The following is a 56,485-nucleotide window of genomic DNA, read 5'->3' on the forward strand; positions in this document are numbered from 1 at the left end:
TTCGATTCGGCATGCGGTCAGCCGGCGTTTACGCCCCCGGACCGGCGTCGCCCTGAAGCCCCGCGGCGATGTGGTTGTTGAGCGAGACCAGCGACTCGATCTTCTGCGCCGTCGGCTCGATCATCGTGTCCAAGATCGTATGGAACACGTAGGCCGAGAGCTGCGCCATGCCGGTGCGGACCTCGGTGGGGAGCGGGCTGCTCGGCTCGGTCGCGGCGGAGGCCAGGATCGTCCAGACGCGCTGGTTGAACGTCAGTGCGTCGTTGAGAGCCGGTCCCGCCTCGATCTGGGAACCGAGGGACTGGAGACGGCCGGCCGCCTTCAGCAGAACGGCCGCCTCGGCTTCCCGAGGGGAGAGCGCCACGCGCGAGGCCTTCGCGTAGGCATTGGCCGCGTACTGCATCGTCGGTGTTCTCCCTGCGCCGCCCTCGGCCGATCGCAGGCGAATCAATGCATCGTCTTTGTTAAAAGCCGGTATGCGCGTGTTCTGCCGTATTGGCGCCCCGAAAGGGGGAGAGTGCTTCGGCGTGGCGGCCGTTATGGCCAGTCCGTGCCGCATCGGGTCCGGAACCCGCTTCAGATGACGAACTTCTTTCTCGGATTGATGGCCGGCTGCATCATTGCCGGTGTCGTCACCATCACCGCTGCGCGGCACCCGGCGGTCCAAGTGCGGCTCGGCCTCGTTCCGCCCGCACAGGCGGCGGTCGTTGTCACGCCCCGCCCCGAGACGCCCCGCTGCCCGGTGCCGAAGACCGCGAACCAAGTCGGCAATCCGGAGATGCTGTTCTCGCGGAGCCGCCTCTGGTCGGTCGCCCCCTGAGGCAGGCCTCGCGAAATCCGGTCGTTCGGTTCGCAAGGCGCCGTGTCCTGCGAGCGCCGCGCGGGCCTGATCTCACTCTCACCGGGCGGAAGCGGTGTCAGACGCTGCTGCTGAGCAGGAACATCACCATCGTCGTCGCAACGGTGCTGCCGAGGAAGCCGAACAGGGCTGCGGCGAACGAGGGACCGGTCCGCATTTCGGCGGCGGGCTGACGGAGGGCGTTGTCGGTGGCGATCATGGCAAGACCCTGAAGGAAGGAGAGGAGTTTTCCGGTGCGAAGCGATCGGTCTCGTTGCGATGAACCTGCGCTTCACGGTGACGCTTGGCGGTGCGGGACCACACGCCGGCCCGCGGACGGATCCGGCTTTCGCAGCATCGGGTTACAGGCGGCCTCGACCCGCGGGTGCGGGGGGGGCGGCCCCGGTCAGTCGCAGCGGTTGACCTGCTTGGCGGCGCGCAGGGATCGGAGTTCGCTGCGCAGATCGATCGAGACGATGTCGGCCCCGCACTCCTCGAAGGCGTCCTGCGCCTCGTGGTAGCGGTCGCCGATCTCGTCGAGGGTGTCGCAAACCCGGTCGTGATTGCCGAGCCGCGCTTCCTGACGGGCCTGATAGCGCAGGGCGCTGGCTTCCTGGATCTTGCGGCGGCCGTCGAGACAGCCGGGGGCCGCGAGCGCGGAGGAAACGAGAGAAACGCCGACGAGAGAGGCCGCAAGGCCGGCGAGAACGGTGTGTCGCATGAGGTGACGCATGGGGCAGACCGACATTGTTCGACAGAAGTCGTGAAAAGGTTGCGGAGCGTTCAACACGCAGTCGTCACAGTGTCTTCACTGATCCTGCCGCTGCGTTGTCGTTCGTCTCGGCTTCTGAACGGTGACGCTAAGCCGATGGTTCCGAAACTGGCCTGCAGGATCTGCCAAGATTCTCTGCCAAGATTCTTGGAAGCGTCCTGGACGATTCTTGGTGGAACATTCGGCGCACTGGGATTTGGCCGATACCCCTATCCCCCGGGGGACTCCTTGCGAGCGAGATCTGGCCCGGCGCGGTTTCGGCGCGCCGTGTCCGACACACGCCCCCGCCGAGAGACGAGAATCTGGTCGAGGGTGACCGGCGCTAAGCCCTGCGCATCGACGCCGACATCGTATTGTCGCGGGATCGGCTTGAGCCGGCCGTGGGAATGGCCGTGCAGGTTGATCGCGCCTCGGCCGAGACCGTTCCAGGTCCGGAAGGCGTAGTGGCACAGCACGAGCCGGCGGCCCTCGACCTCGGTTTCCGCGTAATGCGCCACCGAGGTCCAGCCGGGCGCCGACAGGGTGGCGGGACCGTCGTTGTTGCCGACGATGAGGTGCTTGTGGCCGTTGAGCGCACTGATCAGGTCCGCCACGCGCTCCGGCGGGGGGCCGAGGGCGAAGTCGCCCAGATGCCAGACGGTGTCGTCCGACCCGACGACGGCGTTCCAGGCCTCGGCCAGGGCCGCGTCATGGGCCGGCAGATCCGCAAAGGGACGCCGGTCGATCCGCAGGATCCGGGGGTCGCCGAAATGCGTGTCGCTCGTGAAGAAGATGGTCATCCGCCGCGCCGTCCGGTGTGAGCGGGACAACGCGGCGGACGGGAGAACGATGCCGGCCTCCGGCGGCCTGGGGACTAGCGCCCCGGGCTGAAGCGCAGCGGCACGGTAACGGCGAGGCTCGGCTGCGTCACCCCGGCGGGGGCGGGCGGCAGTCCGCCGCGCACCGCCGCGAGTGCGGCGCCATCGATGGCGCCGACCCCGCTGCTGCCGGTCACGGCCGCACCGCTCACCGCGCCGGAGCGGCTCACGGTGAACCGTACGGTCGCGACGCCGCCGCTGGTGCCGGCCGCGGCCTCGCGGTTCATTCGGCCACGGATCGTCGCGGCGATGGAGCCCTTCCAGGCGGCCATGGCGTTGGGATCGCTGGCCGCGGCGGCCGTGCCCGTCGCGCTCTGACGCGAGGTGGCGGCGGAGTTGCGCTGCGCATTGCCCGCCTGCGCGGCTTGAGCACGCCGGGCTGCATCGCGCTCGGCCTTCGCCTTGGCGGCCTTGATCCGCGCTTCCTTCTGCGCCTCCTCGCGCTTCTTCTCGAGGATCTCCTGGCGGCGTGCCTCGCGCTCGGCCTCGCGCTTCTTCTCCAGCGCAGCCTTGCGGCGCTCCTCGATCTTGGGATCGGGCTTGGGCGGCTCCGGCGCCTTCGCCACCACGGGCGGGGGCGGGGCCAGCGGTTCCGCCTCCTGCGCCTCGGAGGCGATGATCTGCTCCTCCGGCGGCGGGGGCAGCGTGTCGGGCGGAACTTCCGTGACGGCTTCCGGCGGCGGAGGGGGCGGCTGCACCTCCTCCGGCATCACCTCCGTCATCTCGGGGGGAGGCGGGGGCTTCACCTCGTCCGGGGTCTCGACCGGCTCAGCCGTCTCCGGCTCGCCCTCGGGCTTGGCCTCCTCGGGGATCTCTTCGACCCGCTGCGACTCGGCGGGTGCCTGAGTCTCGGCCTCCGCCATCTGCGGCGCGAGATCGATCGTGATCTCCTGGTCGCCCGGGGGCGCGGGCGGCGTCAGATGCAGATAGGTGATGCCGATCAGCCCCGCGGCGTGCAGGGCCAGGGCCAGGGCGAAGGCGGCCGCAAGGCGCCCCTGGCCGCCTCCCTCGGAAGGGCCCGAGGGTAACCCCTGCCCGGCATGAGCGGGCACAGGAGCCGGCATCGGGGCAGATATCGGGGCCTGCATCGGCGGCATGGGGGCGGCCTTCGGAGCTGGCTTGGGAGCGGCCATCGGCTTAACGGGGCGTCCCTGGGGCCGGCGCACCACCCGCCGATTGGGCAATCAGCGAGACCCTGGTGAAGCCCGCCTGACCGACGAGGCCCATCACTTCCATGATCCTGCCGTAGGGCACATCCCGGTCGCCGCGCACGAGCACGACCTGATCCGGGTTCTCCGCCTTGAGCTGCTTCAGGCGCGGCAGGATCGTCTCCTGCGTGAAGCCGTCCTTGGCGATGAACGGATGACCGTCCTTGTCGATGGAGACTTCGAGCGGCTTCTGCGACTGCGCCACCTTGGCGGCGGTCGTCTTCGGCAGTTGCACCGGCACGCCCGTCGTCATCAGCGGCGCGGCCACCATGAAGATGATCAGCAGCACCAGCATCACGTCGACCATCGGCGTGACGTTGATCTCGGACATCGGCGTGGCGTCGAGGCCGTCCTCGTCGTCGCTCGCCGAACGCGCGGTTCCCATGGCCATGGCTTCGCCCTTCCGGGTGTCGGCGGCCGCCCGCCGAGCTGAGGCGGGCGCCGCGAAGGTTTCAGGGGTCGGCGAAGAAGAGGATTACTCGGCTGCCGCGGCCCGGGCGTGGGGACCGCGGTCGCGGGCGAGGCGGTTGCCGAGCACCGAGATGCAGGAGACGAAGCTCGACTGGATACGGGCGACGTCACCGGAGAGCTTGTTGTAGGCCATCACCGCCGGGATCGCGACGACGAGGCCGATGGCGGTGGCGAACAGCGCTTCCGCGATGCCGGGCGCCACCACCGCGAGGCTGGTGTCCTGGCTCTTCGCGATCGACGAGAACGAGTTCATGATGCCCCAGACCGTGCCGAACAGGCCGACGAAGGGGGCGGTGGAGCCGGAGGTCGCCAGCAGCGGCAGCCCGCCCTGGAGACGCTTCACCTCCAGGCTGAGCGCGCCCTTCATCGCCCGTTCGATCCGCTCGCGGCGCTCGGCCCGGCTCTCGCTCGGATCCTGGTCGCGCCACGCGTCGAGCCCCGCCTTGACCACGTGGCCGGCGATGCCCTTCTGCCCGGTATCGATGGTGCCCTCGGAGCGCACCATCGCGTCGAAGGCCTTGGCCTGCCGCTTGGCGGCGGAGAGGCGCACGATCTTCTCGAACACGACGGTCCAGCAGGCGAGCGAGGCCACCACGAGGAGAATCATCACGGTTTTGACGATCGGGTCGGCCTGAAGGAACAGACCGATGAACGACATGTCGTGGGCTGCAGCGACCGCCTCGGCGGGCACGGACGTCGGATCCATGTGTGACTCCTCGTGGCTCCAATAGGCGTCCGTCGCACCCGGTCGAACCGGTGGGACGGCCGTGGCCGGCCTCAGCGATCGAAGGCGGCCGATGTCTTGCTGGCGGGCTCGATCCGCTCCAGGCAGGTCTCGCGGGTGGCGTCGCCACCCTCGCAGGCGAGCACGTCGTTGAGCAGAAGGCGGCCGATTTTCGGGCAGGCGAGGCCGGCGAAGTCGAAAAGCCGCACCACGGTCTTCTTCTCTTGGACGGGCCCCAACTCGACGGCGAGGCGCTTCTGGGCGACGCCCTCCGTGTCGAAGGCGAACAGATCGACCTTAAGCGACTTCAGCGCGGGCCCGCGGCTGTTGTCGACGAGCATGTAGGTGCGGCAGGCCTCGCCCGCGGGCTCGAGCCGGTTGAGTTCGATCTTCAGGGGAGGGGCGTCCGATTTGGCCGGCGGCGTCGCATCCTGTGCCATCGCGGCGGGGCTCGCGGCGATCAGCGCTGCGGCGAGGGCGGCACCCGCGAGGAGGCGTCCCCCGATCCCGCTGCGTCCCGGCCCTGCATCGCTCATTCCCCAGCCTTCCTGAATCACGACGATCTCATCTCCCCAATCTCGCGCCGCCCCGGAGATCCGCAGCGGGCCGCTTGACCCGAAGGCGGTAAGGACTGCCGCTGTCCCCGCCGACCTTCGCCTCGCCATGGTTTCGACGGTGCCGAGGGGCGCCGTCGTCCGGGGCGGGACCACCGTGACGCGATCTCCACCGCAGGGCGATGTGCGGATACAGCAAAGGTAACGTCCGGCGCTTCCCGTGGCACCTTGTACGTTTCCGGGCGTGCCTATCCGACAAGCAGGGTATCGATCAAGGTTTGCAAAGAATTTCAGAGCAATTCCAAACTATTGGAGAAGGCAGGCGCGCGGACTGAAATTTCTCATTTATCCCGACGTAATTGCCTATTTGTCCCGTTCCACGCGTCCCTGTGCCTCGCCGCCTGCATGGCCGACCACCCTTGATCGGCATCCGCCCGCTTTCCATATCTCGTCTCAAGAGCGCTGCCGTGAGGCGGGCTCGAGACCGCGAGGTGCCGCCAAGGGCTCGACGCCGTTCGATCCCCCAGGGCCTTGCCGGAGGTTTGAGCGACGATGACGCGGCCGTCCCCGTTCGGGTACCCATTCCTGCTCGGCTTCGACGAGATCGAGCAGGCACTCGATCGTGTCTCGAAGGCCGCCAGCGACGGATATCCGCCCTACAACATCGAACGTGTCACCCGCAGCGAACGTGAGCCCGAACGCTTGCGTATCACGCTCGCGGTGGCCGGCTTTACGCAGGATCAGCTTGACGTCTCCTTGGAGGAGAATCAATTGGTCGTGCGGGGGCGGCAGGTCGACGACAAGTCCCGTCATTACCTGCACCGCGGCATCGCGGCGCGGCAGTTTCAGCGGGCCTTCCTCCTTGCCGACGGCATGGAGGTCTTGGGCGCGGAGCTGTCGAACGGGCTGCTGGCGATCGATCTCGCACGGCCGGAACCGGAGCGCATCGTGCGCAAGATCGCGATTGCCGCCAAGGATCCCTGACAAGGATCCGTGATCCCGACCCGCGCAGCCCACGGACGATGCGGCCGAGCCGCGTCGATGCATCGCAGGCCGCGTCGCCCGTCTCTCGGGCCTCCACCCCATCCCGGATTTGTCGCTGCCGATGTGCGGGACCATATCCGGCTCAACGCTCTGCCTCGAAAGGAGGGCATTCCATGACCAACGTCACCACGACCGACCTGACCATCGACACGTCCGCTACCCCCGCCATCGATCCGGCGGAGTTCGCCGCACTCGGCGAGGGGCACATCGCCTATGTCCGCCCGATCCGTTCGGACGAGGTGCGCAGCCTGTTCCCGCAGGCCCCCGAGATGAGCCCCGGGCTCGACCTGTTTGCCCTGCTCTCGGCGAGCGGCGCACCGATCCTGCTCACGGATTCCCGCGAGGTCGCCGTGGCGAACGCCATGGCCCACCAGCTCTACCCGGTGAGCCTGCACTAGAGCGCTTTCCGACGAAGTGGACGCCGGTTCGGCGAAAGAAAGCGCGGCAAAGCAAGAGGATAGAGGCGTGATCCGACCCAACGCGGTCGGGCGCGGCTCTAGAGCCGTTTCCCCGCCGCTCGGCGGGGGCACATCTCAGGCCATCGCCGCGACCGTGCGCACGAGGAGGTCGATATCCTCGGGCCGCGACAGGCGGTGGTCGCCGTCCTTGATCAGCGTCAGCCTGGTCCCCTGCGCGGGCAGGCGCTCCAGAATCCGCAGGGCATGCGGATAGGGTACGTCCGGATCGGCCATGCCCTGAAGGATGTGCACCGGACAGCCCGGTTCCAGGCTTGCGTCCAGCAGCAGGTGGCGCCGCCCGTCCTCGATCAGCGCCATACGGATCGGATCGGGCTTCGGGGCATAGGGCGTCTCACGATACCACACGCCGTCGCGCTCCAGGGTCTGCCGGACCTCGGGCGGGAAGGCGTCCCACATCAGCGCCTCGGTGAAGTCGAGGGCGGGCGCGATCAGCACCATCCCGCCGAGATCCGCGCCGCGCCGCGCCCGCTCGCGGGCGACGAGGCAGGCGATCCAGCCGCCCATGGAGGAGCCGACGAGGATCGGCCGCTCGCTGGCGTCGCGGTCGATGACGGCGCAGGCGTCGGCGAGCCAGTCGGAGATGGTGCCGTCCTCGAAGCGCCCCTCCGACTCGCCATGCCCGGAATAGTCGAACCGCACCATGCGCCGGGCGTTCTCGGCCGCCCAGGCGTCGAGGGCGGCGGCCTTCGTCGCGCGCATGTCGGAGCGGAAGCCGCCGAGCCAGACCACGGGCGGCCCCTTGCCCTCCCGGACCCGTACCGCCAGCCGGCGCGGGGAGGAGCCTTCGATATCGAGCGTCACGAGGGGCAATTCGCCCGGCGAAGTCTCCGGATCGCTCACTGGCGCGGAAATCCTGTGATTCTGAAACAACTCGGCGACGCTTCGTTTACCGAACCGTAAAGCCGCGGGGGACAATCCTTACCTCATGACCCAATTCCAAGCGACCGTCCCGGCACGGGTGACGCGATGAACGGAGGCAGCCTGTCCGGCGGCCCGGTGCAGTTGTCCGAGACTTCGCCGCTGGCGGGCGTCACGGTGCTGCAGATCATCCCGGCCCTGGAGGCGGGGGGCGCCGAGCGCACCACCGTCGACGTCGCGGCAGCCCTCGCCGAGGCCGGCGCGCGGCCGCTGGTGGCCACGGAAGGCGGGCGGCTCGTCGGCGAGTTGCAGGCCAAGGGCGGGATCTGGGTGCCGTTCCCGGCCAACACCAAGAACCCGGTCGCCATGGCGCTCAACGTCGAGCGCCTCGCCCGGCTCTGCCGCCGCGAGAACGTGCAGATCCTGCACGCCCGCTCCCGCGCCCCGGCCTGGGTCGCGCTCGGTGCCGCGCGCCGGCTGAAGCTGCCCTTCGTGACGACCTATCACGGCAGCTATTCGGGCCGGACCAGCGTCAAGGTCCTGTACAATTCGGTGATGGCGCGGGGCGACGTCGTGATCGCCAACTCGCACTACACCGCCGATCTGATCCGCCGGACCCATCCCGACCAGGCCGGGGGGCGGATCAGCGTGATCCACCGCGGCACGGATCTGGCGGCCTTCACGCCCTCGGCGGTCGCGGCGGCACGGGTCGAGAGCCTGCGCCGGGCCTGGAACGTGGCACCGCACGAGCGGGTCGTGCTGCTCGCGGCCCGCCTCACGGCCTGGAAAGGCCAGCGCGTGCTGATCGAGGCCGCCGCCCGCCTGCGCGATCTCGGCCTCACCGATTTCGCCGTCGTGCTCGCGGGCGATCCGCAGGGACGCACGGCCTATGAGCGTGAGCTCGACGCGCTGATCGAGACGCGCGGCCTGTCGGGCATCGTGCGCCGGGTCGGCCATTGCACCGACATGCCGGCGGCCTTCCGCGCGGCTTCCGTCGTCGCGGTCCCCTCGGTGGAGCCGGAAGCGTTCGGCCGCTCGGCGGTCGAGGCGCAGGCGCTCGGCATCCCCGTCGTGGTCTCCGATCTCGGCGCCGTGCCCGAGACCGTGCTGGCCCCCCCCGATGTCGAGCCCGGCCAGCGCACCGGCTGGCGGGTGCCGCCCGGCGATGCCGCGGCTCTGGCCGAGGCGCTGAAGGACGCGCTCTCGCTCGGCGCCAGCGCCCGCGACGGCCTCGCGCGCCGGGCGCAGGCCCATGTCGAGGCGAATTTCTCGCTCGACCGCATGATCGACGGCACCCTGAACGTCTACGCCGACCTTCTGAACCGAGCGAAAACGTGACAGGGTGAACCGAAATCAGTCCCGCGAGTTGACTCGGCAAGAAGATTTGCCAAGTTAGTGCCGTCCGGCAGCGCCGGATCAATCGGTGGCCGGGGCTCGCCAGACGCGGTGGCTCTCAGGCTGCCGTTTTGTCGTTGATACAGGAGAACTGAGCCATTCGCAGACCAATGAGAGCCATGCCGGCCCCGCAGAAGGACGGGCCGCGCGCAAACCGGGACATACGCGGCGTCCGCGACGTCCAGCTCATCGATCAGGATGGGCAGAACCGGGGTGTCGTGCCCTTCTTCGACGCGCTGGCCATGGCTGAGGAGGTCGGCCTCGACCTCGTCGAAATCGCGCCGAATTCGGTCCCTCCCGTCTGCAAGTTCCTCGATTACGGGCGCTTCCGCTTCAACGAACAGAAGAAGCAGAACGAGGCCCGCAAGAGGCAGAAGACGGTCGAGGTGAAGGAGATCAAGCTCCGCCCCGGCATCGACAAGCACGATTACGAAGTGAAGATGAAGGCCGTGCAGCGGTTCTTCGAGGAAGGCGACAAGGTCAAGGTCACCCTCCGCTTCCGCGGCCGCGAGATCGCTCACCAGGATATCGGCCTCCGGCTCTTGGAGCGCGTGAAGCAGGAGACGCAGGAGATCGCCAAGGTCGAGAGCGAGCCGATGCTCGAAGGCCGCCAGATGATCATGATCCTGGCGCCGCGCTAACCGCCTCGGCCCCGGCCGCTCCGCAGCCCCGCGGAAAATGGCTCGTCAGCAAATGCGCTGCTTCCGCGCGGGGGCGGCGCATTTTTCGTTTTGCATCGGAAGGGGATGAGGGTTCCCGGCGGAGGAGGCTCCGGAATGCAGCCGGCGGCCCCGGAAGAACGGGGCCGCCGGCCACGCGCAAGGAGACCTGACAGGCCGCTGAGGAAGTCTGACGCGGTCGAACGATCATCGCCATCTCGGTCGAACTTCGCGCCGAGCGTGAGGCGTGCTGACGGGATGAAGCGTCGGTTGCCGCACTGCCCGGCATCGACAATCGGCTTCCAGAGAATGGTTCACTCCGCCCCGAGACTCGTGCAGCAGCCTGCTAGAGAACAAAATCGACCCTTGGCGGATCTGAACCCATGTGATTGTCGGCTTTGATTAAAGGTGCCACGAGACGTGTATCGCTGGCACGATACATAGGGCGTCAGTGACCGGAAGATGCGTGTGCTCCCGCCCCGAACAGCGGAGAGCGGCATGCCGCGCTACTTCTTCGACATCCACGACGGGCTATTGCTCTCCTGCGATGCAATAGGATTGGAATGCAATGGCCGCGAGGGCATTCGCTTCGAGGCAATGCGCGCACTGCCCTCGATCGCCCGTGACGAAATCCCCAAGGACGGCGATCGGCAAGCCTTCTCGGTCCTCGTCCGCGGCGAGGACGACATCACCGTCTACTCGGCTACGCTGACATTCGCAGGCTTATGGATCGGCGATGTTCCGATACCGGAGCCCGAAGAGCCACTGCCCTAAAAGCGCCTGCAACCTGCCCCGAGCCGACGTTGCCGGACGACCGACTGACGGCTGCTTTGGGGGAGCGCCGACAGTGCTCCCGGCGGCTGGGTTGAGTCGCAGACGGTAAAGTCCGCTTCCGGGCTGGCTGCCTGGATAGGCGGCGGCCCTTAGCATACATTTTGGGACACATTCTGCGATGCCCCCTTAGCCGATCCTGTCGGAGAGACCACAGGCCGCCTTCCGGCTGCAACGGGCGTCGGGAGCGATGTGCTCAGTTCGCGGCCCCAACCACTTCGCGAGCCTCGAGCAACGCTTCCTGCAGCGTCTTGTCCCGCGTCTGCTCCAAAGACGCCTTGTCGTCCTTGAGGAAGGCAGACCGGGCAGCCCCTTCGATCTCCGGCCGGCAGAGATCGAGCATCGCCTTCACAAGATCCTCACGGTTCACGAACTTGCCCTCCCGCGCCTTAGCCATTGTGCGGAGGCATTCTCGGACAGGGCTTGCTGCGGGTGCAGGGCCGGCATTTACGGGTGCGGTAGCGACTTGCGGCGGTGTTGCGACTACCGGCGTCACCGGCGCAGGGGCGGGCTCGCTTGCGACCTGCTGCCTCGGAGTGTTCAGCGCCGCCTTTGCCTGAACCGCGGTCGTTACAACGTTCTTTCTGATAGCTGTCTCGATCTCCGCTCTCAGCGAAACGGCATCTGCATCAGGATACTCGATTCGGATTTTGGCAGTGCCTGCCTTGGCCGCGTTCGCAACTTCATCACTGCAGATGGTCAAAGCGGCTGTGGCGAGGACCTCTGCGCCTTCCGACGACGTCACGAGCTTGACGATCTGGTTCGTCGTGCATTCGTACATCTTGTCTCGGTAGAGTGACGCAACGCGGTCTGCCTCCTCGATACGAACTCGCTTCGCAGCTTCTTGCCTTGCAACCTCCTGCTGCCTCGCCGCGATTTCGCGGGCTTCGGCAGCGGCGAGCCGCTCGAACTCGCCCTTCAGCCGATTGCCGAGCGCCCGCGGCAGGTCGCTGATGTAGGGGCCGGCGAAGAACGTTTGCCCGGTCCCGGCTCCATAGAGTTGGTCATGCGTGCCGATGAGGGTGCTGAGCTCAGCGCCGCACTGCCCCTTCGGCAATGCTCGCAGCGCGTCCGCCCACTGCCCCTGCTTGGCCAGACGGACTGCATCGGGCGCCATCAGCAAGGATTGGGAGATGCAGTTCGTAGCAGCTCGGACGTACGGCAGGTGGATCTTTCGCTTCTGAGCCTCGGTGAGGGTGCTCACGTCAGCTTGAGCGCAAACTTCGACCGTTGCGAATAGCGCGCAGACTGCAACGGCGAATCGAGCAAAGCCACGCATCGTGTCCTCACAGCCCTCGAATGCGCCGAGCCTAGCAGCGCTGCACAACCTCAAGGACTGACTGCCACGGCAGAAGTTGCCGGCGCAATTGTCCGGCGCCTGAAGCAACAGCGAAAACTTTCGACGGCGTCAACGATGCCACACGAAGGCTGCTTCGCCTGCGGAGCTCACTTCGCCGGGCGCGCCTCGGTGAACGCGCGCCCCAGCACCCGCCGGCCCCGCGCATCCCTGCCCAAGCTGCTCGCATCGCCCACGGCCTGATCAGGGAAACACGCGCTCCAGATCGGTAGCCCGGGCAGCCCATCGGCGATCCGCCGATCAAGCAAATCCGTCCAAACAACAAAAATCTCTCCAGCAGCGCAAACGCGCGACTTCTGCAGCAGCCTGCTCAAGCATCGTCCTGGATACCTGATCCATGACGATGCTTGAGGCTCTTGTTTTCGCATCATCTTTTCCCGAAAGTCGGCAACCACCTTTCGGGACGATACTCTACTTCAGCATCGCGATCTGCACGTCGCCGATGCGCCGCGTCACCGACACCGTCACGTCGTCGCCGTGGCGGTGCAGGCGGATATCGGCCCGCGCGTCGCCGAGTTTGAGGTTGAACAGCTCCACCGCTTCGAGGAAGCGCGGCAGGATCGGGTTGCGGAAGCGGATGCGGTTGCGGGCGTAATCGATTTCGAGTCCGAGACAGGCGGCCAGGAAGGCGAAGGGCGCTGCCGCTGCCCAGGCCTGCGGCGAGCAGGCCACGGGGTAGCTCACGGGCCCGCGCTGGCGCCGCCGCATGAAGCCGCAGAACAGCTCCGGAAGGCGCTTCTGGTCGTAGTACAGGCTCGTGTCGAACATCCCCTCGAACACCCGCGCCGCCTCCTCCTTGAGACCGTAGCGGGCGAGCCCGAGGGCGCAGATCGCGTTGTCGTGCGGCCAGATCGAGCCGTTGTGGTAGGACATCGGATTGTAGCGCGCCTCGCCCTTGGCGATGGTGCGGATGCCCCACCCGTTGAACCCGTCGTTGGACAGGAGCTGCGCCGCGACGCGCGCGGCCCGCTCCGGCAGGGCGATGTCGGTGAACAGGGCGTGGCCGGTGTTGGACGAGCGCACGGCGCATTGGCGCTTGGCGCCGTCGAGGGCGAGCGCGTAGGTGCCGATCTCCTCGCACCAGAACGCCTTGTCGAAGTTCTCGCGAAGGGTGTTGGCGGCGGCCGAGAGCCGGACCGAAAGGTCGTCCTCCCCGAGCAGGCTCGCGAGCCGCGCCGCGCCGCGCTTGGCCGCGTAGACGTAGCCCTGAACCTCGCACAGCGCGATCGGCCCCTTGGCCATGGCGCCGTCGGCGTGGAAGATCGAATCGTGGCTGTCCTTCCAGCCCTGGTTGGCCAGCCCCTGCTCGGTCTCGCGGGCATATTCGACGAAGCCGTCGCCGTCGCGGTCGCCGTATGTGTCGATCCATTCCAGCGCCAGCTTGAGCTGCGGCCAGATCGCGCGGATCGTGTCGAGGTCGCCCGTCACCTCATGGTACTGGGCCGCCAGCATCACGAAGAGCGGCGTGCCGTCGATGGTGCCGTAATAGTGCCGGAAGGGCACCTCGCCGAGCATCGCCATCTCGCCGCGGCGGGTCTCGTGGAGCACCTTGCCGGGCTGGGCATCGGCGGCCGGATCGACGGCCTTGGCTTGCGTCGCCGCGAGGAAGCGCAGCACGCCCTTGCCGAAATTCGGGTCGATCCAGAGCGCCATCATCGCGGTGATGATGCCGTCGCGCCCGAACACGGTGGAGTACCAGGGGATGCCGGCGAAGGGGTAGATGCCCTCCTGCGTGCGGGTCGCCAGCATGTAGAGGTCGGCGGTCGCCCGGCAGAGGCCTTCGTTGAACTGATCGTTCGAGGAGATGATCGTGGTGATGCCGGCGGTGATCTGGCGCTGGTCGCGGCGGTTGTCGCGATAGGCGCGGGCGAAGACACGCCCCTCGCCCAAGGAACGATCCGGCTGCTCGGCAAGGCTGCCCGCCGCCCGCGACAGGGCTGCGGCGGCGGATTCACCCGGCCGCTCGGGGCTCGGCGCGCTGGTATAGGCGCGGTGCGATTGGCAGACCACGCGGATGAACAGCGAGGTGTTGGCCCCGGGCTCCAGTTCGACCACGAACTCGGCCTTGCCCGGCTCCAGCGTCTGCGGCTTCGGCCCGAAATGCAGCGAGGTGGTGCGCACCATCTCGTCGAGGCCGGCGTAGCGGAACTGCACCTCGGTCTCGCTGCGGCGCTCGACGGTCCGCTTGCCGCGGTTGGCCCGTTCGGAACCGCGCACCTCGAACAGATCGCGGTAATCGGCGTCGAACGTCACGCCGATGCGCAGGCGGCGGCGGCGGGTGTCGTAGTTGCGCAGACCGATGCGGTCGTAGCAGGCGCCCTTGAACAGGAACTTGGTGCGCTCGATCGCGATCAACTCGCGGGGAATCGCGGTCTCGTCGCCCGCGTCGAGCCGGATATCGGGGGTGGTGAGATCGACGCTGAGCGCCCCGTTGTCGTCCTGGATCGCCGAGGACAGCATCATCGGCCGCTCGTCCTCGATCGTCAGCGCGAGGCGCGAGAGGTAGCGCGTGTCCTGGAAGTAGAGGCCCTCCGGCCCCGGAACCCAGCCGATGTCGCCGTAGCTGTCGAGCACGGCGAAGGCCTCGCCGTATTTGAGGGCGCGTAAGGGGCGGTCCACCAGGGAGGCCTGCGCCTCGATATGGTATTGCGGCAGGTTCTCGTCAGCGTCGAGGAAGCCGAACCGCGAGGCCGTCTGTCCCTCGGAGCCGTCGGCGTGGAGATGGGCTGCGTCGTCCTGTGCCGCCATGCGAAGCGCCTTTTTGCCGTTGATCCGATGCGAGCGAGGTGACCCTCGCAAATCGAAGGCCGCCGATCGCCTCGCAGCGACGGGCGGCCCTGTCGGACCCATTCAGTTAGGCGCTCTGCCGGCCCCGGCGAGGGCCGGGGCCGGTTTTCGTCGATCGGTTAGGCCGGCATCGCGGCGACGTGGATCGGGCCGTGGGCCGAACCGTTCAGCTCACCGTACTGGGGCGAGAAGGCGCCGGCGGCGGGCATCTTGATCACGTTTCCCTGGCCGGCCAGGAGCTGCTCGTAGGTCGAGACGTACTTGCGGACCATGACCTCGGCGGTGAAGCGGCCCTCGAAATGGGCGCGGACGCCGGCACGCGGCAGATCCTTGACCTTGCGGCACGCCTCGATCGCCTCGTCCATCGAGTTGACGATGAAGCCGCTGACACCGTCCTTGATCACCTCCGGTACCGAACCGTTGCCAAAGGCGATCACGGGGGTGCCGGCCGACATCGCCTCGATCATCACGAGGCCGAAGGGCTCCGGCCAGTCGATCGGGAAGGCGAGCGCGAGCGCGTTGCCGAGGAAGTCCTTCTTCTGCTCCTCGTTGATCTCGCCGATATACTCCACCAGCGGGTGGTGGATCATCGGCTCGATCTTCTCGTCCCAGTACTCCTGGTCGGCCTTGTCGACCTTGGCGGCGATCTTCAGCGGCGTGCCGGAACGGATCGCCATCTCGATCGCGCGGTCGGGGCGCTTCTCGGGCGAGATGCGGCCGAGGAAGGCGAGGTAGCCGCCCTTGGCCTCCGGATAGTAGGGGCAGTTCTGCTTCGGCAGGCCGTGATGGATCGTGGCCAGCCAGTTGGAGCTTTCCGGCATCGGATCGCGCTGGTTGTCCGAGATCGAGACCAGGGGCATGCCGGTGAAGGTGTTGTAGACCGGCATGAAGTCGGGCACGTCCAGGCGACCGTGCATGGTCGTCAGGCACTTGTGGTAGAGATCCTCGAACATCGGATACTGCAAGAGGTCGATGTGGAAGTGGATCACATCGAACTCGTGCGCCCGGCGATGCACGTGATGCAGCATGGCGAGGTGGCCCGCGGTGTGATCGCGGTAGCCGAGAAGGCGCAGGCCCTCCGGGTGGCAGGCGGCCAGCTTGGCCGAGGTCTGGGAATCACCGCTCGCGAACAAGGTCACGTCGTGACCCTGGCGAACGAGTTCTTCCGTGATCCACGATACGACACGCTCGGTGCCGCCATAGAACTTCGGCGGCACGGCTTCCGCGAGCGGGGCAACCTGGGCAATGCGCACGAAGACGTCTCCTGTGACAGGAAATAGGGATGTTGGCGAGACTAATGGCGGACGCGGCCTGAGCGGGACATGAACGAAACAGACAGCCAAGGTTTATGGTTCCGTCCCGCGAATGGGGCGAGCCGCGATCTTTGCAACCCCACGCAATACCGGTTTTCCACATATGTTGATCGGCCGCCTCGGCTCCGGCGCGTTCACGCCTTGACGGTGGCCGCGACGCAATGAGGGTGCCCCTCCACGCGGGCGATTCGGGCGCAGCCGCACGCGGCGTTCCATCAACGGCCCCATCGACACGGGCCGAGTCGATTGAAACCGGCGGATGTTTCTGCCATAAGCCGCCCGCGTCGAACCGCCCGGCCGATTAGGGCTGCCGTGGCGGTTCCCGTTGCTCCAGCAGCATCAAGCGCGAAGTCCCGGCCGCCGGCCGGATCGCTGTCGCGTTCAGGAGAGCGAAATGCCCAAGCTGAAGACGAAGTCGGGCGCCAAGAAGCGCTTCAAGATCACCGGCACCGGCAAGGTGATGTACGCCCAGGCCGGCAAGCGCCACGGGATGATCAAGCGGACCAACAAGCAGATCCGCAACCTGCGCGGCACGACGACCCTGTTCGAGGGCGATGCCGCCAACGTGAAGAAGTACTTCCTGCCGAACCAGCGGTAAGTCCTTCCACCCCTCGCGATCTGTTTTGTCTTAACGTTCCAGGAGATCTCCCATGGCCCGCGTCAAGCGTGGCGTGACCAGTCACGCAAAGCACAAGAAGGTTCTGAAGGCTGCCAAGGGCTATTACGGCCGCCGCAAGAATACGATCCGCATCGCCAAGCAGGCGGTGGAGAAGGGTCTGCAGTACGCCTACCGCGACCGCAAGAACAAGAAGCGCACCTTCCGCGCTCTCTGGATCCAGCGGCTCAACGCGGCGGTGCGCGAGCACGGCCTGACCTATTCCCGCTTCATCAATGCCCTGGCCCAGTCCGGCATCGAGGTGGACCGCAAGGCGCTGTCCGAACTCGCCATCCACGAGCCGGCCGCGTTCGCCGCCGTCGTCGAGAAGGCGAAGTCGGCCCTGCCGAAGGCCGCCTGATCGCTCCGCCGAACGGCGGAACGCTCGAAGCTCTGACAAGGCGCGGCGCGGCAAGCGCCGCGCCTTCTTCATTTCCGGCCGGGGCGTGTGGGCCCGACGGCCCCGGTCCGCCCCCTTCGCGTGCTTGCAGGAATGCCAACGACGCGCGAAGGCAGCCCCGGACGACTGGCCAAGGACAGCGGTAATGGATCTCGACGCTCTCGAACGCGATCTTCTCGGGCAGATCGAGCAGGCCGGGGACGAGGCCGGCCTCGAAGCCCTGCGCGTCGCGGCACTCGGCAAGAAGGGCAGCGTCTCGGACTTGCTGAAGACGCTGGGCGCGATGACGCCGGAGGAGCGCAAGGAGCGCGGCCCCCTCATCAACGGCCTGCGCGACCGGGTGCAGGGCGCGATATCCCGGAAGCGCGAGGCTCTGGCGAACGCCGCCCTCGAAGCGCGGCTCGCCGCCGAGCGGATCGACGTGACGCTGCCCCTTCGCGAGGCGCCGGAGATCCGCGGCCGCATCCACCCGATCAGCCAAGTGATCGAGGAGATCACCGCGATCTTCGCCGATCTCGGCTTCTCCGTGGCGGAGGGGCCCGACATCGAGACGGACGAGCTGAACTTCACCGCGCTCAACTTCCCCGAAGGCCACCCGGCGCGGGAGATGCACGACACGTTCTTCCTTCCCCCCGACCATCTCGGGCGGCGCAAGCTGCTGCGCACCCACACCTCGCCGGTTCAGGTCCGCACCATGCGCGCGGGGCAGCCGCCGATCCGCGTGATCATGCCCGGCCGCACCTACCGGCACGATTCCGACCAGACCCACACGCCGATGTTCCATCAGGTCGAGGGCCTCGTCATCGACCGCTCGGCCAACATCGCCAACCTGAAATGGGTGCTGGAATCGTTCTGCCGCGCCTTCTTCGAGGTCGAGAACGTGACGATGCGCTTCCGTCCCTCGTTCTTCCCCTTCACCGAGCCGTCGGCCGAGGTCGATATCCAGTGCTCGCGCAAGGGCGGGGAACTGCGCTTCGGCGAGGGCACCGACTGGCTGGAGGTTCTGGGCTGCGGCATGGTGCACCCCAACGTGCTGCGCAGCGGCGGACTCGACCCGGATCAGGTCCAGGGTTTCGCCTTCGGCATGGGCATCGACCGCCTCGCCATGCTCAAATACGGCATGCCGGACCTGCGCCCCTTCTTCGAGGCGGATGTGCGCTGGCTGGAGCATTACGGCTTCCGGCCGATCGACGTGCCGAGCCTGGTCGGCGGCTTGACCGCCTGAGCCCCGCCGCCCTGCCTTTCGATCCCGGCCCGGTCCGCGTCAGCGGCCGCGAGGATGTTCTGAAATGAAATTCACCCTCTCCTGGCTCAAGGACCACCTCGACACCGAGGCCTCGCTCGACGCGATCGCCGAGACGCTGACGCGGATCGGCCTCGAGGTCGAGGGCATCGAGGACAAGGCCGCCGCGCTTCGCCCCTACGTGATCGCGCGGGTGATCTCGGCCGAGCAGCACCCGAATGCCGACCGCCTGCGGGTGTGTCAGGTCGATGCCGGGGACGGCCAGCCGCTTCAGGTCGTGTGCGGGGCACCGAATGCGCGCGCCGGCATGCTCTCGGTCTTCGCGCCTCCGGGCACCTATGTTCCGGGCAAGGCCATCACCCTCTCGGTCGGCACGATCCGCGGGGTCGAGAGCCGCGGCATGCTCTGCTCCGGCGCGGAACTCGGCCTCGGCGACGACCATGACGGCATCCTCGATCTGCCCGCCGACGCACCTGTCGGCACACCCTACGCTCTCTGGGCGGGGCTCGACGATCCGGTCATCGAGATCAACCTGACGCCGAACCGCTCGGACTGCACCTCGATCCACGGCATCGCCCGCGATCTCGCCGCCACCGGCCTCGGCACCCTCAAGCGCGAGCCGATGCCGCCGGTGCGGGGCGAGGGGGCCTGCCCGACCCCCGTCACGCTGCAGTTCGACGAGCACGACAAAAATCTCTGCCCGCTCTTCGCGCTCCGCCTCGTGCGCGGCGTGAAGAACGGTCCGTCGCCCGAGTGGATGCAGAAGCGCCTGCGGGCGATCGGCCTGCGCCCGATCAATGCGCTGGTCGACATCACCAACTACATGACCTTCGACCGCGGCCGGCCGCTGCACGTCTTCGACGCGCGCAAGGTCGCGGGCGGCCTCACCGTGCGCCGGGCCGAGGAGGGCGAGAGCCTCGTCGCGCTCGACGGCAAGACCTACCGGCTCGATTCCGATGCGGTGGTGATCGCCGACGGCAACGGCGTCGAGTCGATCGCCGGCATCATGGGGGGCGAGGCCTCGGGCTGCGACGAGAACACCACCGACGTGCTGATCGAGTCGGCGCTCTGGGACCCGCGCAACATCGCCCGCACCGGCCGGCGCCTCGGCATCATCACCGATGCGCGCTACCGCTTCGAGCGCGGCGTCGATCCGGCCTTCGCCCTGCCGGGGCTCGACCTCGCCACCCGCCTCGTGATCGACCTGTGCGGCGGCAGCCCGAGCGAGGCGCGCATCGCCGGCGAGATCCCGGATCTCGACCGCGTCATCGATTTCCCCTGGACCGAGGTGCGGCGGCTGGCCGGCATCGAGCTGTCGCGGGCCGAGATGAAGGTGACGCTGGAATCGCTCGGCTTCCACATCTCCGGCTCGGGCGACCGGGTGAAGGTGCTGCCGCCGTCCTGGCGGCCGGACGTGGAGGGCAAGGCCGACCTCGTCGAGGAGATCGTGCGCATCGCCGGCCTCGACCGGATCGAGCCGAAGCCGCTGCCGCGGATCGAGACGGTGGCGACCGCGCCGATGCTGACCGTGCTGCAGCGGCGCGGCCGCCTCGCCAAGCGGGCGCTGGCGGGCCGTGGCATGCTGGAGGCGGTGACCTATTCCTTCGTCGCGCATGAGGATGCCCGGCTGTTCGGCGGCGGCGGAGCGGATCTGGCGCTCGCCAACCCCATCGCCGCCGACCTCTCCGACATGCGCCCGAGCCTCGTGCCCGGCCTGTTGCGGGCCGCGCAGCGCAACGCCGACCGCGGTTTCCCCGACACCGCCCTGTTCGAGGTCGGCCAGTGCTTCGCCAGCGACGAGCCGGAGGGCCAGAGCCTGCGCGCCACCGGCTTGCGCCGCGGCACGGCGCGTCACGCCGGCTCCGGGCGCCACTGGAGCGGCGCGGCGGAGACGGTCGATGCGTTCGAGGCCAAGGCCGACGCGCTGGCGCTGCTCGCGGCGCTCGGCGTGCCGACCGGCGGGCTCCAGGTCGTGGCCGGCGGGCCCGACTGGCTGCATCCCGGACGCTCCGGCACGCTGCAATTCGGCCCGAAGAACGTGGTCGGCCATTTCGGTGAGCTGCACCCGCGGCTCCTGAAGGCGATGGACCTCAAGGGCACGCTGGTGGCGTTCGAAATCACCCTCGATTCCCTGCCGCTGCCCCGCCACCGGCCGACCAAGGCCAAGCCCGCCCTGGTGCTGCCCGACCTTCAGGCGATCTCCCGCGACTTCGCCTTCGTCGTCCCCCGCGAGGTGCCCGCGGCCGACATCCTGAAGGCGGCGCAGGGCGCCGAGCGCAAGCTGATCACCGGGATCGAGGTGTTCGACCTCTACGAGGGCGCCGGCATTCCGGAGGGCTCGAAGTCGGTCGCGGTCGCGGTGCGGCTGCAACCCTCCGAGCGCACGCTGACCGATGCGGAGATCGAGGCGGTGAGCGCCAGGATCGTCGCCGAGGTGGGCAAGAAGACCGGCGCGACCCTGCGCTCTTGATCGAGTCCAACGGAGGGAGACGGCCATGGATGCGGAACTCGTCGCGGTTCTCACGCAGGAGAACCATCTCCCGGCCGAGGCGCTGAAGCGGGCTGCCCGGAACCCCGAGGCCGTCGCCGAGCCGGTGCTCGCCCTGTTGGAGCGGGCGGCGGAGGATGCCGAGGCGATCGCGGACGAGGAGACCAACCTCCTGTTCTGGGGGCTGCACGCCCTGGCCGCGGCGCGCGACACGCGGGTCTTCCCGCTGCTGATGCGGCTGCTGCATCAGGACGGGGAGGCGGTGGAGGGGCTTCTCGGCGACAGCATCACCGAAGGCCTGTCGCCGGTGATCGCCTCGACCTTCGACGGCGATACCGGCGCACTCGCCCGACTGCTCCTCGACAGCACCGCCGACGATTTCGTGCGCGGCTCCGCCTTCAGCGCCCTCGGCTTCCTGACGCGACAGGGCCGGATTCCACTCGGCGAGGCGGAGACCCTGCTGCTGCGCTTCGACGAGGCGCGCGCGGCGGTGGAGCAGGGACCGGCCTGGACCGCCTGGGAGGAGACGATCGCCTATCTCGGGCTGACCGCGCTCGCCCCGCGGGTGGAGGCGGCCCGGCGCGATGGCCGCATCACCGACGAATTCAGCGACCTGTCGTGGTTCCGCAAGGCGCTCAAGCAGGCGAGCTCCGAGCCGCCGGACCTCAGCGCCTTCGACGCCCGCCACTACACCTATCTCGACGATCCGGTGGCGGCGCTCGGCTGGACCGCGGAGAGCTACGGCCAGCCGGTCAAGAACCCGTTCAAGGATGTCGGCCGCAACGATCCCTGCCCCTGCGGCTCGGGCAAGAAGTACAAGAAGTGCTGCCTCAACGCGGCTGAGGCGGGTGCCCCGCCGGTGCGGCTGCCGGGCCTGTCCTGATCCCGTTCAGCGGGTTGTCCGGGTCCCAGGCATAGGCCAGCGTCTCGAAGCGCATCGAGCGGGCGTCCACCATCAGCAGGCGCCCGACCAGGGGCTCGCCGAAACCGGCGAGTGCCCGGATCACCTCCATCGCCATCAGCGAGCCCATCACGCCGGCGAGCGCCCCGAGCACGCCGGCTTCGGTGCAGGGCGCGACGCTGCCCGGCGGCGGCGGGCTCGGGAACAGGCAGCGATAGGTCGGGTTCGGCTCGCCCGTCGGCCCGGTCTCGTGCGCGCGGATCGTGGTGAGCGAACCGTCGAAGGCGCCGAGCGCCGCGGTCACCAGCGGTTTTTTGCCGGCAAAGCACGCATCCGAGACGGCGTAGCGGGTGGCGAAATTATCGGAGCCGTCGGCCACGAGATCGTAATCGGCGAGCAGGGCGGAGGCGTTCTCGGGCGTCAGGCGGCAGGCATGGGTCTCGACGCGCACATGCGGATTGAGCCGGGCCACGCTCTCCGCGGCGCTCTCGACCTTCGGGCGGCCGATATCAGGGGTGCCGTGGATGACCTGCCGCTGCAGGTTCGACAGCGAGACGGTATCGTCATCGACGATGCCGATCGTGCCGATCCCGGCGGCGGCGAGATACTGGATCAGCGGCGCGCCGAGCCCGCCCGCGCCGATGACGAGCACACGCCCCGCCTTCAGCCGGGCCTGACCCGGACCGCCGACCTCGCGCAGGACGAGGTGGCGGGCGTAGCGTTCGACTTCTTCGGAGCTGAGAGCCATGCCGGCCATGTAAGCCGCCTGGACGGGGAGCGGAAGCGGTCGGGGGCTTGCTGCGCGCAGGGCGGGTGCGTGCTAGGGCTGGCCCAACAACGAAGAGTCACTGTTTCCCACCCGAACTCCTCTTCCTGAGGTGCCGGAGCGGAGGCCTCGAGGGATCGTCCAGGGATCGCACGCGGGAACTGGAGGATCTATCAAGGCCCGCTGGCGCGGGCATCTCAGGATAAGGGTGAGGATGGGAGAAGCGAGCCACGGGACCGCCCTTGTCCGACCATTCCCCCCTTGCCCTCGCCCAGGCGCTGATCCGCTGCCCCTCCGTCACCCCGGAGGAGGGCGGTGCCCTGTCCTTCCTGGCGGATCGCCTCGCGGAGGCGGGATTCTCCGTCGAGCGCCCGGTTTTTTCCGAGTCCAGCACGCCGGACATCCAAAACCTCTACGCCCGCATCGGCACCGCAGGGCCGGTCCTCGTCTTTGCCGGCCATACCGACGTGGTGCCGCCGGGCGAAATCGGCTCCTGGACCCACGGGCCGTTCTCGGGCGACGTCGCCGACGGCTTCCTTTACGGGCGCGGCGCGGTGGACATGAAGGGCGGCATCGCCTGCATGCTCGCCGCAACGCTCGCCTTCCTCGATCGGCACGGGCCGGATTTCGGCGGCTCCATCGCCTTTCTCGTCACCGGCGACGAGGAGGGGCCTGCGGTCAACGGCACCGTGAAGCTGCTCGACTGGGCGAAGGCGAGGGGCGAGCGCTTCGACCATTGCCTGCTCGGCGAGCCGACCAACCCCGACACCCTCGGCGAGATGATCAAGATCGGCCGACGCGGCTCGCTGACCGGGCGTATCACCGTGCACGGGCGCCAGGGCCACGTCGCGTATCCGCACCGGGCCGAGAACCCGATTCCCGGCCTGCTGCGCCTCGCCTCCGCGCTGATCGCCGATCCCCTCGACGGCGGCACGGCGCATTTCGATGCCTCGAACCTCGAATTCACGACGATCGATGTCGGCAACCCGGCCACCAACGTGATCCCGGCCTCGGCCAAGGCCGTATTCAACGTGCGCTTCAACGACGATTGGACGGCGGACACGCTCGGCGCCGAGATCCATCGGCGGCTGGAGGCGGCAGCCGGCAACGCGGTGCGCTTCAGCCTCGACCTTCAGCCCTCGAACTCCCCCGCTTTCCTGACGCAGCCCGACGCCTTCGTCGATCGGGTGGCGGATGCGATCGAGGCCGAGACCGGCCGGCGCCCGGCGCTCTCCACCACGGGGGGCACCTCGGACGCCCGCTTCATCAAGGATGCCTGCCCGGTGATCGAGTTCGGCCTCGTGGGGCGGACCATGCACGAGACCGACGAGCGGGTGGCGGTGGCGGATCTCGACCGGCTCACCGCAATCTACGGTCGGGTGTTGGAGCGTTACTTTTCGTCGTAATCGACACCCACAAACGTCAGCCCGCAGGCCGGCGCCAGCGGCCCGCAGCGGTGCTTGGCCCCCGTCGCCAGGATTTCCGCCACGTCGTCGGCGGAGAGGCGTTTGCAGCCGGCGAGCATCAGCGTGCCGGCCATGGCGCGCACCTGATGATGCAGGAACGAGCGCGCCGAGGTCGCGATCACGATCTCCTCGAACAGGCCCATCCGCTCGCGCGTCACGTCGAGCTGCTCCAGCGTACGCATCGGCGATTTTGCCTGGCACTCGGCGGCGCGGAACGCCGAGAAATCGTGGTGGCCGAGGAGCCGTTGCGCGGCCCTATGCATCAGCCCGGCATCGAGCGGCCAGGGCACCTGCCAGACATGGGCGCGGGTGAGCGCGGCGGGGCTGCGCCGGTTGAGGATGCGGTAGCGGTAGTGCCGCCGGATCGCCGAGTGCCGCGCGTCGAATTCATCTGTCACCACCTCGGCAGAGAGGATGGAGACCGGCTGCGGCCGCAGATGCGCGTTCAGCGCGTCGCGCACGGTGTCGGTGCGCCAATCCTTCGCAAGGTCGAGATGGGCGACCTGATGGATCGCGTGCACGCCCGCATCGGTGCGGCCGGCGCAGGTGAGCCGCACCGTCTCGCCGGAGAAGCGCGTCACGGCGGTCTCGATGGCGGCCTGCACGGTCGGGTCGTCGGCCTGACGCTGCCAGCCGCGGAACGGCGCGCCGTCGTACTCGATGACGAGCTTGTAGCGGGGCATCAGGTTTGCGCGCTCACCCGAGCCGTGCCCCCGCCGCCAGCCGCGCGCCGCGCAAGAACGCCTCCCCGCTGGCGGTGCCGCCCTTGCCGGCCCGGCGCAGTTCGAGGAGCCGCACCGCGCCCGTGCCGCAGGCCACCGTGCCGGCGGCATCGAGCAGCGTGCCCGGCGCGCCGGAGCCTTCCGAGGTGACGGCCCGCAGCACCTTCACCCGCTCCGCCCCCTTGTCTGCCCCCTTGCCGAGATCGGCCTCGACATAGGCGCCGGGGAAAGGCGACAGCCCGTTGATGTGGCGCGCGACTTCGGCGGCCGGGCGCGACCAATCGATCCGCGCCTCTTCGTTGGTGATCTTGTGGGCGTAGACGACACCCTCCTCCGCCTGCGGCGTGAAGGTCAGGCCGTCCCGCTCCAGAGCGGCGATCGCCCGCCCCATCAGGTCGGCGCCGAGCGGCATCAGCGCATCGTGCAACTCGCCCGCATTCATGCCGTCCGGGATCGGCACGCGCGCTTCCATCGCCACCGGCCCGGTATCGAGCCCGGCCTCCATCCGCATCACACCGACGCCGCTCTCGGCATCGCCCGCCATCACCGCCCGCTGGATCGGCGCGGCCCCGCGCCAGCGCGGCAGCAGCGAGCCGTGCAGGTTGAGGCAGCCGAAGCGCGGAAGGTCGAGAATCCTTTGCGGGAGCAGCATGCCGTAGGCGACGACCACCGCCACATCCGCCTCATGCCCGGCGAAGGTCTCGGCGGCCTCCTCGCTCTTCAGCGTCGTCGGCGTCAGAACGGGAAGGCCCAAAGCCTCGGCGCGGGCATGGACCGGAGAGAGCTTGAGCGCCATGCCGCGGCCGGCTCTGGCCGGGGCGCGGGTGTAGACGGCGGCGATCGTGTGCCCGTCGGCGTGGAGACGATCCAGGGTGGGAACGGCGAAATCCGGCGTTCCCATGAAGACGATGCGCATCGGACCTTCGTCAGGCGGCGTCGCGCTTGGCGGCCTTGGTGAACTTCTTCATCACCCGGTCACGCTTCAGCTTCGACAGGTGATCGATGAACAAGACGCCGTTGAGGTGGTCGATCTCGTGCTGGAGGCAGGTCGCGAGCAGGCCGTCGGCCTCCTGCTCCACGGTCTGCCCGTCGAGGTTCATGTAGCGCACCCGGACGCGGTCCGGCCGCTCGACCTCGCCGTAGAATTCGGGGATCGACAGGCAGCCCTCGTCGTAGACCCGCTTCTCCTCGGACACCCAGACGATCTCCGGGTTGAGGTAGACGGTCGGGTTCTTGGCGTTCTCGTCCTTCGAGGTATCGATGGTGACGACCCGCTTGGCCACCCCGATCTGGATCGCGGCGAGACCGACGCCGGGGGCGTCGTACATCGTCTCGATCATGTCGCGGGCAAGCGTCCGGATCTCGTCGGTGACGGCCGCCACCGGCTCGGAGGTGAGGCGCAACTGCGCGTCGGGCAGGATCACGAGGGGGCGGACGGTCATGGTTTCCGGGCTGGGATGGGCGAGAGCGCGAGCAAGGGCCTGAAAAGGCGTTTCACCATCCGCAGATAGGCGGCAGCGCCGGGGTGGTCAAATACCCCTCCGGTGCATCTCCGTCACATCGCCGCGGACGCCGGCACCGAACCGGCCCGTGCGGCCGAGGCCGGAGCACGCTCTCGCCGCAGGACGTGCCACATCAACGCGAGCAGGATCGGCAGAAACGGACCGGGCAGCGACAGCGCCACAGGGGGCTCCGCCCCGGCCGCGACGAAGCGCTCGTTGATCGTCCCCGCGACGAAGCCGTAGCCGCCGCTCACCCAGCCGAGACCGAGCAGGGCAGCCTGCTCGAGGCGGCTCGCACGATCGAGAAGATCCGGAAGCAGCAGGGCCAGACCAACGCCATAGAGCGACAGATCGTAATCGTAGGCGTAGGGGCTCACGAGCAGGCCCGCCACGACGGCGAGGCCGATCACCTGACGCCGCGGTACGCCGCGCCGGAGCGCGAGCAGGACGAAGCCGAGCGCTGTGACGGCCGTCACCGCCTGCACCGCGAGGGCGACCGCGGCCGGCAGATCGAGGCTGCGCAGCGAGGCGTAGACCGAGATCATCCGGAACAGGGGATAGAGGCCCGCGGCCAGGTTGGCCGACGCCTCGTCGGCGCCCCGCAGGAAGGCCGGCCAGATCGCGGGGCCGAGCACGAGGGTGGCAAGCGCCGCCGCGAGACCCGCGGTGACCGCGGCCACCGCCAGGCACGCCCATCGCCGCATGGCCAGGGCGCAGACCGCGACGCCGACGGCGAGATGCGGCTTGATCACCATCAGGCCGAGCGGCAGGCCGGCCATCGCCCTCCCATGCACCAGCCCGAGGCAGGTCAGACCGATCAGCGCGCCCGTGAGGAACCCGTTCTGGCCGCAGCTCACGGTGATGACGAGAACCGGAAACAGCGCGATCAGAAGGGCGGGGAAGAACGGACCGGCGATCCGGCGCAGCACCAACAGGAACGCGGCGAGCGTCGTGCCGGTGAAAAGCAGGTAGGCGAGGCTGACCGGCAGGGTCGCGAGCGCCGCCACCACGAGGTTGAACGGCGGCGGATAGGCCCAGGGCAGGAAGTCCTGCTGCCCCGTGAGCTCCTGCTGGACCCGCAACAGGGCGGGAAGGTGATAGGCATCCGCGATGTCGCCCCGCCACACCATCCGGCCCGCGATGTGGAGGATGTCGAAATCCGAGAGATCCACGGGGCCGAGAAGGCCGGTGAAACGCGCCGTCCGGCCCAGGATCACCACCACGAGAGCCGCGAGAAGGGTGCGCACCACCAGGGGTGTCGCAAGCCGCTCGTAGAGCGTCGCCGGGCGGGGACGGCTCTGCTCCGCTGGCAATGATGCCGTTCGCATGACGGATCACCCGACTTGGTGTCTCTCATGAAACTCCCGCTGCACCGTCATCGCCCGAGAGAACGGTCAGAGATCGGGAGTTCTGTGAGGCACTCATGGACAAGACCGTCGCGCGACGCGACGGCCGATGCCGGGCTTTTATCCCGCCGTGACTTAAGGGGCAGTTAGAGCCTCGTCCCGAAAGGCGGTTGCCGGCTTTCGGAAAAAATGATGCCAAAACAAGAGATTAAAGCCTCGTTTTCACCTGCGCAGACCGCCGGGTCAGAACGCCGTGCGGCTGCGGATCGCCGCCGTCAGGGTGCCCTCGTCGAGATAATCGAGCTCGCCGCCGACCGGCACGCCGTGGGCGAGGCGGGTGACCGTCAGCCCGAGATGCTTGATCGACTCGGTGACGTAGTGAGCCGTGGTCTGGCCGTCGACGGTGGCGTTGAGCGCCAGGATGATCTCCTTCACTCCCGGCTCGCCCGCCCGCTCCACGAGACGGGCGATGGTGAGGTGCTCGGGCCGCACCCCATCGAGCGCCGAGAGCACGCCGCCGAGCACGTGATAGCGCGCCTTGACCGCGCCGGACCGCTCCAGCGCCCAGAGGTCGGAGACGTCCTCCACCACGACGAGGGTGGTGGGGTCGCGGGTCTCGTCCCGGCAGATCGTGCAGGGGTCGCTGGTATCGACGTTGCCGCAGGAGTGGCACACCACGATACGCTCGACCGCGACACGCATCGCATCGGCCAGCGGCGCGAGCAGGGTCTCGCGCTTCTTGATGAGCTGGAGCGCGGCCCGGCGGGCGGAGCGGGGCCCGAGCCCCGGCATGCGCCCGAGAAGCTGGATCAGGCGCTCGATCTCGGGGCCGGCGACGGCTTGGGGCATGCGGGTGCGAAACGGCTTTGACGGAGGAGGAGCGGCGGGCGCCTTCCCTCACATAAGCCTTCAGCCGGGATTTTGCCGCCGGGATTTTGCCCGTTCAGGATTCCGACAGCTTGGCCGTTGCATCGGGAGCCGGCGTGCAAATTTTATTTGAGCCCATACCAAGGATTAGTTGACGGCCAAGCCGGAGACCGGTCCATTGAACGGACGGGGCGGAGAACCTGCGTGCGGCGGCCCTGAGCGACCGTGCGGACGCCCCACCGACAACGCGAAACAGCCGGATCGACCGGCGTGACGGCGCGATCAGGGGCCGTGAGGGAGGAACACTCCGTGAAGACCATTGGTGAATTCAACGCGGCCCACGGTCCGGAGGCAATCGGCCTGACCGATCTCGCCGCCGTCCACTGGAACCTGGAGGCGCCCCGCCTCTACGAGGAGGCCCTGCGCCGGAACGAGGCGCAACTCGCCCGTGGCGGCGCGCTGGTGGCGACCACCGGCAGCCACACCGGCCGCTCGCCCAAGGACAAGGTCGTGGTGCGCGATGCGCGCACCGAGAACGAGATCTGGTGGGACAACAACGGCTCGATCACGCCCGCCCAGTTCGCGACGCTGCTCGACGACTTTCGCGCGCATGCCCGCGGCAAGGAACTGTTCGCTCAGGATCTGTTCGGCGGCGCCGATCCGGCCCACCGGGTGCGGGCGCGGGTCTATACCGAGCTCGCGTGGCACTCGCTGTTCATCCGCAACCTGCTGATCCGCCCCGAGCGTGCTGATCTCGCCGCCTATGTGCCGGAACTGACGATCATCGACCTGCCGAGCTTCCAGGCCGATCCGGCCCGGCACGGCTGCCGCTCCAAGACCGTCATCGCCATCGATTTCAGCCAGAAGATCGTGCTGATCGGCGGCTCGGCCTATGCCGGCGAGATGAAGAAGTCGGTCTTCACCTATCTCAACTACGTGCTGCCGGGCACGGGCGTGATGCCGATGCACTGCTCGGCCAATGCCGCGCTCGACGAGACCGGCGATTCGGCCCTGTTCTTCGGCCTGTCGGGGACGGGCAAGACGACCCTGTCGAACGACTCGTCGCGAAAACTGATCGGCGACGACGAGCATGGCTGGAGCCGCGACGGCATCTTCAACTTCGAGGGCGGCTGCTACGCCAAGACCATCCGGCTCTCGCGCAACGCCGAGCCGGAGATCTACGCCACCACCGAGCGCTTCGGCACGGTGATGGAGAACGTCGTCATCGATCCGCTCACCCGCGTGCCGGATTTCGACGATGCGACGCTGACCGAGAACACCCGCTGCGCCTATCCGCTCGACTTCATCGCCAATGCCAGCGCCACCGGCCGGGCCGGGCATCCGAAGAACATCGTGATGCTGACCTGCGACGCCTTCGGCGTGATGCCGCCGATCGCCAAGCTCACGGGCGCGGAGGCGATGTACCACTTCCTCTCGGGCTACACCGCCAAGGTAGCGGGCACCGAGCGCGGCCTGACCGCACCGGAGGCGACCTTCTCGACCTGCTTCGGCGCGCCGTTCATGCCGCGTCACCCGAGCGTCTACGGCAATCTGCTGCGCGAATTGATGGCCGAGCACGGCGTCGATTGCTGGCTCGTCAACACCGGCTGGACCGGGGGCGGAGTCGGCACCGGGCGGCGCATGCCGATCCGCGTCACCCGCCGGCTGCTCTCGGCGGCGCTCGACGGCTCGCTGGCGCAGGTCGAGTTCCGGCGCGACCCGTATTTCGGCTTCGCGGTGCCCGTCGCGGTGCCCGGCGTCGAGACGCAGGTGCTCTCGCCGGTCGAGACCTGGACCAACAAGGCGGCGTTTGCCGACACCGCCACGCGCCTCGTCACGATGTTCCGCGAGAACTTCAAGCGCTTCGAGGGCCACGTCGATGCCGATGTGCGCGCCGCCGAGCCGGTGGCCGCGGCGATCGCGGCCTGAGCGATCACAGCCCCTCCCCGCGCGAGCGGGGAGGGGACAAAAGAATCAGTCGACCTGATCGGCGTAGACGGCCTCGGCGCCCATGCCCTCTTCGAGCATCAGCCGGGCGCGGGCGCGCAGCTTCTCCGTCTCGCTCTTGAGCTGGCCGCAGGCCGCCAGGATGTCGCGGCCGCGCGGGGTGCGCACCGGCGAGGCATAGCCGGCGGTGAAGACGATCTCGGAGAAGCGTTCGATCCGCTCCCAATCCGAGCACTCGTATTTCGAACCGGGCCAGGGGTTGAACGGGATCAGGTTGATCTTGGCCGGGATGCCCTTGAGCAGCCGCACCAGGGCGCGGGCGTCGGCGTCCGAATCGTTGACCCCCTTGAGCATCACGTACTCGAAGGTGATGCGCCGGGCGTTGCTCAGCCCCGGATAGTTCCGGCAGGCGTCGAGCAACTGCGCGATCGGGTATTTGCGGTTCAGCGGCACCAGCTCGTCGCGCAGGCCGTCGCGCACCGCGTGCAGCGAGATCGCGAGCATGGCGTTGGCTTCCAGCCCCAGCCGCTCGATCTGCGGCACCACGCCGGAGGTCGAGACCGTGATGCGCCGCCGCGAGAGCGCGAGGCCTTCCTGGTCCGACATCACCGCGATGGCATCGATCACCGCGTCGAGATTGTAGAGAGGCTCGCCCATGCCCATGAACACGATGTTGGTGACCAGCCGGCCGGGCTCGCCGCCATCCTTGCCCGGCATCTGGCCGGTGAAGTCGCCGAGCGCGTCGCGGGCGACGACGACCTGCGCGACGATCTCCGCGGTGGAGAGGTTGCGCACGAGGCGCTGCGTGCCGGTGTGGCAGAACGAGCAGGTCAGGGTGCAGCCCACCTGGGACGAGACGCAGAGCGTGCCGCGGTCGTCGCCGGGAATGTAGACGCACTCGATCTCGGCGCCGCGGTTGTGGTCGTGCGCGCCGGTGGGCGCCATGCGCAGGAGCCATTTGCGGGTGCCGTCGCGCGAGACCTGCTCGGTGACGACCTCCGGACGCTCCAGAGTGAAGTGGTCGGCAAGCTGCGCCTTCAGGCCCTTGCCGACATTGGTCATCTCGGAAAATTCGCGTGCGCCGCGCACGTAGAGCCAGTGCCAGACCTGGCTCACCCGCATCCGCGTCTCGCGCTCGGGCACGCCGATGCCGAGCATCGCCTGCTTCAGGCCTTCGCGGGTCAGGCCGACGAGGGAGGCCTTGCGGCCGGGCAGGGTCGAGAGGGCCGTGACCTCGGGGGCCTTCTCGATTGCGGGGAGGGCGCGCGATGCGCCCGGGGCGGAGTCGAACGACGCCGTCGCCATGGCTCAAGACCTTAGAAAGCTGGAACGGCTCTCATATAGGCGCATTCGGGCCGGAACGCGACTGCACCCGCTCTCACCCTCCCTTGCAGCGTGGTCCTTGCACCCCGCCGGGCTCGCTCAGCCCCGCAACTCCTCCTCCAGGAAGGCCCGCACTTCGCCCGCGTCGATTCCCGGCGCAATGAAGCTCTGGCCGATGCCGTGGGCGAGGATGAAGGTGAGCTGCCCGTCGCGGACCTTCTTGTCCTGGGCCATGGCGTCGAGGAGGGCATCCGGGTCACCGGCCCCGCCCGGCACCTGTTGCAGGCGGGTCGGCAGTCCGGCGAGCGCGAGGTGGTTGGCCACGCGCCCCGCATCCTGGCCGGGGCAGAGGCCGAGCCGGGCCGAGAAGCGGAAGGCGAGCGCCAGACCGATCGCGACGCCCTCGCCGTGGACGAGGCGGGCCGCGTCGTAGCCGGTCAGCCGTTCCAGGGCGTGGCCGAAGGTGTGGCCGAGATTGAGCAGCGCCCGCTCGCCGTCCTCTCGCTCGTCGCGGGTGACGACGCCGGCCTTGGCGCGGCAGCAGGCGGCCACCGCCTCGTCGCGCTCCGGCCCGCCGGAGAAGATGCCGGCCCAGTTCGCCTCGCACCACTCGAAGAAGCCCGCATCCCCGATCAGGCCGTACTTGGCGACCTCGGCGTAACCCGCCCGCATCTCGCGCTCGGAGAGCGTGTCGAGGGCGGCGGTGTCGGCCAGCACGAGGCGGGGCTGGTGGAAGGCGCCGATCAGATTCTTGCCGAGCGGCGAGTTGATCCCGGTCTTTCCGCCGACCGAGGAATCAACCTGGGCAAGCAAGGTCGTCGGAACCTGGAGGAAGCGGACACCGCGCCGCAGGGAGGCCGCCGCGAAACCCGCGAGATCGCCGACCACCCCGCCGCCGAGCGCCACGACGAGGTCGCCGCGCTCGATCTTCTGGGCCAGGAGCCCGTCGCAGACGCGGGCGAATTCCGCGTAGCTCTTCGAAGCCTCGCCCGGCGGCACGGCGATGATTCCGCAGCGCAAGCCGGCGGCCTCGAGGCTTGCCCGCACGCGCTCGCCGTAGAGGCCGGCAACCGTCTCGTCGGTGACGATGCCGGCGGTCCGGGCGCCGAGATCCCGCGCCTCCGCGCCCACCGCGTCGATGAGGCCCCGGCCGATTCGAATGTCGTATTCGCGCCCACCCGACAGGGGAACGTTCACACGCGAGGGTTGCTGAGGCATAGAGAATATCAAATGTTGCGATTGTGTCGTATGAGACGGGTTGATGTGCATATCGAGAGCTTCCATCACGTCCTCCACCACGCGGTCGTGGGACACTTCGCGGGACAGCACCGTGACATCGGCTTGGGCATAGACGGGATGGCGCACCTCCATCAGTGCGCGCATGGTCGCCTCCGGATCCTCGGTCTGGAGCAGGGGGCGCGTGTTGCGTTTGCGCACGCGACGCATCAGCACGTCGAGGTCGGCCTTGAGCCAGACCGAGATGGCCCCCTCGGCGATCCGCGCCCGCGTCGCTTCGCGCATGAAGGCGCCGCCGCCGGTGGCCAGCACCATCGGCCCCTCGCGCAGCAGACGCGCGATGACCCGCTCCTCGCCCTCGCGAAAGCTCGCCTCGCCGTAGATCGTGAAAATGTCGGCGATGGTGAGCTTGGCCGCCGCCTCGATCTCGTGGTCGGCGTCCTTGAACATCAGCCCGAGGCGGCCGGCGAGGCGGCGCCCGACGGTGCTCTTGCCCGCCCCCATCAGACCGACGAGCACGATCGACCGGGCTCCAAGGCCGCGGCGCAGGCGTGCTTCGATCGGTTCGCCTGGCGGCGGCGCCGGCGGCAGGGGGACGGTCATCGGGCGGTCATAGACGGTTTTGCGGACGCGGCGAAGCGTCCGGTACCGCCCTCGACGCCGAGTCGAAAGCCCTACGATCGCGCCTTGACTGCAATCCAGGCGGGATCTGCAGAAAAACCGTGGCCTGGAGGGGTTGCAAAGTGCCGCGCGGAGGGGAAGGCTTGTACGCGAGCGCGTGGGACGGCACCGCTCTCGATCAGGCTCGCTTGGTCGAGTGCCCCCACGCTTATTGTCTCTGTGCCGGGAAAATGATGTTGCCGTATGGATCTTTCACCCTTCCCGTCACCCTCGGCGAGAGCGAGGCGAACGATCCAGTCTCCGATCCCCGTGTCGGCCCCCCTCGACCGTCGCGCCTCACCGGCCCGGCCGCCCGAGCCAGGTCCACACCGGTCTCGACCGACGCACGGTTGCTCGCCATCGCCACGGAGCACCTGACCCGGCTCGGCCCGAAACGGGTGACCGTGGTGGCTGTCGCGGCGGAAGCTGGCATGACCCATGCCAACGTCTATCGCTACTTCCCCTCGAAGGATGCCCTGCTCGATGCGGTCGCCGGGCGCTGGCTGCGCGATCTGGAGACGGAGCTCGCCGGCATCGCCGACGCACCCGATCCTGCCGACGACAAGATCGAGCGCTTCGTCAGCGCACTGGCCAGCGCACAGAGCGAGATGCTGACCCGAGAGCCGAACCTGTTCGCCGTGCATCTCGACGCCACCGTCGCCTCCCGTCCGATTGCCCGCCGCCACCGGGTGCGGCTGCGCGCGCTCGTCGAGCGCGTGGTGGAAGAGGGCATCGGCACCGGCGTCTTCGCCGCTCGCGACCGCGAACGGGCCATCGCCGTCATCTTCGACGCGAGCTACCGCTTCACCCATCCGGTCGCGATCCAGCACGACGCGGATGTGCCCCGCGACCTGCTCGATGCCCGGCTCGGCGCGGTCATCCAATCGATCCAACGGGCGCTGCGGACGGGGACTTTCTGAATACGGAATATGATTTCAGTGCTGCATCGCGGCGCGGCCGGGATGCTGCTCAATGACAGACCGCAAAACATGTCACCGACACCTTGCCGGCTGCACTTCGGCACGAGGGCATGACATAAGTCTATGAAATCAAAGAAATTTTATTGAGATCCTCCGGGTTCGGCACGTCTTTGAGCCTCGCTACAGCCCCGCTCCTCCGGACCTTCGTCGGGTTGAAGCTGTGTGGCTTTTCCGCCAAACACCGCCCCCATCAGAATTGATCGGCGAAGGTTCAGCCGCAGCGCACCATTTACAACATCGCTGCACCCATTTCCGAACCGTCGCGAATTCCGACCGGAGGCTAGACCATCCATGGCACGCAGCAAGATCGCGCTCATCGGCGCCGGACAGATCGGCGGCACGCTGGCCCATCTCGTCGGGCTCAAGGAACTCGGTGACGTGGTACTGTTCGACATCGTCGACGGCGTGCCGCAGGGCAAGGCGCTCGACATCGCCGAATCCGCTCCCGTCGACGGCTTCGATGCCAAGTATTCGGGTGCCAGCGACTATTCCGCGATCGCCGGGGCCGACGTTGTGATCGTGACGGCGGGCGTGCCGCGCAAGCCCGGCATGAGCCGGGACGACCTCATCGGCATCAACCTGAAGGTGATGGAGGCGGTCGGCACCGGCATCAAGGAGCACGCGCCCAACGCCTTCGTGATCTGCATCACCAACCCGCTCGACGCGATGGTGTGGGCGCTGCAGAAGTTCTCGGGGCTGCCCGCTAACAAGGTCGTCGGCATGGCCGGCGTGCTCGACTCCGCCCGCTTCCGCCACTTCCTGGCCGAAGAGTTCGGCGTGTCGGTCGAGGACGTGACCGCCTTCGTGCTCGGCGGCCACGGCGACGACATGGTGCCGCTGACCCGCTACTCGACGGTGGCCGGCGTGCCCCTGACCGATCTGGTCAAGCTCGGCTGGACCACCCAGGAGAAGCTCGACGCCATGGTCGAGCGCACCCGCAAGGGTGGTGGCGAGATCGTCAACCTCCTGAAGACCGGCTCGGCCTTCTACGCGCCGGCCGCCTCCGCCATCGCCATGGCCGAGAGCTACCTCAAGGACAAGAAGCGGGTGCTGCCCTGCGCCGCCTACCTCTCGGGCGAGTATGGCGTGGACGGCCTCTATGTCGGCGTGCCGGTGGTGATCGGCGAGAACGGCGTCGAGCGCGTCCTCGAAGTGACCTTCAACGACGACGAGAAGGCGATGTTCGAGAAGTCGGTCGGAGCCGTGAAGGGCCTGATCGCCGCCTGCCAGGGCATCAACGACAAGCTCGTGTGAAAACGAGTGAAGAGCGGGCAGTGAACGGCGAGCGGGCCGCCCCGGCGCCCTTCGCTCCACTGCCACTCTACGCTATTGGCTAGGCCCTATCCGCTCGACGAGGTCTCGATGAACATCCACGAATACCAGGCAAAGGCTGTCCTGAAGGAATTCGGCCTGCCCGTCTCCCGCGGCGTGCCGATCTTCAAGCCGGAGGAGGCGGCCGCTGCGGCCGACGAACTCGGCGGCCCGGTCTGGGTGGTGAAATCGCAGATCCACGCCGGCGGGCGCGGCAAGGGCACTTTCAAGGGCGCGCCCGCGGGTGCCAAGGGCGGCGTGCGCGTCACCAAGTCGAAGGACGAGGTGGTCCAGTTCGCCCGCGAGATGCTCGGGCAGACGCTCGTGACGGTGCAGACCGGCGAGGTCGGCAAGCAGGTCAACCGCCTCTACATCGAGGAAGGCGCCTCGATCGCCGCCGAGTTCTACCTGTCGATGCTGGTCGATCGCGAGACCGGCCGCGTCGCCTTCGTCGTGTCGACGGAAGGCGGCATGGATATCGAGCAGGTCGCCCACGACAGCCCTGAGAAGATCGTCACCTTCGCGGTCGATCCGGCCACCGGCATCATGCCCCATCACGGCCGTGCCGTCGCCAAGGCGCTCGGCCTCTCCGGTCCCCAGGCCAAGGAAGCGGGCGCGCTCACCGAGAAGCTCTACGCGGCCTTCACGGCCAAGGACATGAGCATGCTGGAGATCAACCCGCTGGTGCTCACCGGCGACGGCGGGCTCAAGTGCCTCGACGCCAAGATCTCCTTCGATTCGAACGCCCTCTACCGCCACCCCGAGATCGTCGCTTTGCGCGACGAGACCGAGGAGGACGCCAAGGAGATCGAGGCCTCGAAATACGACCTCGCCTATATCGCGCTCGACGGCACCATCGGCTGCATGGTCAACGGCGCCGGGCTCGCCATGGCGACGCTCGACATCATCAAGCTCTACGGCGAGGAGCCGGCGAACTTCCTCGATGTCGGCGGCGGCGCCTCCGAGGAGAAGGTCACGGCGGCCTTCAAGATCATCACCGCCGACCCGCAGGTGAAGGGCATCCTCGTCAACATCTTCGGCGGGATCATGAAGTGCGACGTCATCGCCCGCGGCGTGATCGCGGCGGTCAAGGCGGTCGGCCTCGAAGTGCCGCTCGTCGTGCGCCTGGAAGGCACCAACGTCGAGGAGGGCAAGGAGATCATTCGGAACTCCGGCCTCAACGTGATCCCCGCGGACGATCTGGATGATGCCGCGCAGAAGATCGTCGCGGCGGTGAAGAAGGGTTGAGCTGACAGATGTCCATTCTCATCGACCAGAACACCAAGGTCATCTGCCAGGGCTTCACCGGCAAGAACGGCACCTTCCACTCAGAGCAGGCCATTGCCTACGGCACCAAGATGGTCGGGGGCACCTCGCCGGGTAAGGGCGGCTCGACCCATCTCGGCCTGCCGGTGTTCGACACCGTGGCCGAGGCGCGCGAGGCCACGGGGGCCGACGCCTCCGTCGTCTACGTGCCGCCGCCGGGCGCGGCCGACGCGATCTGCGAGGCGATCCAGGCGGAGATGCCGCTGATCGTCTGCATCACCGAGGGCATCCCGGTGCTCGACATGGTGCGGGTCAAGCGCGCGCTGGAAGGCTCGAAGTCGCGCCTGATCGGGCCGAACTGCCCCGGCGTCGTCACCGCGGGCCAGTCGAAGATCGGCATCATGCCGGCCAACATCTTCAAGCCGGGCTCGGTCGGCATCGTCTCGCGCTCCGGCACCCTGACCTACGAGGCGGTGTTCCAGACCACGGTCGAGGGCCTGGGCCAGACCACCGCCGTCGGCATCGGCGGCGATCCGGTCAAGGGCACCGAGTTCATCGCCATGCTGGAGCTGTTCCTCGCCGACGAGAAGACCCAGTCGATCGTGATGATCGGCGAGATCGGCGGCTCGGCCGAGGAAGAGGCGGCGCAGTTCCTGGCCGACGAGGCCAAGCGCGGGCGCAAGAAGCCGATGGTCGGCTTCATCGCCGGCCGCACGGCGCCTCCCGGCCGCCGCATGGGCCATGCCGGCGCCATCATCTCCGGCGGCAAGGGCGGCGCCGAGGACAAGATCGCGGCGATGGAAGCCGCGGGCATCCGCGTCTCGCCCTCGCCGGCCCGTCTCGGCCGCACCTTGGTCGAGGTGCTGAAGGGGTGAGAGGTCTTCGGTCCTGTCACTCATGCGGCTGGAACCAGGGTGTGCGACGCCGTATTGCAGCGCACACATGGATTCCCATCCCATATGGGATGGTGCGGGGTGCTCTCACCCCGGTGAGTCTCGGAGGCGCGTGACGGGACCTTTTTGCGAAGGTCCCGAGGTTCGGGCGCGCCGGTTTGAATGAACGACGCGGCGGTCTGCTGGCATGAGCGGGCCGCCCGAGCGGTGGAACAGGCAGCCATGGCACGCCAGGACGCGAACGAAGCCCTTCTCCAAACCTCCTTTCTCTACGGCGCCAACGCCGCCTGGATCGAGGAACTGCAGGCGGCCTATGCCCGCGACCCGAACTCGGTCGATCCCGAGTGGCAGCGGTTCTTTAAGGATCTGGGCGAGGACGACGCCCTGGTGAAGAAGAACGCCGAGGGCGCCTCCTGGGCCAAGCCGAACTGGCCGGTGGTGGCCAACGGCGAGATCGTCTCGGCGCTCGACGGCAATTGGGGCGCCCTGGAAAAGACGCTCGGCGACAAGATTCAGGCCAAGGCCCAGCCCGGCAAGCCTGGCGACTCGACCAAGGGCGCGGCCATCGTCGCGGCCACGGGCGTCTCGGTGGAGCAGGCCACCAAGGATTCCGTACGCGCGATCATGCTGATCCGCGCCTATCGCATGCGCGGCCACCTCCACGCCAAGCTCGACCCGATCGGGCTCGCCCCGCGCGGCGATCACGAGGAACTGCATCCGCAGCATTACGGCTTCCAGGAGAGCGACTGGGACCGCAAGATCTTCCTCGACAACGTGCTCGGCATGGAATTCTCGACGATCCGCGAGATCGTCGCGATCCTGGAGCGCACCTACTGCCAGACGCTTGGCGTCGAGTTCATGCACATCTCCGACCCTGAGGAGAAGGCGTGGATCCAGGAGCGCATCGAGGGCAAGGACAAGGAAATCTCGTTCACGCCGGAAGGGCGCCGGGCGATCCTGAACAAGCTGATCGAGGCCGAGGGCTTCGAGAAGTTCCTCGATCTCAAATACACCGGCACCAAGCGCTTCGGCCTCGACGGCGGCGAGTCGATGGTCCCGGCCATGGAGCAGATCATCAAGCGCGGCGGCGCGCTCGGCGTCGAGGAAATCGTACTCGGCATGGCCCATCGCGGCCGGCTGAACGTGCTCACCAACGTGATGGCCAAGCCCTTCCGGGCGGTGTTCCACGAGTTCAAGGGCGGATCGGCCTCCCCCGCCGAGGTCGAGGGCTCGGGCGACGTGAAGTACCATCTCGGCGCCTCGTCCGACCGCGCCTTCGACGACAACACCGTCCACCTCTCGCTCACCGCCAACCCGTCCCACCTCGAGATCGTCGATCCGGTGGTGCTGGGGAAGGTGCGCGCCAAGCAGGACCAGAAGGCCAAGCCGAACGTCGAGCGCCGCCGCGTGCTGCCGCTCCTCATCCATGGCGACGCGGCCTTTGCCGGCCAGGGCGTGGTCGCGGAATGCCTCGGCCTGTCCGGCCTGAAGGGTCACCGCACCGGCGGCTCGATCCACTTCATCATCAACAACCAGATCGGCTTCACCACCGATCCGCGCTTCTCGCGCTCCTCGCCCTATCCGTCCGACGTGGCGAAGATGGTGGAGGCGCCGATCTTCCACTGCAACGGCGACGACCCGGAGGCGGTGACCTTCGCCGCGAAGGTCGCGGTCGAGTACCGGCAGAAATTCGGCAAGCCGGTCGTGATCGACATGCTGTGCTACCGCCGCTTCGGCCACAACGAGGGCGACGAGCCGGCCTTCACCCAGCCGAAGATGTACCAGCGGATCCGCAAGCATCCGACCGCGCTGGAGACCTACGGCAAGAAGCTCGTCGCACAGGGTGATCTGACCCAGGAGCAGCTCGACGCGCGCAAGGCCGAGTTCCGCGCGATGCTGGAAAGCGAGCTCGAGGTCGCGGGCGGCTACAAGCCCAACAAGGCCGATTGGCTCGATGGCCGCTGGTCCGGCTTCAAGGCCGTGCGCGAGGACGTGGACGATCCCCGCCGCGGCCGCACCGGGGTTCCGCTCGAGACGCTGCGCGACATCGCCACCCGGATCACCACGCCCCCGCCGGGCTTCCACCTGCACCGCACGATCCAGCGCTTCTTCGACAACCGCGCCAAGGCCGTCGAGACCGGCGTCGGTATCGATTGGGCCACCGCCGAGGCGCTCGCCTTCGGCTCGCTGCTGATCGAGGGCCACCGGGTCCGGCTCTCGGGCCAGGACGTCGAGCGCGGCACCTTCTCCCAGCGCCACGCCGTGGTGATCGATCAGGAGAACGAGCAGCGCTACACGCCGCTCAACTCCCTGCGCGAGGGACAGGCGAGCCTGGAGGTCATCAACTCGATGCTCTCCGAGGAGGCGGTGCTCGGCTTCGAGTACGGCTACTCGCTGGCCGAGCCGAACTCCCTGGTGCTGTGGGAGGCGCAGTTCGGCGACTTCGCCAACGGCGCGCAGGTCGTCATCGACCAGTTCATCTCATCGGGCGAGCGCAAGTGGCTGCGCATGTCCGGCCTCGTGATGCTCCTTCCCCACGGCTACGAGGGCCAGGGACCGGAGCACTCGTCCGCCCGTCTGGAGCGCTATCTCCAGATGTGCGCCGAGGACAACATGCAGGTTGCCAACTGCTCGACGCCCTCGAACTACTTCCACATCCTGCGCCGTCAGTTGAAGCGCGACTTCCGCAAGCCGCTGATCCTGATGACGCCGAAATCGCTGCTGCGCCACAAGCGGGCGGTCTCGAAGATCGAGGACATCGCGGAGGGCTCGACCTTCCACCGCATCCTGTGGGACGACGCCGAGCACGACGAGAACGGCGTGAAGCTCGTGCGCGACGACAAGATCCGCCGCGTCGTGCTGTGCTCGGGCAAGGTCTATTACGACCTCTACGACGAGCGGGAGAAGCGCGGCGTCAACGACGTCTACCTGATGCGCGTCGAGCAGCTCTACCCCTTCCCGCTCAAGGCTCTGGCCAACGAGATGACCCGCTTCCGCAACGCGGAGGTGGTGTGGTGCCAGGAAGAGCCCAAGAACATGGGTTCGTGGTCCTTCGTCGAGCCCTATCTCGATTGGGTGCTGGGCCAGGCCGGCTCCGCCTCGAAGCGGCCCCGCTACGTCGGCCGCCCGGCCTCGGCCTCGACCGCGGTCGGCCTGATGTCGAAGCACCTCGCCCAGCTCCAGGCCTTCCTCAACGAGGCGCTGGCGGTCTGACGCCGCCGGCCCTTTTCGACCGACCCACCAACCGGGGCCGCGCTTGCCCGATGCGCGCCCCGAAACCGCGGTGAAGACACACTATGGCGACCGACATCCTCGTCCCCACGCTCGGCGAATCCGTCAGTGAGGCCACGATCGGCCGCTGGTTCAAGAAGCCCGGCGACACGGTGGCCGCCGACGAGCCCCTCGTCGAACTGGAGACCGACAAGGTCACTCTCGAAGTGAACGCCCCGGCCGCGGGCGAACTCGGCGAGATCCTCGTCAAGGACGGCGAGACGGTGGAGCCCGGCGCGGTGCTCGGCTCGATCGTCGAGGGCGGCAAGGGTTCGGGCAAGTCGGACTCCAAGTCGGATGCGAAGCCCGCTCCGAAGAGCGCCGAGCCGGCCGAGACCAAGACGCAGTCCCGCGCGGAGAAGGGCGAGGGCAAGCCGGCCCAGGGCGACGCGCCCGCCAAGGAATCCTCGGCCTCCTACGGCAGCCACGGCGACGCCCCGCCCACGGACGGGCGCCTGGCCGACGACAGCGGCCCGGCGGTGGCCAAGCTCGCCCGCGAATCCGGCATCGACCCGGCGAGCCTCAACGGCAGCGGCAAGGACGGCCGCGTGACCAAGGGCGACATGCTCGCCGCGATCGACAAGAACGGCCAGAAGGCTCCGGCTCAGGACGCCAGGAGCGAGACGAAGGCCCCCCCGCCGCGCGCGCCCTCCGCGCCGGACGACGCCGCGCGCGAGGAGCGCGTGCGGATGACCAAGCTGCGCCAGACCATCGCCCGGCGCCTCAAGAGCGCCCAGGAAACGGCGGCGATGCTGACCACGTTCAACGACGTGGACATGGGCGCGGTGATGGCGATGCGCTCGCAGTACAAGGACATCTTCGAGAAGAAGCACGGGACGAAGCTCGGCTTCATGGGCTTCTTCACCAAGGCGGTGATCGGCGCCCTCAAGGACGTGCCGGCGGTCAACGCCGAGATCGACGGGCAGGACCTCGTCTACAAGAACTACTACCACATCGGCATCGCGGTCGGCACCGATAAGGGCCTCGTCGTGCCGGTGGTGCGCGACGCCGACGACCTCTCGATCGCCGGCATCGAGAAGAAGATCTCGGGCTTCGGCAAGAAGGCCCGCGAGGGCAAGCTCTCCATCGACGAGATGCAGGGCGGCACCTTCACCATCACCAATGGCGGCATCTACGGCTCGCTGATGTCGACCCCGATCCTCAACGCGCCGCAATCGGGCATCCTCGGCATGCACCGCATCGAGGAGCGGCCGGTGGTGCGTGGGGGCAAGATCGAGGCGCGGCCGATGATGTATCTGGCGCTCTCCTACGATCACCGCATCGTCGACGGGAAGGAGGCCGTGACTTTCCTCGTTCGCGTCAAGGAAGCCCTGGAGGATCCGGCACGCCTCGTGCTCGACCTCTGATCCGACGCGGCCGCATCGCTCGCCCCTGCTCTCGAACCGGTCCAGGTCCGGGAGCGGGGGGCCGGGCGCGGCCGACCGTGTGACCATGCCTCGATTGTCCGACCCGAGCCGGCGCACCGTCCTCGGCCTCGCCGCGGCGGCGGTCGGGGTGGGACTCGCGGCCTCGCTCGCCCGGCTGTTCCCGTGGCAGCAGGCGGGCCGCGACGGAGACCAACCGGTGGCCGACAAGCCCTACGATCCTCGCGAGAACGAGCCCAACCTGTCGGTGACCGGGCTGATGGAGAGCGAATTGCAGGCGCGCGGCATCACGCGCATGGCGCTCGGGCTCTTGCCGCTGCCGGGCGGGGCGGTGATCGCGACCGATCCGCTGGTGCAGCCCGAGCGCCAACCCTTCACCCGCAAGGTTGCGCCGGGCGACTATCCCGTCACGCTCTATCATGCGCAGCACCGCGTCGCCCTGGCGGAGCTTCGCTTCGCGGACGGCACGCCGGATCGCTGGGAACTCGCCCTCCTGCCGGGCCAGGACGTCGCCACCCTGAAGGCGGGCGAGATTTTCGGCTACCCTGTCGATGCCGGCCTGGGCTGTTTCATGGACCCGGCAGCGCGCGCCGCGATGGCGCGCCGCGATGCGCGGGAGCAGGAACGCCCCCGCTACAGCAACTACTTCGACGACGTGCTCGCGGACGAATTGAAGGACGAGAACCTGCACTGCGTCATGCACCGGCCGCTGCCGGATGATCCGGCGCGGATCGCGGTCTTCTCCAGCGGTTGGGGCGACGGCGTCTACGCCTCGTACTGGGCCCTCGACGCGGCCGGGCAGCCACTCCGGCTCGTCACGGATTTCGGCGTGATCGAGAATGGCGAGGGACGCGATCCGCGGAAGGTCGCCGTCGCCGCGGCCCTGGCCGCGCTGACGCCGGAGCAGCGCCGCGACAGCGAGCGGGGCTACGAGGCGCTGAAGGCCGACGATCTCGCCACCTTCTCGGCGTTGCTCGACGCGGGCCGGATCGCGCCCGAAACGCCGATCGAAGCCGTCGAAGGCACCTTCACCTTCGAGGCGATTCGCCTCAACAAGCCGGAGGCGCTCGAACGCCTCATCCGGCACGGCGCAACGCTCCTGATGCCGCCGTACCTGCAGATCGGCGACGAGCGGAAGACCTATCCGGCTTACGCCCGCGACCTCAACGCACCCCGGTCGCCGCAACTCCTCGCCGTCATCGCGGCCTGGGAGCGCACCGGCTCAACCGACACGCCATCACGAGGACAGACCCAACCATGAGCTACGATCTCATCGTCATCGGTACCGGCCCCGGCGGCTATGTCTGCGCCATCCGCGCGGCCCAGCTCGGGCTGAAGACCGCGGTGGTCGAGAAGCGGGCGACCCACGGCGGCACCTGCCTCAATGTCGGCTGCATCCCCTCGAAGGCGCTGTTGCACGCATCGGAAGCCTTCGAGGAGGCCAACAAGCACTTTTCGGAGTTGGGCATCGACGTGGGCACGCCGAAGCTTGATCTCAAAAAAATGCAGAGCTTCAAGCAGGGCGGCGTCGACGGCAACACCAAGGGCGTCGAGTTCCTGCTCAAAAAGAACAAGGTCGACACCTATCACGGCCGCGGCCGCATCGCCGGGGCCGGCCGCGTCGAGGTGATCTCGGACGACGGCGGCAACCAGTTGCTGGAGACGAAGAACATCGTCATCGCCACCGGTTCCGACGTGACCCGGCTGCCGGGCGTCGAGATCGACGAGAAGACGGTGGTCTCCTCCACCGGTGCGCTCGAACTCGCCGAGGTGCCCAAGCGCCTCGTGGTGATCGGCGCGGGCGTGATCGGGCTCGAACTCGGCTCGGTCTGGCGCCGCCTCGGCGCCGAGGTCACCGTGATCGAGTATCTCGACCGCGTGCTGCCGGGCATGGATGGTGAGGTCGGCAAGCAGTTCCAGCGCATCCTGGCCAAGCAGGGCATGGTCTTCAAGCTCTCGACCAAGGTGACCGGTGTCGAACTGGGCAAGAAGGGCCGCGCCACCGTCACGGTCGAGCCGGCGCAGGGCGGCGAGCCGGAGACGATCGAGGCCGACGTGGTGCTCGTGGCCATCGGCCGCGTGCCCTACACGGAAGGGCTCGGGCTCGAGACGGTGGGCGTGGCGACCGACGACAAGGGCCGCATCGAGACCGACAACCACTACGCCACCAACGTCACCGGCATCTATGCCATCGGCGACGTGATCGCCGGGCCGATGCTCGCCCACAAGGCGGAGGACGAGGGCGTCGCGGTCGCCGAGATCCTGGCCGGCCAGTCGGGCCACGTGAATTACGGCGTGATCCCGAACGTGGTCTACACCTTCCCCGAGGTCGCCTCGGTCGGCAAGACCGAGGAGGAGCTGAAGAAGGACGGGATCGCCTACAACGTCGGCAAGTTCCCCTTCACCGCCAACGGCCGGGCCAAGGCCAACGGCACCACCGACGGCTTCGTGAAGATCCTCGCGGACGCGAAGACCGACCGGGTGCTCGGCGTGCACATCGTCGGGGCGGATGCCGGCAACCTCATCGCCGAGGTCGCGGTGGCGATGGAGTTCGCGGCCTCCGCCGAGGACATCGCCCGCACCTGCCACGCCCACCCGACGCTGACCGAGGCGATCAAGGAAGCCGCGCTCGCCGTCGACAAGCGCGCGATCCACGTCTGATCCCATCGCCGCCGGACCTGGGGCCGGTGGCCATGCCCGACCGGCCTTGAGCCCGCGGCAACTCAACGTGAGAGACGGCTCCACGTCTTCGTGCCGTTCACGAACCGTTCAAGCCGTCGTTTCATCGGGAACGACCTCCTGCTGCATCGAATTAACCCGCGCAATCCGACCCAGTGGGTCGTCCCCGCTGGAAAACTTCGATGCCCGCGTCACCCGAGAAGCCCAGGGCGCCTGGGCCGAATACGCCCGTCACCGGAAGCGGCGCCTCGGGCGTCGTCGATCAGCATCACGACATCTTCTTCGCGGCCGTCGAGACGACGCGCATGCCGATGATCGTCACAGATCCGCATCAGCCCGACAACCCGATCATCTTCGCCAACCGCGCCTTCGTCCGGATGACCGGCTATTCGGCCGACGAACTGATCGGATCGAACTGCCGCTTCCTCCAGGGCCCCGATACGGACCGCGACACCGTCTCGGAGGTGCGCGACGCCATCAGAGAGCATCGGGAGTTCGCCGCCGAGATCCTGAACTACCGCAAGGACGGCTCCTCGTTCTGGAACGCGCTGTTCGTCAGCCCGGTGTTCAACCGCTCGGGCGACCTCGTCTATTTCTTCGGCTCGCAGCTCGATGTGTCGCGCCGCCGCGACGCGGAGGAATCGCTGCACCAAGCCCAGAAGATGGAGAGCCTGGGGCAGCTCACCGGCGGCATCGCCCACGACTTCAACAACCTGCTCCAGGTCGTGTCGGGCCACAACGAGGTGATGCTGGCGCTGCTCGATCATCCCACCCTCGACGTGTCGCGGATGCGCCGGGCCGGTGAGGCGGTGCGGGCGGCGACCGACCGGGCCGCCAAGCTCACTCACCAGCTCCTCGCCTTCTCGCGCAAGCAGCGGCTGGAGGGGCGGCTCCTGAATCTCAACGGCCTCGTCGAGAGCATGGGTGAGATGGCCGGGCGGACGATCGGCGACGACGTCGTCCTGAAATCCGTCCTCGCGCCGGATCTCTGGGCCACCCGCATCGACCCGACCCAGGCCGAGGTCGCCCTGCTCAACGTGCTGATCAACGCCCGCGACGCGATGCCGGAGGGCGGCACGGTGACAGTGCGAACCGAGAACCTGCTGATCGAGGACGAGGATACCGCGCTCTACAAGACCGTGCCGCCGGGTGCCTACGTGGTGATCTCCGTCACCGATACCGGGACCGGCATGCCGTCCGAGATCCTGACCCGCGTCATGGAGCCGTTCTTCACCACGAAGGGCGAGGGCAAGGGCACGGGGCTCGGCCTCGCGATGGTCTACGGCTTTGCCAAGCAATCCGGCGGCTCGGTGAAGATCTATTCCGAGGTCGGGCACGGCACGACGGTGCGGCTCCTGTTCCCCGCCTCCGACCAGAAGGCCGAGGAGGCGCAGAAGCCGTCGATCCGCGCCGCCGACCGGCACGGCACCGAGACGGTGCTCGTCGTGGACGACCGGCCCGACGTGGCCGAGACCGCCGGCATCATCTTGGAGGATTTCGGCTACAAGGTCACCGTCGTCGATGGTCCCAAGGCGGCGCTCGAGATCCTCGACGGCGAGGGGCGCATCGACCTGCTGTTCACGGACCTGATCATGCCCGGGGGCATCAATGGCGTGATGCTGGCCCGCGCCGCGCGGGAACGGCAGCCCAAGATCAAGGTGCTGCTCACCACCGGCTACGCCGAAGCCTCGATGGAGCGCACGGACGCGGGCGGCACCGAGTTCGAGATCATCAACAAGCCCTACAAGCGCATGGAGCTGGCCCGCCGGGTGCGGCGCGTGATCGATGGGCCGACGGGGGTGGGGTAGGGGCGCGCGCCTCGACCACTCGGTTTGCCCGCTGCGCGGGAGGCGGGTAGAGGCGACGGATGGCTGAGACCGCGACCCGCGCCGGAGCGCGCCCCTTTCGAAGCCGCCCATCCTGTCGGGTCGCGTGGGGGATGCTGACGGGTCTCACGACGCTCGTGGCGCTTCCGTTGCCGGCTCTCGGCGCAGGCCAGGGCCCGGCCACGTTTCCGCTGGCCTGCGCCTATTTCCGACGGGATCTCGACTCGTACGAGCATTGCGCCCGGCAGGACGACGGGATGGTCCGGGTCGCCCCGGCGCATGTCACGCGGATGCATTTCGAGCGCGGCCTCGCCGAGTTGCGCGTATCGGGGATCGGCTGTCTCTGGGTGCGCCGCGACGGGCTGGCGCTGCCGGTGTTCATGCTCGACAACGGGCCGGACCCGTTCGAGCAAGGCCTCGTGCGCAGTTGGCGCGACGGCAAGGTCGCCTTCTACGACCGCCGCCTGCGGCTCGTCCTCGCCACACCCTATGACTGGGCCTTCCCGTTCAACGCACACGGCGAGGCGCTGGTCTGCGAGGGCTGCCGCTCGGACGGAAGGCAACCCGCTTCGATGGTCGGCGGGCGCTGGGGCCTGATCGACCGGACGGGACGCCTCGTCATGCCGCTGGCCGAAACGGACGCCGCCGACCGACGCTATTTCGACCGGCGCTGATCCGTGCCCTCCGCGGCCTCGACCTCGTAGCCGAACTCGGCGGCCGCGTGCTCCAGCCAGCGCCAGAAGCTGCCGGCGAAGCTGCGGGCGACCGTGAGGTCGTAGGTCGGGCCGGCATCGCGCTGCCAGAGCTGCACGCCGAGATGGGCGATGCTCGTCACCGCCGCCCGGCCCGGCCCGAAGGCGCGGGGATGCAGATCAATCGCAACGCCCTTGGCGAGCATGGTGCGGGCCTGCGGCCCGGAGATCCGCACCAGGGCGCGGCTGTCGCTCTGGTCGGTGACGGAGGCGACACCGCGCAGGGCTTCGGGCCAATCCCTCAGATCGCGCGGTGACGGCGCCACCGCGAGCCACTGGCCGGGTGCGGACCAGATCAAACCCGTCTCACCCTCGAAGATTGCGGTGCCGGCCTCCGGCAGGGACGGACCGAACCGATCCGCGAGAGCGGTTTGTAAGTCGGCGTCCTTTCCCTCGGCCGCGATGAGCGTGGCGAGGCCGAGCCCTTCGCGCAGGCTCAGGCGGATGCCCGCCGGCCCCGCGGCCGCACCGTGGCGCCCGATCCGCGCAGCCCCGACCCAGGCGCCCCGCGGCTGCCACAGGCTCGTCATCGCCTCAGACACGCAGCTTCTCCTCCTTGGGGTCCACGAAGACGGCCGAGCAGATCTCGACCTCGATCTCGGCGCCGCGCACCGGATCGTAGGCGCGCACCCGCTCGCCGTGGCGCTCGGGTCCCCGCCGGATCAGGCCGATGCCGATCCAGGATTTCAGGCTCGGCGAGTAGGCGACCGAGGTCATCACGCCCTCGTCGGCCTCCAGGCTCGGCTCCGCGTCGAGGCCGAGGAAATGCGCCCCCGCCCGCAGCCGCGCGCTCGGATCGACGGGCCGGAAGCCGGCCAGGACCGGCCGGTCCGGATCGGTGAGCGCCGGGCGCTCCTTCATCAGTCGGCCGATATAGTCCTTCTTCTTGGCGAGCATCCCGCCGAGCCCGAGGTCGCGGGCGGTGGTCTGGCCGTTGATCTCGGCGCCGGCCGCATGGCCCTTCTCGATGCGCATCACCGAGAGCGCCTCGGAGCCGTAGGCGGTGATGCCGTAGGGCAGGCCCGCCTGCATCACCGCCCGCCACGCGGCGTCACCGTAGGATGCCGGCACCGCGAGTTCGTAGGCGAGTTCGCCCGAGAACGAGATGCGGAACAGCCGCGCCGGGATGCCGCCGCCGACGGTGATGTCGGCGCAGGCGAGAAACGGGAAGGCCTCGTTCGAGAGATCGAAGCCGGGATCGACGATCCGGCGCAGGGTGTCGCGGGCGCGCGGGCCGGCGACCGCGTATTGCGCCCATTGCTCGCTGACCGAGGCGAGCTGCACGTCCAGTTCCGGCCATAACCATTGCCGGCAAAATTCGAGATGCTGCATCACCCGCGCGGCGTTCGCCGTCGAGGCGGTCATGACGTAGTGGGTCTCGCCCATCCGCGCGATCGTGCCGTCGTCCAGGATGAAGCCGTCCTCGCGCAGCAGCACGGCGTAGCGGGCCTTGCCGACGGGAAGCGTCGCGAAGGGGTTGGCGCAGACCCGCTCGATGAAGGCCAGCGCGTCGCGGCCCTGAATGTCGATCTTGCCGAGCGTGGTGACGTCGCAGATCCCGACGCGCGCGCGCACGGTCTCGACCTCGCGCACCACCGTGTCGAGCCAATCGGTCTCGCCGGCGCGCGGGAAATAGGCCGGGCGCAGCCACAAACCGGTCTCGACGAAGACGCACCCGTTCTCCTCGGCCCAGGCATGGGAGGGGACATGGCGGGTGGCGCGAAAATCCTTGCCGCGGTGATGGCCGGCAAACGCCCCGATGGCCACCGGGGTGAAGGGCGGGCGGAAGACTGTGGTGCCGACGCTCGGAATGTCCTTGCCGGTCAGCTCGGCCATGATCGAGAGGCCGGCGAGGTTCGAGGTCTTGCCCTGATCGGTCGCCATGCCGAGCGTGGTGTAGCGCTTCAACAGCTCGACCGCGCGGAAACCCTCGCGGTGGGCGAGTTCGACGTCGGAGGCCGCCACGTCGTTCTGGAAATCGACGAAGGCTTTTCCGCGGGGCTTGGGAGCGCGCCAGAGCGGGGTGTGGTCCACGCTCTCCGGGTCGGTCGGCGGAGCGGCCTCGGGCGTCGCGGTGAAGCCGCAATCGCTCGCGGCCTCGGCGCCGGCCCGGGCGCCGGTCTCCAGGCATTCGGCCAGGGTGAAGCGCCCGGCGGCGGCGCCGGCCGCCTGCATGCCGGAGGGGAGGGCGCCCGGCACGAAGGCGTGGATCGCCTCGTTCCAGACCGGCCGGCGCGACAGGTGCGAATCGAGATGGACGACCGGGTTCCAGCCATTGGCCATGGCGAGGCCGTCGCACGCAATCGTCTCGATGCTGTTGTCGCCGTCCACGACCTGGATCGCGCTCAAGCCCAGATGGCCCTTGGTGCCGGCGACGTACCCGCCGGCCACCACCCGCGCCCCGGCGGCTTCCGCCATCCGGCGCAAGGCGGGGGGAATGGAGGGGCGGGTGTCGATCACCGCCGCGAGCCCGCCGCCCGCTGCCAGCACGTCGGCGGCGGTGCGCCAGCCGTCGTCGCTCGACGTGAACACGGCCAAGCGATGCCCCGGCAGCACGCCGTAACGGTTGAGATAGGTCCGCACCGCGCCGGCCAGCATCACGCCGGGGCGATCGTTGCCGCCGAAGACGTGCGGGCGCTCGATCGCGCCGGCCGCGAGCACCGCCCGCCGTGCCACGATCCGCCACAGCCGCTGGCGCGGGGCGTGGGGCGCCGGCACCGCGAGATGATCGGAGACGCGCTCGACCGCGCCGTAGGCGCCGTGATCGTAGACGCCGAACAGCGTGGTGCGCGTCAGGATGCGCACCTCGGGCAGGCTCTCCAGCTCGGCCACCGCGCGGGCGGCCCATTCGGCCCCGCTCGCGCCGCCGATCTCGCGCCGCTCCGCCAAGAGGCGCCCGCCGCTGGCGAAATCCTCGTCGACGAGGATCACCCGCGCGCCGGAGCGGCCGGCGGCGAGCGCCGACGACAGGCCGGCCGGGCCGCCGCCGATCACGAGCACGTCGCAATGGGCGTGGGCATGCTCGTAGGTATCGGGATCGGGCGCGTCGGCGGCCCGCCCGAGGCCGGCCGCGCGCCGGATCATCGGCTCGTACAGCCGCTCCCACAGGGAAGCCGGCCACATGAAGGTCTTGTAGTAGAAGCCCGCCGCGAAGACCGGTGAGAGCAGCGCGTTGACCGAGAGCGCATCGACGGCCAGCGAGGGCCAGCGGTTCTGGCTCGTCGCCTCCAATCCCTCGTAGAGCTCGGCCATGGTGGCGCGGGTGTTGGGCTCGCGCCGTGCCCCGGAGCGCAGCTCCACCAGCGCGTTCGGCTCCTCCGATCCGGCCGAGAGGATGCCGCGCGGCCGGTGATACTTGAAGGAGCGGCCAACGAGGCGGACGCCGTTGGCGAGCAGGGCCGAGGCCAGCGTGTCGCCGTGGCAGCCGGTGAGGCGCCGTCCGTCGAAGGTGAAGTCGCGGGGCCGGTTCCGGTCGATCAGGCCGCCGGCGGCGGTGCGGAACGGCTGGTCGGCGGAGTTTGCGGAAGCCGGGGCCTCCGCGCGCTGAAGGGCGAGCGTGGTCATGCGGCCTCTCCCGAGCGGCGTGCCCGCGCGACGTCGCGCGCCGGCTCGACCGCCTCGATGGCATGGGTACGGGTGTCGCGGGTCACGACCAGCCAGGAGCGGCATCCGGCGGCGTGGTACCAGAGTTCGCGGATCGTCCCGGCGGGGTTCTCGCGCAGATAGACGTAGTCGTGCATGGCTTGCCCCGAGGCGTCGAGCCCATCGGGACGCTGAGGCGCGGCGTCGCCGAGGTAGCTGAACTCCCCGTTGTCGCGCTCGCCGCAATGGGGGCATCGGATGCGCATGGCGTGTCGTCCTGCTTCGTTCCGTTCGGACCGATCCCACCCTCGCCCTCATCCTGAGGTGCCGCCAAGCGGCTTTGAGGGAGGGTTCCAGGGATCGCGGTGTATTCTGGAGGCCTCCTTCGAGGCCTCCGCTGCGCTCCGGCACCTCAGGATGAGGGCAGTGGAGGGGAGGGTGTGGTCAGCGCCTCAATGCAGGTTGGGCTGGGCGCCCATGCCCTTCTCGTCGATGAGATGGCCGGTGGCGAAGCGGTCGAGGCGGTAGGCGCTCGCATCCGCGTGGGGTTCGTCGCGGGCGATCAGGTGGGCGAAGCAGAAGCCCGCGGCCGGCGTCGCCTTGAAGCCGCCGTAGCACCAGCCGGCGTTGAGATAGAGGCCGCCGATGTCGGTGCGGTCGATGATGGGCGAGCCGTCCATCGACATGTCCATGATGCCGCCCCAGTGGCGCAGCAGCCGCAGGCGGCCGAGCCCCGGCCAGAGGGCCATGCCGCCCTCCATCACGTCCTCGATGGTGTGGAGGTTGCCGCGGCTCGCATAGGAATTGTAGCCGTCGATGTCGCCGCCGAAGACGAGGCCGCCCTTGTCCGACTGGCTGACGTAGAAATGGCCGGCGCCGAAGGTCATGACGCCGTCGATCAGGGGCTTCACACCCTCGCTGACGAAGGCCTGCAGCACGTGGCTCTCGATCGGCAGGCGCATATCGACCATGCCGGCCAGCAGCGAGGAGGAGCCGGCCACCGACAGCGCGACCTTCCCCGCGCGGATGAAGCCGCGGCTGGTCTCGACGCCGGTGACCCGGCCGTTCTCGCGGCGGATGCCGGTGACGGCGCAGTTCTGGACGATGTCGACGCCGCGGTCGCTGGCGGCGCGGGCGTAGCCCCAGGCCACCGCGTCATGGCGTACCGTGCCGCCGCGGCGCTGGAGCAGGCCGCCCTTCACGGGAAAGCGCGCGTTGTCGAAATCGATGAACGGGACCAGCCGCTGCACGCCGTCGCGGTCGAGCAGTTCCGCATCGATGCCGGCGAGCCGCATGGCGTTGCCGCGGCGGGCATAGGCGTCGCGCTGCGCGTCCGAGTGGTACAGGTTCAGCACGCCGCGCTGGCTGACCATGGCGTTGTAGTTGATGTCCTGCTCCAGCCCCTCCCAGAGCTTCATCGAACGCTCGTAGAACGGGATGTTGCCGGGCAGGCCGTAATTCGAGCGCACGATGGTGGTGTTGCGCCCGACATTGCCGGAGCCGATGTGGCTCTTCTCCAGCACGGCGACGTTGGTGAGGCCGTGCTCCTTGGCGAGGTAGTAGGCGGTGGCGAGCCCGTGCCCGCCGCCGCCGACGATCACCACGTCGTAGGCGTCCTGCGGGGCGGCGTCGCGCCATTGCGGCGTCCAGTCCCGCTGGCCGCGCAGGGCCTGCCCCAGGACACTGAACAGGGAGTAGCGCATGGGGTAAGCCGCCCTTGCCCGAGATGTCTGTGTCGTTCCAGAGGTAGCCGCGATCGCCCACGGCAGGCTTGCATTTCGCGACACGTTTCCGGCAAATCGCGCGGAAATGCGCGGCCCGTCCTTCCCCTGATCCGAGCGCCGGCCGTGTCGCCGAACCCGCGCGTCATCCGCGTCGACCATCCCGGAGGGACCGATCGGATATGTCGGACGACTCCCCCGAACCGGTCCACCACGCCCGGCCCCGGCGAAAGCCCGCGCGGGCCGAAGATCCCGCTCCGCGAACGGTCGGCTTCGTGCTGGTGCCGGACTTTCCGTTGATGGCCTACACCGCGGCGGTCGAACCCCTGCGCGCCGCCAACACCCTGTCGGGCTGCGAGCTCTATCGCTGGTGGCACGCCGCGCCGGGCGGCGGCGTGGTGCAGGCTTCGAACGGGCTCGGCATCCTCACCGACGTCGCCGTCGGCGGGCGTGCCGGCGCCGACCGCGTCTTCGTCTGCGCCGGCGGAAACCCGGCCGAGTTCGACGATCCCTCCCTGTTCGCGTGGCTGCGCGGGCTCGCCCGCCACGGGGCGACGCTCGGCGGCATCTCCGGCGGGCCGTATCTTCTCGCCCGCGCGGGCCTGCTCGCCGGGCGCCGTTGCACGCTGCACTGGGAGCACGTCCCGGCCTTCGAGGAGCGCTACCCCGAAATCGAGGTGGTCCGCTCGCTCTTCGAGATCCAGGGTGACCGCATCACCTGTTCGGGCGGCATCGCCGCGCTCGACCTGATGCTCGACTTGATCGGCCGTGACCACGGCGCCGGCCTCGCCGCGGGGGTCAGCGACTGGTTCCTGCACAACCAGATCCGCGAGGGCCTGAGCCCGCAGCGGATGGACCTGCGCCAGCGCTTCGGCGTGCGCGACCCGCGGCTGCTGCGGGTGCTCGCGGCGATGGAGGCGAACCTCGAAGCCCCGCTCCCCCGCGAAAACCTGGCGGAACTGGCCCGCGTGTCCGTACGGCAGTTGGAGCGGCTGTTTCGCGACAGCCTCGGGCGTGGTCTCCACCGCCATTACCTGGGTTTGCGCCTCGACCGGGCGCACCAACTCGGCCGCGAGAGCGCGCTGAGCCGCGCCGAGATCGCTGCCGCCACCGGCTTTACCAATGCCGACGAACTCGGGCGCGCCGAAAGACGGCGGCAACGGCAGGGCGCGGAGCGTTGAGGCCGTCGCCGCGGGCATCATCGAAGCGGTGATGGGGTGGGTGTCATGTGGCCACCCCCCTCGGCGATCATGCGATCTGTTTCATGGGAGGAAATTTTCGTGCTTGTTAGTTGACGCATCCGTCGGAGCGTGCGATCCCTCTCGACAGTGATCGAACGGACGGGGCGACGCCGATGTGCGGTATTGTCGGACTATTCCTCAAGAATCCCAAGCTTGAACCGCAGCTCGGCGCAATGCTCTCCAAGATGCTGGAGACGATGACGGATCGCGGCCCCGACAGCGCGGGCTTCGCGGTCTACGGCTCGGACGGCGCCTCGAATGCCGGCAGCGTGAAGCTGACACTGCGCGGCCCCGGCCCGGAGGCGCTGCGCGGCGCGGTCGCGAAGATGGAAGCGGCGCTGGCCCTCTCGGCGCAGGCGACCGAGCGCGACACCCACACCGTCCTCGCTGTGCCGGCCGAGCGCGAGCAAGAGATTCGCGCTTGGCTCAAGGACAACACCCCCGGCATCGACGTGGTGAGCGCGGGCCGGCGCATGGAGATCTACAAGGAAGTCGGGCTGCCGGCTTCCGTGGCCGAGCGCTTCGCCCTGGAGGGCATGTCCGGCACCCATGGCATCGGCCATACCCGCATGGCCACCGAGAGCGCGGTGACGACCAACGGTGCCCACCCGTTCTCGACGGGCACCGACGAATGCCTCGTCCATAACGGCTCGCTGTCGAACCACAACGACCTGCGCCGCCGGCTCCGGCACGAGGGCCTGAGCTTCGCCACGCAGAACGACACCGAGGTCGCCGCCGGCTACCTCAGCTGGCGCATGCGCGAGGGCGCCTCGCTGAAGCAGGCGCTCGAATCGAGCCTGACCGATCTCGACGGCTTCTTCACCTTCGTGGTCGGCACCGAGACGGGCTTCGCCGTGGTGCGCGACCCCATCGCCTGCAAGCCCGCCGTGATGGCCGAGACCGACGACTACGTCGCCTTCGGCTCCGAGTACCGGGCGCTGGTCGGCCTGCCCGGCATCGACACCGCCCGGGTGTTCGAGCCCGAGCCGGCCAAGGTCTACGCGTGGGAGCGCACCAGCGCCGAGCACGCCTCCGGGGAGCGTCAGTGATGCCGAGCTTCGACCTGCGATCCGCGCCCCTGCGCGAACTGAACCGGGCCCTGCACGCCCTGCGGCCCGACACCAACGAGACCCACTGGACCGTCACCGGCCCGGACGGGCGCCACGCCATCGCCGCCGGGCTCGACGCGCCGGTCTCCGTCGAGATCGAGGGCAATGTCGGCTATTACTGCGCCGGCATGAACAAGCTCGCCACCGTTCTCGTCAACGGCAATGCGGGCGTGGGGGTGGCCGAGAACATGATCTCCGGCCTCGTCCACGTGCGCGGCGATGCCAGCCAATCGGCCGGCGCCACGGCCCATGGCGGCATGCTCATCATCGACGGCAATGCCGGCGCCCGCTGCGGCATCTCGATGAAGGGCGTCGACATCGTCGTGAAGGGCTCGATCGGCCACATGTCGGCCTTCATGGCCCAGGCCGGCACCCTCACCGTGCTCGGCGATGCCGGCGAGGCGCTCGGCGACTCGCTCTACGAGGCCAAGCTCTACGTACGCGGCTCGGTCAAAAGCCTCGGCGCCGACTGCGTCGAGAAGGAGATGCGCGACGAGCACCTGCAGGAACTCGCCGACAAGCTCGCCGCCGCCGGCCTCGCCGGCGAGGTGAGCCCGAGCGAATTCCGCCGCTACGGCTCGGCCCGCACCCTCTACCACTTCCACGTCGACAACGCCGGAGCCTACTGATGGCCGAGCATCGCAAGGACACGCCGCGCACCAAGCCGCGCCTGTCGGCGACCTTCACCCCCGACGTGATGTCCGAGATCCGCCGCGCGGCGGCCACCGGCATCTACGACATCCGCGGCGCCGGCGCGAAGCGCGCGTTGCCCCATTTCGACGATCTGCTGTTCCTCGGCGC

Annotated in this window: 52 protein-coding genes (1 of these 52 cut by a window edge); 27 read left to right on the forward strand and 25 right to left on the reverse strand. The window is 68.7% G+C overall.

Going from position 1 to position 56,485, the window contains the following annotated elements; all coding sequences use genetic code 11:
• Positions 1–28: 28 nt before the first annotated feature.
• Positions 29–403, reverse strand: a complete 375-nt coding sequence (flaF, locus tag E4V01_RS03215) for a flagellar biosynthesis regulator FlaF (RefSeq protein ID WP_060769267.1) — start codon at positions 401–403, stop codon at positions 29–31.
• A gap of 177 nt (positions 404–580) precedes the next feature.
• Between flaF and E4V01_RS03220 the strand changes: the two genes are divergently transcribed.
• Positions 581–820: a hypothetical protein gene (locus tag E4V01_RS03220; protein ID WP_135297366.1), complete on the forward strand. Its 240-nt coding sequence runs from the start codon at positions 581–583 to the stop codon at positions 818–820.
• A gap of 97 nt (positions 821–917) precedes the next feature.
• On the opposite strand, the gene E4V01_RS25530 is transcribed toward E4V01_RS03220, so the two are convergent.
• The 7 genes from E4V01_RS25530 to E4V01_RS03250 all read right to left on the reverse strand — a co-directional run bounded on the left by E4V01_RS25530 (position 918) and on the right by E4V01_RS03250 (position 5,406).
• On the reverse strand, positions 918–1,058 hold the full coding sequence (locus E4V01_RS25530; protein WP_193763135.1) for a hypothetical protein: 141 nt from the start codon (positions 1,056–1,058) through the stop codon (positions 918–920).
• A 186-nt stretch (positions 1,059–1,244) separates the two neighbouring features.
• On the reverse strand, positions 1,245–1,571 hold the full coding sequence (locus tag E4V01_RS03225) for a hypothetical protein (protein WP_135297367.1): 327 nt from the start codon (positions 1,569–1,571) through the stop codon (positions 1,245–1,247).
• 248 nt (positions 1,572–1,819) lie between these two features.
• On the reverse strand, positions 1,820–2,389 hold the full coding sequence (locus tag E4V01_RS03230; RefSeq protein ID WP_135297368.1) for a metallophosphoesterase family protein: 570 nt from the start codon (positions 2,387–2,389) through the stop codon (positions 1,820–1,822).
• A gap of 74 nt (positions 2,390–2,463) precedes the next feature.
• Positions 2,464–3,564 carry an energy transducer TonB gene (locus E4V01_RS03235; RefSeq protein ID WP_135297409.1) on the reverse strand — a complete coding sequence of 367 codons (1,101 nt, stop codon included), beginning with the start codon at positions 3,562–3,564 and terminating at the stop codon, positions 2,464–2,466.
• A 40-nt stretch (positions 3,565–3,604) separates the two neighbouring features.
• Positions 3,605–4,066, reverse strand: a complete 462-nt coding sequence (gene tolR, locus E4V01_RS03240; RefSeq protein ID WP_060769272.1) for a protein TolR — start codon at positions 4,064–4,066, stop codon at positions 3,605–3,607.
• 84 nt (positions 4,067–4,150) lie between these two features.
• Positions 4,151–4,852, reverse strand: coding sequence for a MotA/TolQ/ExbB proton channel family protein (locus tag E4V01_RS03245; RefSeq protein ID WP_060769273.1), 702 nt, complete (start codon positions 4,850–4,852; stop codon positions 4,151–4,153).
• A 71-nt stretch (positions 4,853–4,923) separates the two neighbouring features.
• The gene (locus E4V01_RS03250) at positions 4,924–5,406 is read right to left on the reverse strand and encodes a Tat pathway signal protein (protein WP_135297369.1); all 483 of its coding nucleotides are present in this window, start codon (positions 5,404–5,406) and stop codon (positions 4,924–4,926) included.
• A 570-nt stretch (positions 5,407–5,976) separates the two neighbouring features.
• Between E4V01_RS03250 and E4V01_RS03255 the strand changes: the two genes are divergently transcribed.
• Positions 5,977–6,408: an Hsp20 family protein gene (locus tag E4V01_RS03255; RefSeq protein ID WP_003602681.1), complete on the forward strand. Its 432-nt coding sequence runs from the start codon at positions 5,977–5,979 to the stop codon at positions 6,406–6,408.
• A 173-nt stretch (positions 6,409–6,581) separates the two neighbouring features.
• The gene (locus tag E4V01_RS03260) at positions 6,582–6,866 is read left to right on the forward strand and encodes a DUF1150 domain-containing protein (protein ID WP_135297370.1); all 285 of its coding nucleotides are present in this window, start codon (positions 6,582–6,584) and stop codon (positions 6,864–6,866) included.
• Positions 6,867–7,001: 135 nt separating this feature from the next.
• Here the strand turns inward: E4V01_RS03260 and E4V01_RS03265 are convergent, their stop codons facing one another.
• Complete coding sequence (locus tag E4V01_RS03265) at positions 7,002–7,787, reverse strand: carboxylesterase (protein WP_060769276.1); 786 nt, start codon at positions 7,785–7,787, stop codon at positions 7,002–7,004.
• 126 nt (positions 7,788–7,913) lie between these two features.
• Between E4V01_RS03265 and E4V01_RS03270 the strand changes: the two genes are divergently transcribed.
• The 3 genes from E4V01_RS03270 (at position 7,914) to E4V01_RS03280 (ending at position 10,633) form a co-directional block, all read left to right on the forward strand.
• Entirely contained in the window at positions 7,914–9,143 is a 1,230-nt protein-coding gene (locus E4V01_RS03270) for a glycosyltransferase family 4 protein (protein ID WP_060769277.1), read from the forward strand.
• A 176-nt stretch (positions 9,144–9,319) separates the two neighbouring features.
• The gene (gene infC, locus E4V01_RS03275; protein ID WP_003602674.1) at positions 9,320–9,841 is read left to right on the forward strand and encodes a translation initiation factor IF-3; all 522 of its coding nucleotides are present in this window, start codon (positions 9,320–9,322) and stop codon (positions 9,839–9,841) included.
• Positions 9,842–10,357: 516 nt separating this feature from the next.
• Positions 10,358–10,633: a hypothetical protein gene (locus E4V01_RS03280; RefSeq protein ID WP_135297371.1), complete on the forward strand. Its 276-nt coding sequence runs from the start codon at positions 10,358–10,360 to the stop codon at positions 10,631–10,633.
• 253 nt (positions 10,634–10,886) lie between these two features.
• On the opposite strand, the gene E4V01_RS03285 is transcribed toward E4V01_RS03280, so the two are convergent.
• From E4V01_RS03285 to E4V01_RS03300, 4 genes are all read right to left on the reverse strand, one after another.
• A complete protein-coding gene (locus tag E4V01_RS03285) occupies positions 10,887–11,894 on the reverse strand; it encodes a hypothetical protein (RefSeq protein ID WP_153227038.1) in 1,008 nt (335 codons plus the stop codon).
• Between the two features lie 242 nt (positions 11,895–12,136).
• On the reverse strand, positions 12,137–12,361 hold the full coding sequence (locus E4V01_RS03290) for a hypothetical protein (protein WP_135297373.1): 225 nt from the start codon (positions 12,359–12,361) through the stop codon (positions 12,137–12,139).
• Between the two features lie 97 nt (positions 12,362–12,458).
• Positions 12,459–14,795: a glycogen debranching N-terminal domain-containing protein gene (locus E4V01_RS03295; protein WP_135297374.1), complete on the reverse strand. Its 2,337-nt coding sequence runs from the start codon at positions 14,793–14,795 to the stop codon at positions 12,459–12,461.
• A 158-nt stretch (positions 14,796–14,953) separates the two neighbouring features.
• Positions 14,954–16,087, reverse strand: coding sequence for a glycosyltransferase family 4 protein (locus E4V01_RS03300; protein ID WP_060769281.1), 1,134 nt, complete (start codon positions 16,085–16,087; stop codon positions 14,954–14,956).
• 454 nt (positions 16,088–16,541) lie between these two features.
• Here E4V01_RS03300 and rpmI point away from each other — a divergent pair, with 454 nt between their 5' ends.
• From rpmI to E4V01_RS03325, 5 genes are all read left to right on the forward strand, one after another.
• Positions 16,542–16,745: a 50S ribosomal protein L35 gene (gene rpmI / locus E4V01_RS03305; RefSeq protein WP_003602670.1), complete on the forward strand. Its 204-nt coding sequence runs from the start codon at positions 16,542–16,544 to the stop codon at positions 16,743–16,745.
• A gap of 52 nt (positions 16,746–16,797) precedes the next feature.
• Positions 16,798–17,163: a 50S ribosomal protein L20 gene (gene rplT / locus E4V01_RS03310; protein WP_003602669.1), complete on the forward strand. Its 366-nt coding sequence runs from the start codon at positions 16,798–16,800 to the stop codon at positions 17,161–17,163.
• Positions 17,164–17,347: 184 nt separating this feature from the next.
• On the forward strand, positions 17,348–18,427 hold the full coding sequence (pheS, locus tag E4V01_RS03315; RefSeq protein WP_135297375.1) for a phenylalanine--tRNA ligase subunit alpha: 1,080 nt from the start codon (positions 17,348–17,350) through the stop codon (positions 18,425–18,427).
• A 64-nt stretch (positions 18,428–18,491) separates the two neighbouring features.
• Complete coding sequence (gene pheT, locus E4V01_RS03320; RefSeq protein ID WP_135297376.1) at positions 18,492–20,915, forward strand: phenylalanine--tRNA ligase subunit beta; 2,424 nt, start codon at positions 18,492–18,494, stop codon at positions 20,913–20,915.
• A 25-nt stretch (positions 20,916–20,940) separates the two neighbouring features.
• Positions 20,941–21,816: a DUF1186 domain-containing protein gene (locus E4V01_RS03325; RefSeq protein ID WP_135297377.1), complete on the forward strand. Its 876-nt coding sequence runs from the start codon at positions 20,941–20,943 to the stop codon at positions 21,814–21,816.
• On the opposite strand, the gene E4V01_RS03330 is transcribed toward E4V01_RS03325, so the two are convergent.
• Positions 21,764–22,582, reverse strand: a complete 819-nt coding sequence (locus E4V01_RS03330; protein WP_135297378.1) for a molybdopterin-synthase adenylyltransferase MoeB — start codon at positions 22,580–22,582, stop codon at positions 21,764–21,766. The two genes, E4V01_RS03325 and E4V01_RS03330, sit on opposite strands and share 53 nt — an antisense overlap.
• A gap of 260 nt (positions 22,583–22,842) precedes the next feature.
• Between E4V01_RS03330 and dapE the strand changes: the two genes are divergently transcribed.
• The gene (gene dapE / locus E4V01_RS03335; protein WP_135297379.1) at positions 22,843–24,006 is read left to right on the forward strand and encodes a succinyl-diaminopimelate desuccinylase; all 1,164 of its coding nucleotides are present in this window, start codon (positions 22,843–22,845) and stop codon (positions 24,004–24,006) included.
• On the opposite strand, the gene truA is transcribed toward dapE, so the two are convergent.
• The 5 genes from truA to recR all read right to left on the reverse strand — a co-directional run bounded on the left by truA (position 23,991) and on the right by recR (position 28,485).
• Positions 23,991–24,749, reverse strand: a complete 759-nt coding sequence (gene truA / locus E4V01_RS03340) for a tRNA pseudouridine(38-40) synthase TruA (protein ID WP_060769287.1) — start codon at positions 24,747–24,749, stop codon at positions 23,991–23,993. The genes dapE and truA overlap by 16 nt on opposite strands.
• A gap of 13 nt (positions 24,750–24,762) precedes the next feature.
• Positions 24,763–25,704: a methionyl-tRNA formyltransferase gene (gene fmt, locus E4V01_RS03345; protein WP_060769288.1), complete on the reverse strand. Its 942-nt coding sequence runs from the start codon at positions 25,702–25,704 to the stop codon at positions 24,763–24,765.
• 10 nt (positions 25,705–25,714) lie between these two features.
• Complete coding sequence (locus E4V01_RS03350; protein ID WP_056204483.1) at positions 25,715–26,230, reverse strand: peptide deformylase; 516 nt, start codon at positions 26,228–26,230, stop codon at positions 25,715–25,717.
• Positions 26,231–26,343: 113 nt separating this feature from the next.
• Positions 26,344–27,618, reverse strand: a complete 1,275-nt coding sequence (locus tag E4V01_RS03355) for a glycosyltransferase family 87 protein (protein ID WP_135297380.1) — start codon at positions 27,616–27,618, stop codon at positions 26,344–26,346.
• A gap of 261 nt (positions 27,619–27,879) precedes the next feature.
• On the reverse strand, positions 27,880–28,485 hold the full coding sequence (gene recR, locus E4V01_RS03360) for a recombination mediator RecR (RefSeq protein ID WP_060769290.1): 606 nt from the start codon (positions 28,483–28,485) through the stop codon (positions 27,880–27,882).
• Positions 28,486–28,812: 327 nt separating this feature from the next.
• Between recR and E4V01_RS03365 the strand changes: the two genes are divergently transcribed.
• Positions 28,813–30,432: a phosphoenolpyruvate carboxykinase gene (locus E4V01_RS03365; protein WP_060769291.1), complete on the forward strand. Its 1,620-nt coding sequence runs from the start codon at positions 28,813–28,815 to the stop codon at positions 30,430–30,432.
• A 45-nt stretch (positions 30,433–30,477) separates the two neighbouring features.
• Here E4V01_RS03365 and rlmN read toward each other — a convergent pair whose 3' ends face one another.
• Together rlmN and aroB are read right to left on the reverse strand one after the other, a co-directional pair.
• On the reverse strand, positions 30,478–31,755 hold the full coding sequence (gene rlmN / locus E4V01_RS03370) for a 23S rRNA (adenine(2503)-C(2))-methyltransferase RlmN (protein ID WP_135297381.1): 1,278 nt from the start codon (positions 31,753–31,755) through the stop codon (positions 30,478–30,480).
• A gap of 117 nt (positions 31,756–31,872) precedes the next feature.
• Positions 31,873–33,612, reverse strand: a complete 1,740-nt coding sequence (gene aroB / locus E4V01_RS03375; RefSeq protein ID WP_135297382.1) for a 3-dehydroquinate synthase — start codon at positions 33,610–33,612, stop codon at positions 31,873–31,875.
• Between the two features lie 251 nt (positions 33,613–33,863).
• Here aroB and E4V01_RS03380 point away from each other — a divergent pair, with 251 nt between their 5' ends.
• From E4V01_RS03380 to E4V01_RS03425, 10 genes are all read left to right on the forward strand, one after another.
• A complete protein-coding gene (locus E4V01_RS03380; protein WP_060772196.1) occupies positions 33,864–34,589 on the forward strand; it encodes a TetR family transcriptional regulator in 726 nt (241 codons plus the stop codon).
• A gap of 351 nt (positions 34,590–34,940) precedes the next feature.
• On the forward strand, positions 34,941–35,903 hold the full coding sequence (mdh, locus tag E4V01_RS03385) for a malate dehydrogenase (protein WP_060769293.1): 963 nt from the start codon (positions 34,941–34,943) through the stop codon (positions 35,901–35,903).
• Between the two features lie 108 nt (positions 35,904–36,011).
• Positions 36,012–37,208 (forward strand): ADP-forming succinate--CoA ligase subunit beta, encoded by a 1,197-nt coding sequence (gene sucC, locus E4V01_RS03390; RefSeq protein WP_135297383.1) that lies wholly within the window; start codon positions 36,012–36,014, stop codon positions 37,206–37,208.
• Between the two features lie 8 nt (positions 37,209–37,216).
• A complete protein-coding gene (gene sucD, locus E4V01_RS03395) occupies positions 37,217–38,101 on the forward strand; it encodes a succinate--CoA ligase subunit alpha (RefSeq protein WP_135297384.1) in 885 nt (294 codons plus the stop codon).
• 240 nt (positions 38,102–38,341) lie between these two features.
• Entirely contained in the window at positions 38,342–41,332 is a 2,991-nt protein-coding gene (locus E4V01_RS03400; RefSeq protein ID WP_060769296.1) for a 2-oxoglutarate dehydrogenase E1 component, read from the forward strand.
• A gap of 83 nt (positions 41,333–41,415) precedes the next feature.
• Entirely contained in the window at positions 41,416–42,756 is a 1,341-nt protein-coding gene (gene odhB / locus E4V01_RS03405; protein WP_135297385.1) for a 2-oxoglutarate dehydrogenase complex dihydrolipoyllysine-residue succinyltransferase, read from the forward strand.
• Between the two features lie 85 nt (positions 42,757–42,841).
• Positions 42,842–44,035: a DUF4241 domain-containing protein gene (locus E4V01_RS03410; RefSeq protein ID WP_135297386.1), complete on the forward strand. Its 1,194-nt coding sequence runs from the start codon at positions 42,842–42,844 to the stop codon at positions 44,033–44,035.
• The gene (gene lpdA / locus E4V01_RS03415) at positions 44,032–45,435 is read left to right on the forward strand and encodes a dihydrolipoyl dehydrogenase (RefSeq protein WP_135297387.1); all 1,404 of its coding nucleotides are present in this window, start codon (positions 44,032–44,034) and stop codon (positions 45,433–45,435) included. The genes E4V01_RS03410 and lpdA overlap by 4 nt, the downstream gene beginning before the upstream one ends.
• 200 nt (positions 45,436–45,635) lie before the next feature.
• On the forward strand, positions 45,636–47,261 hold the full coding sequence (locus tag E4V01_RS03420; protein WP_060769299.1) for a hybrid sensor histidine kinase/response regulator: 1,626 nt from the start codon (positions 45,636–45,638) through the stop codon (positions 47,259–47,261).
• A gap of 59 nt (positions 47,262–47,320) precedes the next feature.
• On the forward strand, positions 47,321–47,953 hold the full coding sequence (locus E4V01_RS03425) for a hypothetical protein (protein ID WP_135297388.1): 633 nt from the start codon (positions 47,321–47,323) through the stop codon (positions 47,951–47,953).
• Here E4V01_RS03425 and E4V01_RS03430 read toward each other — a convergent pair.
• From E4V01_RS03430 to E4V01_RS03450, 4 genes are all read right to left on the reverse strand, one after another.
• Complete coding sequence (locus tag E4V01_RS03430; protein ID WP_135297389.1) at positions 47,935–48,573, reverse strand: sarcosine oxidase subunit gamma; 639 nt, start codon at positions 48,571–48,573, stop codon at positions 47,935–47,937. The two genes, E4V01_RS03425 and E4V01_RS03430, sit on opposite strands and share 19 nt — an antisense overlap.
• Entirely contained in the window at positions 48,566–51,595 is a 3,030-nt protein-coding gene (locus E4V01_RS03435) for a sarcosine oxidase subunit alpha family protein (RefSeq protein WP_135297390.1), read from the reverse strand. The genes E4V01_RS03430 and E4V01_RS03435 overlap by 8 nt, the downstream gene beginning before the upstream one ends.
• Positions 51,592–51,879 carry a sarcosine oxidase subunit delta gene (locus E4V01_RS03440; RefSeq protein WP_135297391.1) on the reverse strand — a complete coding sequence of 96 codons (288 nt, stop codon included), beginning with the start codon at positions 51,877–51,879 and terminating at the stop codon, positions 51,592–51,594. Before E4V01_RS03440 ends, E4V01_RS03435 begins: the two co-directional genes overlap by 4 nt.
• 186 nt (positions 51,880–52,065) lie before the next feature.
• Positions 52,066–53,316 (reverse strand): sarcosine oxidase subunit beta family protein, encoded by a 1,251-nt coding sequence (locus E4V01_RS03450; RefSeq protein ID WP_060769304.1) that lies wholly within the window; start codon positions 53,314–53,316, stop codon positions 52,066–52,068.
• 200 nt (positions 53,317–53,516) lie between these two features.
• Between E4V01_RS03450 and E4V01_RS03455 the strand changes: the two genes are divergently transcribed.
• The 4 genes from E4V01_RS03455 to E4V01_RS03470 form a co-directional block, all read left to right on the forward strand.
• Positions 53,517–54,515: a GlxA family transcriptional regulator gene (locus E4V01_RS03455; RefSeq protein ID WP_135297393.1), complete on the forward strand. Its 999-nt coding sequence runs from the start codon at positions 53,517–53,519 to the stop codon at positions 54,513–54,515.
• Between the two features lie 173 nt (positions 54,516–54,688).
• A complete protein-coding gene (locus tag E4V01_RS03460) occupies positions 54,689–55,624 on the forward strand; it encodes a glutamine amidotransferase family protein (RefSeq protein ID WP_056462581.1) in 936 nt (311 codons plus the stop codon).
• Entirely contained in the window at positions 55,624–56,313 is a 690-nt protein-coding gene (locus E4V01_RS03465; protein WP_135297394.1) for a protein glxC, read from the forward strand. The genes E4V01_RS03460 and E4V01_RS03465 overlap by 1 nt, the downstream gene beginning before the upstream one ends.
• Positions 56,313–56,485, forward strand: partial view of an FMN-binding glutamate synthase family protein gene (locus E4V01_RS03470; RefSeq protein ID WP_060769308.1) — the start only. 1,165 nt of this gene lie beyond the right edge of the window; the window shows 173 of its 1,338 coding nt (coding positions 1–173); the start codon lies at positions 56,313–56,315; its stop codon lies off the right edge, out of view. Before E4V01_RS03465 ends, E4V01_RS03470 begins: the two co-directional genes overlap by 1 nt.

The sequence above is a fragment of the Methylorubrum sp. Q1 genome (genome assembly GCF_004683995.1).
Classification (GTDB): Bacteria; Pseudomonadota; Alphaproteobacteria; order Rhizobiales; family Beijerinckiaceae; genus Methylobacterium.

Excerpts from the sequence above, each read along its gene's own strand:
- flaF (WP_060769267.1), bottom strand. The coding sequence starts at position 403 with ATGCAGTACGCGGCCAATGCCTACGCGAAGGCCTCGCGCGTGGCGCTC.
- E4V01_RS03220 (WP_135297366.1), top strand. The coding sequence starts at position 581 with ATGACGAACTTCTTTCTCGGATTGATGGCCGGCTGCATCATTGCCGGT.
- E4V01_RS25530 (WP_193763135.1), bottom strand. The coding sequence starts at position 1,058 with ATGATCGCCACCGACAACGCCCTCCGTCAGCCCGCCGCCGAAATGCGG.
- E4V01_RS03225 (WP_135297367.1), bottom strand. The coding sequence starts at position 1,571 with ATGCGTCACCTCATGCGACACACCGTTCTCGCCGGCCTTGCGGCCTCT.
- E4V01_RS03230 (WP_135297368.1), bottom strand. The coding sequence starts at position 2,389 with ATGACCATCTTCTTCACGAGCGACACGCATTTCGGCGACCCCCGGATC.
- E4V01_RS03235 (WP_135297409.1), bottom strand. The coding sequence starts at position 3,564 with ATGCCGCCGATGCAGGCCCCGATATCTGCCCCGATGCCGGCTCCTGTG.
- tolR (WP_060769272.1), bottom strand. The coding sequence starts at position 4,066 with ATGGCCATGGGAACCGCGCGTTCGGCGAGCGACGACGAGGACGGCCTC.
- E4V01_RS03245 (WP_060769273.1), bottom strand. The coding sequence starts at position 4,852 with ATGGATCCGACGTCCGTGCCCGCCGAGGCGGTCGCTGCAGCCCACGAC.
- E4V01_RS03250 (WP_135297369.1), bottom strand. The coding sequence starts at position 5,406 with ATGAGCGATGCAGGGCCGGGACGCAGCGGGATCGGGGGACGCCTCCTC.
- E4V01_RS03255 (WP_003602681.1), top strand. The coding sequence starts at position 5,977 with ATGACGCGGCCGTCCCCGTTCGGGTACCCATTCCTGCTCGGCTTCGAC.
- E4V01_RS03260 (WP_135297370.1), top strand. The coding sequence starts at position 6,582 with ATGACCAACGTCACCACGACCGACCTGACCATCGACACGTCCGCTACC.
- E4V01_RS03270 (WP_060769277.1), top strand. The coding sequence starts at position 7,914 with ATGAACGGAGGCAGCCTGTCCGGCGGCCCGGTGCAGTTGTCCGAGACT.
- infC (WP_003602674.1), top strand. The coding sequence starts at position 9,320 with ATGCCGGCCCCGCAGAAGGACGGGCCGCGCGCAAACCGGGACATACGC.
- E4V01_RS03280 (WP_135297371.1), top strand. The coding sequence starts at position 10,358 with ATGCCGCGCTACTTCTTCGACATCCACGACGGGCTATTGCTCTCCTGC.
- E4V01_RS03295 (WP_135297374.1), bottom strand. The coding sequence starts at position 14,795 with ATGGCGGCACAGGACGACGCAGCCCATCTCCACGCCGACGGCTCCGAG.
- rpmI (WP_003602670.1), top strand. The coding sequence starts at position 16,542 with ATGCCCAAGCTGAAGACGAAGTCGGGCGCCAAGAAGCGCTTCAAGATC.
- rplT (WP_003602669.1), top strand. The coding sequence starts at position 16,798 with ATGGCCCGCGTCAAGCGTGGCGTGACCAGTCACGCAAAGCACAAGAAG.
- pheS (WP_135297375.1), top strand. The coding sequence starts at position 17,348 with ATGGATCTCGACGCTCTCGAACGCGATCTTCTCGGGCAGATCGAGCAG.
- pheT (WP_135297376.1), top strand. The coding sequence starts at position 18,492 with ATGAAATTCACCCTCTCCTGGCTCAAGGACCACCTCGACACCGAGGCC.
- E4V01_RS03325 (WP_135297377.1), top strand. The coding sequence starts at position 20,941 with ATGGATGCGGAACTCGTCGCGGTTCTCACGCAGGAGAACCATCTCCCG.
- E4V01_RS03330 (WP_135297378.1), bottom strand. The coding sequence starts at position 22,582 with ATGGCTCTCAGCTCCGAAGAAGTCGAACGCTACGCCCGCCACCTCGTC.
- truA (WP_060769287.1), bottom strand. The coding sequence starts at position 24,749 with ATGCCCCGCTACAAGCTCGTCATCGAGTACGACGGCGCGCCGTTCCGC.
- fmt (WP_060769288.1), bottom strand. The coding sequence starts at position 25,704 with ATGCGCATCGTCTTCATGGGAACGCCGGATTTCGCCGTTCCCACCCTG.
- E4V01_RS03350 (WP_056204483.1), bottom strand. The coding sequence starts at position 26,230 with ATGACCGTCCGCCCCCTCGTGATCCTGCCCGACGCGCAGTTGCGCCTC.
- E4V01_RS03355 (WP_135297380.1), bottom strand. The coding sequence starts at position 27,618 with ATGCGAACGGCATCATTGCCAGCGGAGCAGAGCCGTCCCCGCCCGGCG.
- recR (WP_060769290.1), bottom strand. The coding sequence starts at position 28,485 with ATGCCCCAAGCCGTCGCCGGCCCCGAGATCGAGCGCCTGATCCAGCTT.
- rlmN (WP_135297381.1), bottom strand. The coding sequence starts at position 31,755 with ATGGCGACGGCGTCGTTCGACTCCGCCCCGGGCGCATCGCGCGCCCTC.
- aroB (WP_135297382.1), bottom strand. The coding sequence starts at position 33,612 with ATGACCGTCCCCCTGCCGCCGGCGCCGCCGCCAGGCGAACCGATCGAA.
- E4V01_RS03380 (WP_060772196.1), top strand. The coding sequence starts at position 33,864 with ATGTTGCCGTATGGATCTTTCACCCTTCCCGTCACCCTCGGCGAGAGC.
- mdh (WP_060769293.1), top strand. The coding sequence starts at position 34,941 with ATGGCACGCAGCAAGATCGCGCTCATCGGCGCCGGACAGATCGGCGGC.
- sucC (WP_135297383.1), top strand. The coding sequence starts at position 36,012 with ATGAACATCCACGAATACCAGGCAAAGGCTGTCCTGAAGGAATTCGGC.
- sucD (WP_135297384.1), top strand. The coding sequence starts at position 37,217 with ATGTCCATTCTCATCGACCAGAACACCAAGGTCATCTGCCAGGGCTTC.
- E4V01_RS03400 (WP_060769296.1), top strand. The coding sequence starts at position 38,342 with ATGGCACGCCAGGACGCGAACGAAGCCCTTCTCCAAACCTCCTTTCTC.
- odhB (WP_135297385.1), top strand. The coding sequence starts at position 41,416 with ATGGCGACCGACATCCTCGTCCCCACGCTCGGCGAATCCGTCAGTGAG.
- E4V01_RS03410 (WP_135297386.1), top strand. The coding sequence starts at position 42,842 with ATGCCTCGATTGTCCGACCCGAGCCGGCGCACCGTCCTCGGCCTCGCC.
- lpdA (WP_135297387.1), top strand. The coding sequence starts at position 44,032 with ATGAGCTACGATCTCATCGTCATCGGTACCGGCCCCGGCGGCTATGTC.
- E4V01_RS03420 (WP_060769299.1), top strand. The coding sequence starts at position 45,636 with ATGCCCGCGTCACCCGAGAAGCCCAGGGCGCCTGGGCCGAATACGCCC.
- E4V01_RS03425 (WP_135297388.1), top strand. The coding sequence starts at position 47,321 with ATGGCTGAGACCGCGACCCGCGCCGGAGCGCGCCCCTTTCGAAGCCGC.
- E4V01_RS03435 (WP_135297390.1), bottom strand. The coding sequence starts at position 51,595 with ATGACCACGCTCGCCCTTCAGCGCGCGGAGGCCCCGGCTTCCGCAAAC.
- E4V01_RS03440 (WP_135297391.1), bottom strand. The coding sequence starts at position 51,879 with ATGCGCATCCGATGCCCCCATTGCGGCGAGCGCGACAACGGGGAGTTC.
- E4V01_RS03450 (WP_060769304.1), bottom strand. The coding sequence starts at position 53,316 with ATGCGCTACTCCCTGTTCAGTGTCCTGGGGCAGGCCCTGCGCGGCCAG.
- E4V01_RS03455 (WP_135297393.1), top strand. The coding sequence starts at position 53,517 with ATGTCGGACGACTCCCCCGAACCGGTCCACCACGCCCGGCCCCGGCGA.
- E4V01_RS03460 (WP_056462581.1), top strand. The coding sequence starts at position 54,689 with ATGTGCGGTATTGTCGGACTATTCCTCAAGAATCCCAAGCTTGAACCG.
- E4V01_RS03465 (WP_135297394.1), top strand. The coding sequence starts at position 55,624 with ATGCCGAGCTTCGACCTGCGATCCGCGCCCCTGCGCGAACTGAACCGG.